Below are 42,144 nucleotides of genomic sequence, written 5' to 3' on the forward strand. Positions count from 1 at the left end.
AGGATGGCGAAGTTCTTCTGGCGCGTGCCGTCGGTGGCCGGGTCGGCCTCGAAGCCCGGGGCGCAGATGATGGAGAAGTCCGGCGTCCAGCTCGTGTCGGCGCCGGCTGCGGGGCGCAGGAACATGTTGTAGCAGAACAGGTTGTGCCAGGCCAGCTCGTTCACAACGCGCAGCTTGAGCTGGTAGTCGGGGTGGGCGCCGGCGTAGGCCTCGCGCACGAACAGCTCCTTATCAGCCAGGTAGGCCGCCATTTTCTGGTGCAGCTGCTCGAACTTGTCCTCGGGGAAGGGGATGTTGATGTCGCCCCACCAGACGCTGTCCTGCGTGCCGGCATCTTTCACGATGAAGCGGTCCTTGGGCGAGCGGCCGGTGAAGGCGCCCGTGTCGGCCATGAGCGCGCCCGTGTCGGTGAGCACGCCTTCGTGGCGGCGCAGCGCGTGCGCGGTGAGCTGCTCGGGCGTGAGGTTCAGGTGCACCTGCGCGGCCCCGGTGAGGCCCAGGGTAGTAAGGCGGGCGTTGGCGGCGGAATCTAGCATAGCAAAAGCCGGAAACGGAAATTGGGTGGGAAAATGGGGAATGATAGGACAAAAATAGGCAAAACCGCGGTCCGGCAACGTTGCCGGTAGAAATACCGCGAAAATTCGCTGGCAGCCGATATGCAGTTGCCTTGCGTGCCCGGCACCGAATGGCCGATAGAGGCGCCTGTTCGGGGGTTGAGAAACTTTTGTAGCTTTACCAACCTCCGTGCGGTTGCAGCCGGCGGCTTTTTCCCAATCACCTCTTCTTTTTCCCGTTCATGCAAACTACCTCCGCCATTCAGGAGCAGCCTAGTACGCAGCAAGGTCATCCCCCCGGCCTCTACCTATTGTTTTTTACGGAAATGTGGGAACGGTTCAGCTACTACGGTATGCGGGGCCTGCTCATGCTCTACCTCTCGAAAACAGCAATGGAAGGCGGCCTGGGCATCAGTGCTGCCAGCGCTTCGCTGATTTACGGCTACTTCACCGGCTTCGTCTACCTGACTCCCATCATCGGGGGCTGGCTGGCCGATAAGTACATCGGGCAACGCCGGGCTATCCTGATTGGCGGCCTGACGATGGCGCTGGGGCAGTTCTTCCTGTTCATGCAGCCGGCTCTGTCGACGGAGGGTGCCCTCTTTGGGCTGCCTTGGCCCACAATGCTGGGCCTGCTGCTGCTGATTCTGGGCAACGGTTTCTTTAAGCCGAATATCTCTACCATCGTAGGCAAGCTCTACGAGCAGGGCGACCCGCGCCGGGATGCGGCTTTCACTATTTTCTACATGGGCATCAACACGGGCGCGTTTCTGGCGCCGCTCGTGTGCGGCTACTTCGCCGAAGACCTCTTCGCGACCAAAACCGTGGTGAACGGCGTGGAGCAGGTGGCCAGCTACGGCTTCCGCTATGGCTTCCTGGCCGCCGGTGTAGGTATGCTGGTGGGCCAATTGGCCTTCAACCTGCTGGGCAAACGTTTCCTGGGAGACGTGGGCATGTATCCGGAAGGCCGGAACGAAGACAAGACCGTAGCCAAAGCGCCGCTAACTAAGGAAGAAACCGACCGCATGGCCGTTATCTTCATTATCACGCTGTTTGTGGTGTTCTTCTGGGCTGGTTTCGAGCAGGCCGGTTCTTCCCTCACGCTCTACACTGATAAGTATATCAACCGTGAGGTAGCAGGGTTCCTGATTCCGACGTCGTGGTTCCAGTCCGTGAATGCCGGCTTCATTGTGCTGCTGGGCGCGCCGGTAGCTGCGTTGTGGGTGTATCTGGGCCGTCGTGGCAAAGACCTGAGCATTCCCGTGAAGATGGGACTGGGCATGGTGCTGCTGGGTGTCGGCTTCCTGTTCATGGTAGGCGCGGCAATGGAGCGCGGCGGCGACGTAGCCGACCAGACCATCAAAGCCAGCATCTGGTGGCTGATAGCCACTTATTTCTTCCACACAATCGGGGAGCTGTGTCTGTCGCCGGTGGGCTTGTCTATGGTGTCGCGCCTGTCGCCGGCCGCGCTTACGTCTATGCTGATGGGCGTGTGGTTCCTGGCGCCCTTCGTGGCCCAGATTGCGGGCGGCTACATTGCGGCCTACGTGGAAGAACTGGGCGCTCTGACCGTGTTCGGCCTGATTGCCGGATTCGTTATTCTGGCGGGCCTGATTCTGATTGCCATTGCCAAGAAACTGTTCCACATGATGCACGGCCGCGGCTAGACCACGGATTTAGACGGATTTTTCGGATTGCACGGATTCCGTTCTGGTAAGCAAAAAGGCCCCGTTGGCAACGCTAGTGGGGCCTTTTTGTGTGGTAGCTAAGCAGGCGTCCGGCCGGCTGGCTTCGTGCTGTCGCCCACCCCAGCCTGATACTTTCCGGGAATAGGAAGAAGAGGAAACGCTTTCGGTCTACATCGTTGGGCTTAGCTTAAAAGGTAGGTGCGCTTTTCACGTGGGCGGCTCAGGCGGCGCGAACGGCAACCGGTCGGACGCCTCCGGCATCGGACCGATGCTTGTTTAGATACATAAGAAAAGCCCCGCCGAACCAATGTCCGGCGGGGCTTTTCTTATGGGCTAACGGCTTATGTTGGGCCACCAGCGGTCTGATTACATCATGCCGCCCATGCCGCCCATGGCGTTGCCGGGAGCACCAGCGCCGCCTTTGTCATCCTCCGGCTCATCCGAAATAACGCACTCGGTGGTCAGGAGCAGGCCGGCAATAGAAGCGGCGTTTTCCAGAGCCAGACGCGTAACCTTGGTGGGGTCGAGGATACCAGCGGCCATCAGGTTTTCGTAACGGTCTTCGCGGGCGTTGTAGCCGTAGTCGGCCTGGCCTTCGCGCACCTTCTGCACTACTACCGAGCCTTCGCCACCGGCGTTAGCCACGATGGTCCGCAGGGGAGCTTCGATGGCCGTGCGGATGATGTTCACGCCGGTACGCTCGTCGCCGTTCAGGGTGTCAACTGCGTCCAGTGCGTCCAGCGCACGCACCAGTGCTACACCGCCGCCGGGAACTACGCCTTCTTCAACGGCTGCACGGGTAGCGTGCAGGGCATCGTCTACGCGGTCCTTCTTCTCCTTCATCTCCACCTCCGTAGAAGCGCCGATGTAGAGGATAGCTACGCCGCCCGACAGCTTGGCCAGACGCTCTTGCAGCTTCTCTTTGTCGTAGTCGGAAGTGGTAGTGCCGATCTGGGCTTTGATTTCGTTGATACGGCCGGTGATGGTTTCCTTCTCACCCTTGCCGTTTACGATGGTCGTGTTATCCTTGTCGATGATAACCTTCTCAGCCGTACCGAGGTACTCCAGCGTAGCGCTGTCCAGCTTGTAGCCGCGCTCTTCCGAAATAACCGTACCGCCCGTCAGAACGGCAATGTCTTCCAGCATCGCCTTGCGACGGTCGCCGAAGCCGGGAGCTTTCACGGCCGCGATTTTCAGCGAGCCACGCAGCTTGTTTACTACCAGCGTAGCCAGGGCTTCGCCGTCCACGTCTTCGGAGATGATAACCAGGGGTTTACCGGTCTGAACAACCTGCTCCAGCACGGGCAGCAGCTCCTTCATGGTGCTCACCTTCTTGTCGTAGATGAGGATGTAGGGGTTGTCGAACTCAGCCTCCATTTTCTCCGGGTTGGTCACGAAGTAGGGGGAGAGGTAGCCGCGGTCAAACTGCATGCCTTCCACCGTTTTTACTTCGGTTTCGGTGCCGCGCGCTTCTTCCACGGTGATAACGCCTTCCTTGCCCACTTTGTCCATAGCGTCGGCAATCATTTTGCCGATTTCCATGTCGTTGTTGGCCGAAATAGCGCCTACCTGGGCAATTTCCGACGAGTTTTCAATCTTCTTGGACTGGGCTTTCAGGTTGGCAACCACGGCAATTACTGCCTTGTCGATACCGCGTTTCAGGTCCATGGGGTTGGCACCGGCGGCTACGTTCTTCGAGCCGGCCGCGTAGATGGCCTGGGCCAGTACGGTAGCCGTGGTGGTGCCGTCGCCGGCCTGGTCAGCGGTTTTGGAAGCTACTTCCTTCACCAGCTGGGCGCCCATGTTTTCTACCGGGTCGCTCAGCTCAATTTCTTTGGCTACCGTCACACCGTCCTTGGTGATGCTCGGCGCGCCGAATTTCTTGTCGATAACCACGTTGCGGCCTTTCGGACCGAGGGTTACTTTCACGGCATTCGCCAGTTTGTCTACGCCGCGTTTCAGCTTGTCGCGGCCGTCGGTATCGAATTGGATGTTCTTAGCCATCAGTTATTCAGATGTTTGGAATTCGTAGAGAAAAAAGAGAGGCTTACAGTACGGCGAAGATGTCCGACTCCTTCATGATGAGGTAGTCCTGGCCGTCTACCGTAATTTCAGTGCCGGCATATTTGCCGTAGAGCACCTGGTCACCTGCTTTTACCTGCGGCTTGATGGTAGTGCCGTTGTCGGCTACTTTGCCTTCGCCTACGGCTACTACTTCACCACGCTGAGGTTTTTCCTTGGCCGTGTCGGGGATAATAATGCCCGATTTGGTTTTTTCCTCGGCAGCGGCCGGCGCGACGATGACGCGGTCAGCCAGCGGTTTGATGCTAAGCGACATATTGTACGTTTTGGTTGAAAGGTTTACTTGAAACAGGATGGTGTCGGCGGTCCTGCACTTCTTGTGCCAGCCCGCCAAACCTGACAGAATGGGCGGCAAAGAGGCCGAAAATGCGTCAGCTTGTTCCATGGAACTGCCAAACGTGTCAGAAAAAAGTGACAGCCCAGCCTACTATGCGGCCCCCGACGGGGCGAAGGTAAGGGAATAGCGGAGCGCGCAACGTGCATTATTGCGGGCTTCCTGCTGCACCAGTTCAGCTCCACTGGTGAAGTGGTCGGAAAAGAAAACGGCGGCTTCCTATGCAGGAAGCCGCCGTTTTGGCATTTCAGGTAGGGGAGTCTAGTTGGCCGGGGCGGGAGCTTCGGCGGGAGCCTGAGTTGGCTGCTGAGCCGGAGCAGCGTCGGTGCCGGGAGTGGCAGCCGGGGCTGCAGCGCCGGGCGCTGTAGGAGCCGGAGCGGCAGGCAGGCGGGTTTCCATGGCCTTCTGCTGGTTGATGCTGCGGCCGGGACCGGCATCAGTGGTGCCGTTGAGCACGTGGGTGCCCAGCGTGAATACCATCAGGGCAATAGCAAAGCCCCAGGTGAGCTTTTCCAGCAGGTCGCCGGTGCGCTTCACGCCCATCAGGTTGGCCGCGCCACCCGAGCCGAACTGGCTCGACAGCCCGCCGCCTTTGGGGTTCTGCGCCAGCACCACCAGGGCGAGCAGCACACACACGAAAATGATTAGAATAATGAGTGCAGTGTACATCTACTCCGGAGTTTGCAGTTGTTGAATTTGGTCGGCAAAGTACGCGCTTTTTTCCGGCTGCCGCATCATGAGCCGTTCATATATTTCAATGGCCTTGTCTATTTTGCCCTGCCGGACCATGATTTTAGCCAAGCTTTCGGAGGCCAGCTGCGGGGCCGCGCTGGTGCTGCGCACCGATAAGTCGGTCTGCTCCTCGGCCAGAGAAAGCCGGACTGCCGGCGACTTCAACCGGGGCTGATTTTTAAGGAAACGGTTAATCAGGTCCAGCGAAGACGAACTGGGCGCAACTTTTGGGCGATGAGCCGCACCATAAGCGTGCAGCAGTGCGTCAGGCGCGAAGAATTCGCCGGCGGGCAGGGCGGAGGTCAACTCGCCATCCTGCATCTGCAGCGCATAGCCCAGGCGGCTGCCGCCCCCCAGCAGTGCATATGCCAGCTCACTATCGGCAAGAAAAGAGGGAAAAGCTTCCCGGGCAACGGGTATTTCGTGCGGCTCTTCCTCCTGCTCCTCAACCCCGGGCAGCTGGTATGGCGCAGATGCAGCCGGAGTAGCAGAGGCGTCCAGCCCAAACTCAAAGCGGGAAATGCCCGCTTCTGCTGGGGGCCGAATGGGTGGTGCGGTGGCGGGCAGCAACTCTTCCGGCTCTGGTTCGGCCGGTACAGCTGTACTCTGCGGCCCTGTAGAAGCTGCGGCTGGCGGGTTTATTTCCGAAGCAGATTCAGTAATAGTAGAATCGTCTGTTGGCGCTGCTATTGCCGGAACTGCAGCAACAGGCAGGGCGGTTTCGGGCGCTGCCGTAAGAGGGGCAGGGGCTTCTGCTGACTCGGTCAGCGGCCCCTCGGTAGGGGTTTCGGCAGCTTCTGCAGCGGTAGGAAGAAGAGGCCCTGCCTCTGCGGTGTCGCGGTCTTGCTCCGGATGTTCGATGCCTGTTCCTTCCGATTCCGGGGCCTGACGACTTTCTGCTGAAGCTGTAAGTGAGGCCTCTGGAGTAGTATCCTCTTCTGCGGCAGACTCCGGAGTAGAAAGCTCCGGGGCCGGCGAAGCGGACTCGTCGGAACTATCGGCTACTTCCAGCGCCTGCACGTCCTCGGGGTCCAGGGTTTGGAAAAAAGCCGTGGCGGTGCCGGTTGGCAGGGCTGCCTGGCGGGTGCCGGTGGTTTCGGGCAAGCTCTGGGCAATATCTCCCGCCAGCAAGGCAGTCGGCTCCTGAGCAGGCTGCTCCAGCAACTGGCGCAGCAACTGCCGGTCGGCGGCGTAGGTGGCGGCCCGGCGCAGGCGCTGGCTGGCCAGCATGCTGCCCCGGTCATGAGCGGCCTTGGCCAGCAGCACGTGCGCCGTCTGGCAATACGGAAAAGTCGTCGCCAACTGTTCCAGCTCCCGGACTTCGGCTTCTGAAATCCGGCCTACATGGTCCAGAATATGTAACAGCGACGCACGGGTCATTGGGTAACTACTTGAGTGGCAAAGGTGTCGTCAGGAGGCAGGGCAGTATCAGCTTCCGGCCTGCTAACCAGCGGGGCGCAACAATACGGCAATTTAGGCAGGTAACCGCGCCAGCGCTACCAGTTCGCCACCGATTTGTTGAAGGCATCAGTGATGATGTTCTGCGTGATGCGGCGCGTGGCGGTAGGGTCGTTGTTGATCTGGGTAATGTCCTGCGTGGCCGTGAAGTCGCCGTTGCTCTGGAACGTCTGCTCGAAATCCTGTGCGGGGTCTTTGGTGTTGATGAATTTCACCCGGACCTGAATCGTGAGGCGGTTTACGCCGGCCTGGTCGATGCCGTTCTGGTTTTGGATGGCCGCCGGCGCGAAGTCGTAGGCCGTGATGGCGCCCTCAAACTGCAGGTCTCCGTCGCGCGGTACCAACTTGAGCGAGGTATTGCGCTGAAAATAGTCCTTGAAATCCTCGGTGAAGCGCTGCGCCAGAAAGGAAGGCCCGTTGCTGGACGTATTCTGGAAGGTGGCAATGGAAATGGTCTTCACGGTCGGGTCGAGGGTGGTGCCGGTGAACGAGTACACCTTGCAGCCCTGCACGCCCAGCAGCAGAAACAGCCCCAGCACCCAGAAAGCGGCCTTCGATACCTGATTATGCTTGTTCAAGGTCGTATTGCTTTAGCTTGCGGTAGAGCGTGCGCTCCGAAATTCCCAGGTCGTGAGCGGCGTATTTGCGCTTGTTGTGGTGCTTCTTCAGCGCCTTCAGAATCATTTCCTTTTCCTTGGCTTCCAGGCTCAGCGTTTCTTCCTCGGTTTCGTGCGGAATGTCTTCCACCCGCTGGGCATCCTCGTCTTCCTCGTAATCGGTGGCGTCATCAAGGGCGCCGGGCGTGAGGATGTACTCCGTAGCGCCGCCATCGGGGGAAGGCTGGCGCAGGGGGCGGGCACCTTCGTAAGGGGCGGCGTTGAGGTTGGTGAACAGATGGCTGTTCTGGCGCAGCAGCTCCTGCGAGTCCTGCGGGCGCTGCCCGGCGGCCAGCTCCAGCACCAGCTTCTTGAGGTCCGTCATGTCGCGGCGCATGTCGAAGAGCACCTTGTAGAGCAGGTCGCGCTCCGAGTAGCCGTTGCCGGCCGCATCGGGGCCGGCGGCGTGCAGCAGCATGGGAAGCTGGCTGGCCTGCTCCACGGGCAGGTACTGGCGCAGGCGGCGCATGTCTACGTCGCGGTCCGTTTCCAGCACCGACATTTGCTCGGCCACATTCTTGAGCTGGCGGATGTTGCCGGGGAAGCGGAAGCGCTGTAGTTCCTGCACTGCCTCGGGCGTCAGCGTGATGGGTTTCACGCGGTAGCGGTCTGCAAAGTCTGTAACGAACTTCCTGAATAGTAAGTAGATGTCGTCGCCACGTTCACGCAGTGGTGGAACTGTAATTGGGACGGTATTCAGGCGGTAGTAGAGGTCCTCACGGAAGCGGCCTTCGCGCACGGCATCCAGCAGATTTACGTTGGTAGCAGCAACTACACGCACATCCGTCTTCTGTACTTTCGAGGAGCCGACCCGGATAAACTCGCCGTTTTCGAGCACGCGCAGCAGGCGGGCCTGGGTGCCGAGCGGCATCTCGCCGATTTCATCGAGAAAGATGGTGCCGCCGTTGGTCACCTCGAAATAGCCTTTGCGGGCTTCCTGCGCCCCCGTAAACGAGCCTTTTTCGTGGCCGAACAGCTCCGAGTCGATGGTGCCTTCCGGAATGGCGCCGCAGTTGATGGCAATGAACTGCCCGTGCTTGCGCGGCGACAGGGCGTGGATAATCTTGGAAAACGACTCTTTGCCGGAGCCACTTTCACCTGAAATCAGCACCGTCATGTCGGTGGGAGCTACCTGCGCCGCTACCTGAATGGCGTAGTTCAGCGAAGGCGCATTGCCGATAATGCCAAAGCGCTGCTTTATAGATTGTATCTCGGAAGGTGTCAAGTCAGGAGGGTTTTCGTAGGGTAGACGAAAAGCGAGGGTGGTTTATTTTCAGGCAGGCGAAAGAAATTGCCTCATCCTCTAGCAGCCAATAACCGGCAGCTAGTCCACCAGCTCGCCCAGCAGTGCGGCTCCGGTGGTGTTGGTAACCAGCACGTTCACGTAGTCTCCTTTGCGGGCGGTGCCTTTCGGGAAGATGACCACCTGGTTCTGGCTGTTGCGGCCGCTCATCTGCTCTTCTGAGCGTTTGGAGCGGCCCTCTACCAGCACCCGGTGCACCCGGCCGACCATGCGGGCGTAGCGGGCACGGGCGTGTAGTTGCTGACGGTCAATGACTTCCTGCAAACGGCGCTTCTTGATTTCCAGCGGCACATCATCTTCCAGCTTGCGGGCGGCCAGCGTGCCGGGGCGCTCCGAGTAGAAGAAGTTGTAGCCCATATCGTACTGCACAAAGTCGATGAGGGTGAGCGTGTCTTGGTGTTCTTCCTCGGTTTCGGAGCAGAAACCCGAAATCATGTCGGTGCTGATGGCGCAGTCGTCGCCGAGGATGCGGCGGATGGCCTGCACCCGCTCTTCATACCAGGGCCGGTCGTAGGTGCGGTTCATTAGAGCCAGCACCCGCGAGTTGCCGCTCTGGGCGGGCAAGTGGATGTATTTGCAGATGTTTTCGTGCCGCGCCATCGTGAACAGCACCTCGTCGGTGATGTCCTTGGGGTGCGAAGTGGAGAAGCGCACCCGCAGCTCAGGGCTGATATTGGCCACGCGCTCCAGCAGCTGCGCGAAGTTTACCTGCTCCAGGCCATCTGCAGAAGCCCACTTATAGGAATCCACGTTCTGGCCAAGCAGCGTCACTTCCTTGTAGCCCTGGGCCACCAGCGCTTCGGCTTCGTGCACAATGCTGTGGGCGTCGCGGCTCCGCTCACGGCCCCGCGTGAAGGGCACGACGCAGAAGGAGCACATGTTGTCGCAGCCGCGCATGATGCTGATAAAGGCCGTAATGCCGTTCGAGTTCAGGCGCACCGGCGTGATGTCGGCGTAGGTTTCTTCGCGGCTCAGCAGCACGTTCACGGCTTTCTGGCCGCCATCTACCTGCTGGATCAGCTGGGGCAGGTCGCGGTAGGCATCGGGGCCCACTACCAGATCCACGAGCTTCTCTTCTTCGAGAAACTTGCTTTTCAGGCGCTCGGCCATGCAGCCCAGCACGCCCACCAGCATGGCCGGGTTGCGCTTTTTGTGGCTGTTGATCTGCTTGAGACGCATGCGCACGGTCTGCTCAGCCTTCTCCCGGATGGAGCAGGTGTTGAGCAGCACCAGGTCGGCACCGGCCAGGTCCTCGGTCGTGTCGAATCCCTCGTTGAAGAGGATGCTCGACACGATTTCGGAGTCAGAGAAGTTCATCTGGCAGCCATAGCTCTCCATGTAGAGCTTGCGCGAGCGGCCGGTACGGGTAGCAGGATTCACGCGCACTTCGCCGGAGGGCTCGTGGGCGTGGGTGGTGGCATCCGCAGCCGGGGTGGGCAGCGTGGGGATGTCCAGGAAATCGAGCGTAATCAGCGGTTGGGACATTTCAAAAGGCCTTAGCGGCGTCAGCTTCACGGTTCGGAGAAGGGCAAAGGTAGGATTTTCAGGCCGAAAATGACAGAATGGCAGAGACGGAATCAGGAGAAATCAGCGTATATCCAACAGCCGGGCTGCTACGCGGCGCGGTACTGCCTAGCTGCCCGCCGGACTACTTCAGGGCAGGTAGTCCAGCAACTCGCGCAGGTCCGTAATGGCGTGAAACTCCACGCCCACCAGCTGCTCAGGATCGAGGCGCTCGAACACCCAGGTGGCGTGAAACGGGATATGAATGGCCCTGAAGCCGAGTTGCGCCACGGGCAGGATATCGGATTTAAGCGAGTTGCCGATCATCACGAACTCGCCGGGCAGGGCGTTGTAGCGGGCCAGCAGGCGCTGGTAGGTGGCTTCGTCCTTTTCGCTTACAATTTCGACGTGGTCGAACAGCTCGCCCAGGCCGGAGCGAGCCAGCTTGCTTTCCTGGTCGAGCAGGTCGCCTTTGGTGAGCACCATGAGGCGGTGGCCGCGCCGGCGCAGCTCCGTCAGTACTTCCACCACGCCGGGCAGCGGCTCGATGGGGTAGCGTAGCAGGTCTTTGCCCAGATCCAGGATCTGCTGGATGTAGTGGCCCGTTACGGCGCCATCGGTGAGCTGGATGGCCGTTTCAATCATGGAAAGCATGAACGGCTTAGCGCCGTAGCCGAACAGCTTCATGTTCTGGCGCTGCACCTCGTGGAGGTGGGCATTGATGCGGGCCGGGTCGCCGCAATGGGCCAGAATTTCCAGCAGCCGGGCCTCTACCTGGTCGTAGTGGGGCTGGTTCGACCACAGCGTGTCGTCGGCGTCGAAGGCAATAAGATGAGGATCAGGCATGGTAGCAGCAGCGGGAAAAACAGCGTCGGAAAACGGCCCCAAAGTTACCGAACTTGCCACCCATGAAACAGCCGATAGACCTTGCCACCTGGAACCGCCGGGAGCATTTTGCTTTCTTCTCCGCCTTAGAAGAGCCGTTTTTCGGGCTGGTAGCGCCGGTGAACTGCACCGGAGCCCAGGCCGAAGCCAAGCGGCTGGGCGTGCCGTTTTTTCTGTACTACCTCTACCACGCCGTGGAAGCAGCCAACGCGGTACCGGAGTTTCGTACCCGCATCGAGGACGGGCAGGTGTACCTATATGACCGGGTGCACGCTTCTGCCACGCTGGGCCGCCCCGACCACACGTTTGCCTTTTCCTTTATCGAGCAGAACGAAGATCTGACGGGTTTTGTGGCGGCTGCCCAGGCGGAAGTAGCGGCCACGCAGGCCAGCACCGGCCTGCGCCTGAGCGACACCACTGCCCGCCCCGACGTGCTGCACTGCTCGGCCATTCCGTGGGTGCGCTTCAGCGGGCTCACTCACGCCCGCAGCTTCCGCCACCCCGACAGCTGCCCCAAGATTTCCTTCGGCCAGCTTTACGAGGAAAACGGCGCCATCTGGATGCCCGTGGCCGTAAACGTGCACCACGCCCTGGCCGATGGCTACCACGTGGGCCAGTTTCTGCAGGAATTCGAGCGGCGGCTTGACGGAGTGGCGGGATAGTGGGTTGTTCATGTAAATCCACTACTCCACCATTCCACCATTCCGCCAATCCACTACTCCACCACCGCGCCCAGCACGTCCAGAATGGCGCGGGCCTTGAGCAGGCATTCCTCGTATTCGCGCTCCGGCACCGAGTCGTAGGTGATGGCCGAGCCGACCTGGAAGCTGAGGTAGCCGGTGTCCTGGCGATACTGCAGGCTGCGGATGACGACGTTGAACTCAAAGTCGCCGCCGGGCCACACGTAGCCGATGCTGCCACTGTAGAGGCCGCGCCGGGTGCCTTCGTAGTGCTCGATAAGCTGCATGGCCCGGATTTTTGGCGCGCCGGTCATCGAGCCCATCGGGAAGGTGGCGCGCAGCACGTCTACCAGGTCTGCCTCGGGGCGCAGCTCGGCCTGTACCGTCGAAATCATCTGCCAGACGTGCCGGAACGGATACAGCCCGAACAATTCAGGCACCTGCACAGTGCCGGTCTGCGCCACGCGGGCCAGGTCGTTGCGCACCAGATCCACAATCATCAGGTTTTCGGCGCGCTCCTTTTCATCGTGCAGCAGGGTGTGGCGCTGCAGCTCGTCGTCGGTGGGCGTGTTGCCGCGCCGGATGGTGCCTTTGATGGGCTGCGAAATAACAGCCGACCCGCGCCGGGCCAGAAACCGCTCGGGCGAGGCGCAGAGCAGAAAATGGTCGTGGTGGCGGAAGAAGCCGGCAAACGGAGCGGGAGAAGCGGCATTCAGGCGCAGAAACACGTCTACCGGGTCCAGTGCTACGTTTTCGGCATAAAACTCCTGGCACAGATTCAGCTCGTACACCTCACCGTTCAGAATGTCCTCGCGCACATCTTCCACGGCCCGCAGATAGTCGGGCTTGGGCATGCGCGGGCGCATGGCTGGCACGGCCGGGGCCGGAAGCGCGGGCAGCGCAGTAGCTAGAATGTCCTTTAGCACACCCGCTGTATCGCCGTGTAGCTCAATCGATTCAGAGTGCCAGCGAAGCCACGTCTGAGGACGAAAAAAATGCAGCTGCGGCCACATCAGCCCCGAGGCATTGGCGCTCTGTAAGGCCTCAATTTCGTTCTTGACTTCGTAGCTGATACAGCCGCAGCCGGGAACCCCAGCTGGTAAGGCCGCCAGCCACGCGCGTAGTTCGGACAGGCTGCGCGGGGCATCGGCCGAGGCCGGGGCTACGGCCAGCAGCCGGTCGAATGGGCCAGCCGGATACGCCAGGTCGTTGTGCTCATAGTAGGCGCACTGCGCGAAGCCGGCCGCCCAGCGCAGGGCCCGGGCCCGGAAATCGGGGGGAAGCTCGGTAAGTGGAATCGTAAGCACAGTGCAAAAATAGGCGCTGCCCGCCACTGTCCGGGCCAATCGGTACAGCCCACGGAGCGGCTGCGTCTACTCCAGGGGCAAAGTGGCTTATTCCAGCTCCTTCAGGGCCAGCTTGGCTTTGGTGTCGGTGCTGTTCTTATACTCGTGCCGGGGGTAGCTCTGGGCTTTGCGGAAATATACTTTAGCGGTATTCGTCTGCCCATCAGCCTGATACAGATAGCCGAGCTGCAGCGCTGACTGCGGCGCAAAATAGTAGGGCGCGTTGCCGGCCAGCGCAATGGTGCGGGCGTACAGCAGGCGGGCGGAGTCGGGGCGGCCAAGCAGATGCCAGGCACGGGCGCGGCGGTAGGGCGCTTCCAGCTGGTCGCGCAGGGGCGTGGCGGCCGTGCTGCGGAAGGCATCGAGCGTGGTCAGCGCCTCGCGGTAATAGCCGCCGTCAATCTGCAGGCGCGCCCGGGTGAGCAGGCGGTTGAGCGGCTGCCGGCCATCGAAGAAGCGCTGCGCGTAGGTATCTTCCTCTATTACGGTGCGGCCGCCGGCATCTATCTGGCGCCGGTACTGTTCAGCCGCTGCCGCCTCACCGCCCAGCCAGGCCGCCAGGTACAGCTTGAAGAAGGCATCCTTGCGGTAGTGCTGACCCTGGTAGTCGCGCAAAAAAAGCTCGTTTTCGCGGCGTGAGGCCGCATACTGGCCCTGGTAGAGCAGTAGGTCGGCGGCCATGTGGTGCAGGTAGGGCAGGGCCACATAGCCCGGGCTGGTGGGACGGCCGCGGTAAGCCGCCAGGGCAGCATCGGTGCGGTGCTGCTTTTTATTGAGGCTGATGAGCAGATAGGAGTAGAGCAGGTTGTCGGGCTGCTGCTGTTGCAGGCGCGTAACCAGAGCCAGGGCCTCCGCCGGCTTCTTGTAGTAGGTTTCTTCCACCAGCGCCAGCAGAATACGCGCTTCGGGCTGAAAGTCGTTGGGCTGGCGGGCAGCGGCGCGCAGGTTGCTCAGGCCCGCTTCCACGCTGCCCGGCAGGCCCAGCAGCTTCAGAAACCAGCGGTAGCCTTCCGGCAGCGAGCCAATAAAGAACTGCATCAGCCCCAGGGTTTTACGGGCCGGCAAGTAGGTCGGGTGGCGCTTCACTACGGCCTGCATCTGCTGGTAGGCCTGCCGCAGGCTCCAGGCGCCCTGCACCTCATGCCCAAACGTCACCTGAGCCGCCGCCTGGTGCAGCCGGATTTCGGCCCGCGCATAGTCGCGCAGGGCGCTCCGCTCCGCGCTTCTCTCGAGCAGCTCCAGCCGGGTATCCTGGGCCGCAACTGTGGCCTCGTAGCGGGTGGCATCCTGGCTGAGCATCAGCTCCGTGAAGTCGATGCAGTCCTGCACGAGCAGGGTAGCAGCGGCGCGCGCGGGCTCCGCGCGGAGCAGTTGCCGGGCCGGGCCGGGCCGTAGCTTCAGTAGCTCGGCGTAGGCCCGGGCGGCCTGGGCCGGGAGCCGGCCGACTGCCGCGCTTTCTGCCGGCTGCGTTTCGGCTTGCAGGCTGTGGGCCCCGAAGCTGAGAGGAAGGTACGCTACCAGAAAGGCGAGAAGCAGGGCCGCCCGCCGCAGTCCGGGCCACACACCCGGGGCGCATACTTCAGCAAAACTCTTCATCAGGAATCGGGCGCGGGCAAGAAAAAAGGAACGACTGGTGGGTCGTTCCTTTTTTGCGGTAGTCAACCGAAAAGCTTAGGCTACGCGGGCTTCCACATCGGCCAGTACCCGGCCGCAATGCTCGCACACGATGATTTTCTTGTGGGCAATGATGTCGGCCTGGCGCTGCGGGGGCACCGTGTTGAAGCAGCCGCCGCAGGCATCACGCTTCACCGTCACTACGGCCAGGCCGTTGCGCACGTTGCCGCGGATGCGGGTGTAGGCGGTGTAGAGGCGCTCTTCGATGGGCTGGGTAGCCTTCTCGCGCTCTTCCATCAGCTTTTTCTCGTCGGCTTCGCTCTCGCCCACAATGACGTTCAGCTCGCCTTTCTTGTTTTCGAGGTCTTTCTTGCGTTCTTCCAAACGCTGCTTCGTACCGCCGATTTCGACATTCTTCATGTCAATCTGGTACTGCGCCTCTTTGATTTTCTTCTCAGAAATCTGGATTTCCAGCTTCTGCAGCTCTATTTCCTTGGCAATAGCCTCGTACTCGCGGTTGTTGCGTACGTTCTGCTGCTGGTCCTCGTAGCGTTTGATGAGGCCATCAGCATCTTTGGCGTTTTGCTTACGCTGTTTGATCTGGTCGTTGAGGGCGGAAATCTCCTCATCGAACTTGCTCACGCGGACCTCGTAGCCGGCAATTTCGTCTTCCAGGTCGCGAACTTCTTCGGGCAAATCGCCGCGCACGCGCCGGATTTCGTCGAGCTGCGAGTCAATGCGTTGCAGGTTGAGCAGGGATTCCAGCTTGCTGGCAACGGGGGCATCGGCCGGGGCAGTGGCGACGGTCTTAGCAGTCATATCGGACGGGGTTGGTGTTGGTCTCGGCAATGAAGAGCGCAAAAGTACTTCCAAACTTCTCGGTAAGCAAATCCCGGAAGATTTCGCCGGTAAATTGCTCACTCTCAAAATGCCCTACGTCGCAGAGCATCAGCCGGCCCTCGGCCCCGAAATACTCGTGGTACTTCAGGTCGCCGGTGACGTAGGCATCGGCGCCGGCCGCGCGGGCTTTGTGGATAAGGAAACTGCCCGCGCCGCCGCAAAGAGCCACCTTTTGGATGGGTTTCTCGAACTCGGTATGTTTGACCACGGGCACGCCCAGCGCGGTTTTCAGCTGTTGCCGGAAGTCCTGCGGGCTCAGCGGCTCCGGTAGCTCGCCCACCATGCCCGAGCCGACTTCCTGATTGGTGTTTTCGAGCTTGATGAGGTCGTAGGCCACTTCTTCGTAGGGGTGGGCCTGCTGCAGGGCGCGTACTGCGGCGTGCTGCAGGTGCAGGGGCAGCAGCACTTCCACACGCTGCTCGGGGCCGGTGTGGGGCTGGCCCGGCTTTCCCAAAAACGGGTTGGTAGCGGGGCCGGGCGTGAAGGTGAAGGTACCATCGGTGCGGAAGCTGCACGCCGCATAGTCGCCGATCTGGCCGGCGCCGGCCTTATACAGGGCTTGCAGTACGGCCTCGGTGTGCGCGGACGGTACAAACGTCACCAGCTTCGCCAGCAGCCCGGCCTTGGGGTCGAGGATGCGCAGGTTCTGCAGGCCCAATTTCTCAGCCAGCTTGCGGTTGACGCCGTGGCGCACGTTGTCGAGGTTGGTGTGGGCGGCGTAGAGGGCCACGTCGTGCCGGATGGCTTTGAGCAGCGTCTGCTCCACTTCATTGGCCCCGGTGAGGCGCTTCAGTGGCTTGAAAATCAGGGGGTGGTGCGCTACTACCACGTTGCAGCCGCGCCGGATGGCTTCGTCTACCACGGCCGGAGTGCAGTCGAGGGCAATGAGCACGCCGCGCACTTCCATCTGCGGGTCGCCGCACTGCAGGCCGGCATTATCGTACGATTCCTGGTAGGCGAGGGGCGCGGCGGCTTCCAGTGTGCGGGCAAGGTCTTGAACGGTAGGCACAGGGCGAGGGAACAGGGAGTGAGAGAAAGGCAGCGGCCGCAGAATGTTGCCGACCCGTTGGGCTGAGGCGTTGCCGACTATTCAGCAGACCGGCCCGCAATTTTTGCATTTAATTCTCACTTCGCAGCTGCTGCAGCGTGTCCACGTAGCAGGCCACGTTGTCGGCAAGGTCCCGGCGCTTATACTGCATCAAATATCTTGGGTGGTCGAGGACGTGGATGGTGTCGAAGAGCTGCAGCTCCTGGTTAAGGCGGTGCAGGTACTGCCCGTTGCGGCGGCCCAGGCACACGGCGGCGTGCCGGGCCAGCCCCACTTCCAGCGTCTGCCGCCGCACCGAATCCTGCATAGCGGGCCACAGCGCCTCGGTAACAGTAGGCGAGTCATAATAATTATAGTTGCGGCCGTCTTTCAGCAACACCAATGGGTAGAGGGAGCCGAGGAAAAAATCGGCGTAGAACGCCTGCGGCCCGCCCATGGCCTCAATAACAGCCTGCACAAACGCACTCGACGGCTCGCGGCGGCGGGGCAGGTCGCTGGCAATGCCCCAGGCCGCCAGCGCCGTCGGGTCGGTGAAGGCCACGCCCGTACGGCCGTTGCCCAGCCGGCCGGGGTTGATGCCCAGCAGGGCCACGCGCGGCCGGTTGGTAGCGTAGTAGCGCCGGGCGAACTGCGTAAATAACTGCAGCGGCTCGGGCTGCTGATAAGGACTCAGGGCTTGCGCACCGTCGGGAAGTGGGGCCGTAGGCAGCGGGAAGGAGGTGAGAAAGTGCAGCAGGCGGTCGGCGAAAGTGAGAGGCATATAGAACAGGCGTATTTCAGGCGCATACGTAGCCGGTAGGAAAGCAGGGGCCGTAGTCCGGGGCAAATCCGCGTACTTTTGCAGCCCCTTCCTCTGCTGCCCATGTCCCACCTGCTCACGTTGCTGCTGTTGCCGTTTTCTTGGCTCTACGCCGGGGTGATGGCCGTGCGCAACTGGCTCTATGATACGGGGCGCAAATCGTCCGGCAATTTCTGGCCGGTGCCGGTGCTGAGCGTGGGCAACCTGCGGGTGGGCGGTACCGGCAAAACGCCCCACGTGGCGTGGCTGGTGCACGAGCTGCGGCGCCTGGGCCAGCAGCCGGCCATTTTGAGCCGGGGCTACGGCCGCCGCACCCGCGGCTACCGCCTCGGCAACCCCCGGGAAACCGCCGAAACCTTCGGCGACGAGCCGCTGCAGCACTACCAGGACTTTGGGGGGCAGGTGCCGGTGGCCGTGTGTGAAGACCGCCTGACGGGCCTCAGCAAGCTATTCGCCCTGCCGCAGGTGGGGGCCGTGGTGCTCGACGATGCCTACCAGCACCGCCGCGTGCAGCCCGATTTCAGCGTGCTGCTCACGGAGCAGCACCGCCCGTTTTATGACGACTACGTGCTGCCCGCCGGCCGCCTGCGCGAAAGCCGCGCGGGAGCCCGCCGCGCCGATGTGGTGATTGTGACCAAGTGCGACAGGACGTTGGACGCGGCCCAGCAGCAGGAAATAGCGCGCCGCATCCGGCGCTACGCCCGCCCCGATGTGCCGGTCCTGTTTTCCACCTACGCCTACGCTGCGCCGGTGCCGCTGGCCGGCAGCGCGGCCACGCCGGCCGGCTGCGGGCCGGAAATCGTGCTGCTGACGGGCATTGCCCAGCCGGGCCCGTTGCGCGACTACCTGACGAGGGCCGGCTACCGCATCGTGCATCATGCCGCTTTTCCCGATCATCATGCCTTTACGGCCGAGGAAATTGCGGGCGTGGCTGCGCAATGCGGGCCCGGGCGCTGTATTTTTACCACCCAGAAAGATGCTACCCGCCTGCTGGCTCCCGCTCTGCATACGGAAATAGCGCGTCTGCCCGTTTTTTACATTCCTGTCACCGTGGAGTTTCTGGCTGATGGCGCCGCCCGCCTGCGCCAGCTGCTCCCGGCCGCCTCTCCGCCCCACGCTGTTGTCTGATCTGTTTTCGTCCTCGTCTGTTGTATGTTGCCGGCCGCCGGTGCGGTGGCTGCGTAGTGCTGCCCGCGCGGGAGCTGGCTGGCTGATTCTTGTGCTGCTGCTGGCCGGGCCGGCCGCCGTGCAGGCCCAGGTCCTCGACGACTCCACCAAGGTGCTGTACGGGGCCCGCACTACTTTTGTCCTGCGCGAAGCCGACCTGCTGCGCGACCAGGCCAAAGGCCGCATCATTGATACTACCCTCACAAACCTGCCATCGGCGCGCACCTGGTACCACGACAGCACGTTTCACCAGGACCTGGGCCACGTGGCTACGGCTGCCCGGCCGCTGCTCTGGCGTACCAATACGGAACTGGGCGCACGCGTCGGCCGCAACGTATTCGACCGGTACGCCCGCGACCCGGCCGCCATTCCGTACTACGATTCCAGGTCGCCGTACACGTTTTTTCGCTTCATTCAGGGCGGCAACGGCGAGCAGGTGTTTGAGCTGTCATATACGCGCAGCATCAACAAAAACGCCAGCGTGGGCATCGCCTACGAACGGTTTGCCTCTAACAAGGTATATGCCACCGATTCGCGTGAGCGGCTCGTCGAGCATACCAACTTTCTGGTGTTCGCCCGCTTTCAGAGCGACGATGAGCGCTACCATGCGCTCTTCAACTACAGCAACGTGCGCCACATGGCGGTGGAGCAGGGTGGCATTCAGCCCCAGCCGGCTACTGCCACCGTGCCGGCCGATACCGCCTTGTCGCAGCTTTTCGACTATGGCGAAGAGCGGCCCCGCTTATTTAATGCCAATAATATAGAACACCGCGACGGGCTGCGGCTGGCACAGTCGTACCGCCTGCTGGGCAAGGGCCTGACAGCGTACCACGTAGCCGACTGGCGCCGCCAGATGAATAAGTTCAACGACACGCGGCTGCCCATTGATGCCGCGACAAACGCCATAATATTCTACCCGCGGGCCCGGCTCAGCCAGACTGCCACCGACGACCGGGCCGAAGCGCACCGCGTGGAAAATACCTTCGGGGTGCTGGGGCGGACTTCGGCGGTGGAATACCGGCTCTATGCCCGCCACCGGGCCCTGTCGCTGGCTACGCGCAACTTAGTAGGGGAGCCCGGCGAGCTGCGCCCGGCTGCCAACGATGGGCAGCGGTTCAGCCAGATTTTTGTGGGGGGCACGGCAGCGTTTAACTACCGGATTTTTGCCATCGAAACGGCCGGGGAAGTGTTTGCGCAGGACTTTGAAAACCCTGGTGCAAACCGCGAATACTGGGTACGCGGAGCCGCCAAGCTGGGGCCGCTGACGGGGGAGCTGCTGAGCACCAGCTACTCGCCTACGCTCACGCAGCGCCAGTTCGATGGCAACCACTACGCCTGGGAAAACAGCTTTGAAAACACCAAAGTCAACCAGCTGACCGTCCGCGTCAACCAAACGCTGGGCCGGCATCGGCTGGAAGCTTCCGGCGCTATCGTCAACATCACGGATCTGATGTATTATAGCGAAACCGGTGCCCCGGCCCAGCTCAGCGAAGACCGGCGGCTGCTGACCCTTTCGGCCCGGCACCGCTTCAACCTGGGCAGCTTCTACTTCGACAACCAGGCCCATGCCACCAGCGGCGGCGACGAAGAAGGCTTGCGCATTCCGGCGCTGGTGACCAACAGCAAATTCTATTACCAGGGCTACCTGTTCAAGAAGGTGCTGTTTGGGCAGATTGGAACCGAAATCTACTACCAGTCGACGTGGCGGCCCTACGACTACAGCCCCAGCAACCAGCAGTTTTACGTGCAGAACCACTTCAAAGCGGCTAATTTTGCCGTCGCCGACGTGTTTCTCACTGCCGACATCCGCACGGTGGCCGTGCTGCTGAAAATGGCCTACGTCAACCAGGGAATCCTGCGCGACGGCTACTTCGTGACGCCGTACTATACGGGGCTGCCGCGCCGCTTCGAGCTGGGCATCCGGTGGCAGTTTTTCGACTGATAAGCCGCCGGAAACCAATCAGCAGGCCGCCATTCTACTCGCAACGCATTTTCTTATGGAAGCCAAGGATAAGGAAAAAACCATTCTCAAGCTCAAGCTCAATACCGACCCGCGCTGGGTGGATATTGCCAGCAAAAACATCGAGGACATACTCGTCGACCATGCGTGGTGCGAGCAGAAAGCGGCCAGCACCGGCATCAGTATGATCATTCACTACCCGGAGAAAACCCGCCTCGTGGATGAGCTGACGGACCTAGTGGCTGAGGAGTGGAGCCATTTCGAGCGGGTGCTGCTGGAGCTGCGCAAGCGGGGCCACGCGCTGGGCCGCCCGCGCCGCGACGAATACGTGGTGCAGCTGCTGACGCACGTGCGCAAAGGCGGCCCCCGCGAGCGGCAGCTCATGGATCAGCTGCTGGTGTCGGCCCTGATTGAAGCGCGCAGCTGTGAGCGGTTTAAGCTACTCTGGAAACATATTCCCGACCCCGGGCTCAGCAAATTCTACTACGAGCTGATGGTGTCCGAAGCGGGCCATTTCGTGAGCTATGTGGAGCTGGCCAAGGAGTATTGCGACTCCAAGGAGGTGGATGTCCGCCTGCAGGAGCTGCTGAAGATAGAAGGCGAAATAGTCACCAGCCTGCCCGTCCGCGACGACCGGATGCACTAAACCGGCCCCGGGCTGCCACGCAAAGGTTGCCACTGCGAAACGCACCGTATATTGGACGTGTTTTATCTGTTCTGAGTATGAAGAGAATCCTACTGACCGCACTACTCCTGCTGCCTGGCTTGGCATTTGCCCAAACCGCCGCCCCGGAAACCAGCCTGAATTTCTGTGGCATCAATCTGCCCGTGCCCGCAGGCTGCACCCCAGAATCCAAGTACGAGCTGCGCTGCGACACCTATCAGCTGGCGTGGTTCTACCTCAACCGCAACCAACTGCTGCCGATGGTGGAAGAACTGGTGCGCACCGAAAAGAAAAAGCACAAACCGGCAGAGCAGGAGGCCCTCGAAGGCTTTATTCTGGATATGCCTGCCAAGGGCTACCAGCTCAGCTACGCTACCGATACTGGCATGGCGTATCAGCTGATCTTCTATGGCACTGCCAAAGGCCAGCCCGTGGTGGTGCAACTGACGATGGGAGTGGAGCCCGAGAAAACCGCTGACCTGCCGGAAGTAGCGCGCAGCATTGTGAGCCTAAGGAATTAGTAGCCTCACAGGCTGCTGGCCGCTCACCCTGCGGGTGGTTCCTTCTAGTGCACAAGCAAAAGTACGCCCGTACGCGCGGAAGAACTAGTGCTCAGATTGGGAGCGAAGCAAGCCTTCCGGCACGTCCAGCGCGCCGGTGAGTGGGTCAATGAGGCCGTTGCGCTCGTCCTCAATATTCGTGGCCTGGGTGTAGACGTCGCCGGCAATGGGGCGCTTGCGGAGCTCCTGCTTATAGAGGCGGATGTTTTCGGCGCGGGCCTCGGCGTCGTGCGGCCCGCCGTAGTCGGGAAAGCCAAACCCGCCCCACTCACTAACGATAAGCGGCACCTGCCGCCGGTAGAAAAATGGGTCGCCGACGACGAGCGGAAAGGCAGCGGTGCCTTCCATTTCGCCCGTCACCAGCCGGTCGAGCAGCTCGCGCCACCGGGTCAGGTCGGGCGTGTAGAGGTGGGCCGTGAGCAGGTCTGATTTCAGGCGGCCCAGCCAGGAAATGTGGTGCCAGCCGTCGTTGTCTACCACCAGAAACTGCGGATAGGCAATCTGCATGAAGTGGTACATATCCACGATGTACTGGCGGGTATCGGGGTTGATGGCAATATCCTGGGCGCCCCAGTCCTCATTGTACAGGCTCCAGATGACCACTGAAGGGTGCGTACCGATGAGTGAAACCATGCGCAGCAGCTCCTCGCGGTGGTTCTGGCGGCTGCGGGGGGTGGAGCTGTGCGGGCTGGGCACTTCCACCCACAGCAGCAGGCCCAGCTCGTCGGCCAGGTTATAGATGCGCGGATCGACGCCGGCAATGTGCACGCGAACCAGATTGCAGCCCAGCGCTTTCATGGCGTGCATGTGCTTCTTCATTTCGTCGTAGGTGGCGCGGCCGGGCTGGTACAGGATGCCGTCGAGGTAGATACGCTCGTTGTTGAGGTACACGTAGGCCCCGCGCGCTTCTATTTTGCGCAGGCCGAAGTGCGACTCAATCTGCGCGGTATAGCCGTTTGCATCTATCAGCTGCGCCATCAGCCGGTACAGCCGCGGTGCGTCCGGCGACCAGAGTTGCGCGCCGGGCACCTCCAGCACCAGGCGCTGCTCGCGCTGCCCGGCTTCCAGGCGCATCGGAAAATCGGAGGAAGCCAGCGGCTCAGTAGCGGCCGGGTCGCGCTCAAACACCTGCAGCCGGATGATATAGGCGCCGGGGTCGTGGATGCGGAGCGTGAGGTTGAAGCGCACCAGCTGGTCTTCGACCAGGCTGACTACGCCCACCCGCGAGCGAAGACGGTTGCGCTCCACCATTTCCAGCCACACGCTGCGCACCGCGCCCGTGTAGGTCTGGTACCAGATGCCGCCGCGCTTATACACGTGCGACTCCTGCTTGCCGCGCGGCGTTTCGGCGTCCATCGTGTCGGCAATGCGTACGGTAAGCCGGTTGACGGCGTGCAGGTTCTCCTCGCGCAGCTCGTACGAAAACGACGTGTAGCCGCCGTAATGCACGTCTTCGCCTTCGATAGTGCGCAGCTGGCGGCCGTTGAGCCACACCCGGGTTTCGTAGCCGCAGGCCCCGAAAGTGAGTTGCAGCATCGACTGCGCCTGCTCCGTGTCGCGCTCCGGCAGCGTAAACTCCCGCTCGTACCACACCACCACTTTGTCGTGCCAGGAGGTAGGCTGGCCTTTGGCTTCCATGATGTGAGCTTCCACGGCCCCCGGCCACTGGGCGGTGTAGTCGTATTTGTGGCCCAGATGCCAGCCGTCGCGCAGGCCGCAGTCGGTGGCGTCGATGGCGAAATTCCATTCGCCATCAAGCAGCTGGTAGTTATTCATCCGGAGCACCGCGCGGGGCAGTGGGTTGTCGACGACAACCGGCTGGGCGGTAAAATCTTCTTCCTGGCTTTCGGAAAGTCCGTAGTTCGGATGGTCAAAGCTCATAAGCAGGGCGCTGAGTGGCGTGGGGCGTGGCTGTGCAGAAACTGACAACAGAGCTAACGGCCCCGCCCGATGCTGCGTTGCGCCGAGCCGCCTCCCTGCTGAGCAGGTCTGTTCCGGCCAGGCCTGAAAGCCAACCGCCACCGCCCTGACAGAGCGGTGGTGGTTGGTTGTAGCCAAGTTGCCGGGCTACACTGCGCCTTACTGGTGGCCGGATCAGGTTTTCTGCTTTTTCTTCTTGGCAGCCGGAAATAGGATGTTGTTGAGAATGAGGCGGTAGCCGGGGGAGTTAGGGTGCAGGGCCAGGTCGGTGGGCTCTTCCTCCACCAAATGCTGGTAGTCTTCGGGGTCGTGGCCGCCATAGAAGGTCCAGGTGCCCTTGCCGAGCGTGCCGTGCATGTAGCGGATTTCGCCGGAAGCCTTGTTGTCGCCCATCACCACCACGTCGGGCTTCACGAGGCTCTTGCGAAACGCCGTGGTCTGGCCCATAAAGCCCTTGACGGTTTTTTCGTGGTTTTGTGTGAGCATGGTAGGCACCGGGTCGTACTTGGCCGAGAAGGTGAACAGCTGAAAGTAGTCGTTGTCTTCGTACACGCCGCGCTCCTGGGGCTGCATGTCGATGTTGCTGTACTCGTACTGGTACGGGTCGCGCACGAGCTGAAAGTCCTTGAAGGCCAGCGTGCGGTTGAAGTTGAGCTTGGACTGGGCGGCCGGGTCGGCGGGGTCGCCGTCGTACATGCTTTCCACCATGTCCACGCCCAGGCCGGCCAGCGCAATATCGTAGGTGTCGGTGGCCGAGCACATGGCAAACTGGAAGCCGCCGCCCGCAATAAACTCCTGCATCTTCACCACCACGGCCGCCTTCATCTGGCTCACCTTCGCGAAGCCGTGGCGCTTGGCGGCGGCTTCGGAGTCGCGCTGCTGCTGCTGATACCAGGGCCGGTTGCGGTAGGAGGCGAAGAACTTGCCGTATTCGCCCGTGAAGTCCTCGTGGTGCAGGTGCAGCCAGTCGTATTTGGGCAGCTTGCCGTCCAGCACTTCGTCGTCGTAGATTTCGTCGTACGGAATTTCAGCGTAGCCCAGCACCAGTGTCACGGCGTCGTCCCAGGGCTGCTTGCCTTTGGGCGTGTACACCGCAATTTTGGGCACCTTCTCCAGCTTCATGACGTCCATGTTGGCGTTGGGGTCGGCTATTTCTGACAGAATGCTGGTGTACTGCGCCCCCGAAATTACCTGATACGTGACGCCGCGCACGGCCATTTCGTTTTCAATGCCGGGCGCTACTTCGCAGGCAAACGAGCCGCCGCGGTAGTTCAGCAGCCAGTCTACCTCTATCTGCTTGCCCAGCAGCCAGTATGCAATGCCATAGGCTTTGAGGTGCTCCTTCTGGGTGTTGTCCATCGGGATGAGGACGTGGTTGGCCCAGGCACTGAGCGGCGCCAGCCAGGCCAGCCACAGCAGTAGCATCGAGAGCCGAAAGCGGTTTTTGAAGACGGTATTTTTCATTCGGGAGCTAAAAACAAGGCGGGGCTGCCGCTGCCTGCGCAACCACGGCGGCCGGCTTTCTGGTTCGGGAAGAAACGCAAATAGCAGCGCTATTGGTGCCGGGCCGGGCAGAGAGTAGCACCGGTAGGGGAAAGATAACGCCTTTTGCCGGGAGGCTGCACGCCGGGCCGGGCATTCGGATGGCATGGCAAAGCGCTGGTGCCGCACTTGTGTGGCCGCAAACCCGCTGCAATTTCTTAGCTTAGCCACAATTTTTCGTTGTATGGATCTGCTGGAAAACATCAGGGAAGCTTTTCGCTCTATCAAGAGCAATTTGCTGCGCACCGTGCTGACGGCGCTCATCGTGAGTATTGGCATTATGGCCCTGGTCGGGATTCTCACGGCCATTGATGCCATGAAATACTCGCTGAACCAGACCTTCGCCAGCCTCGGGGCCAACTCCTTCGAAATGAAGGCAAAAGGCTATGCCAACCGGTTCCGGCGAGGCGGAGTGCAGGGGCGGGTGTATCCGCCGATTAGTCTGCTGCAGGCGAAAAAATACAAGCAGACGCTCGGCGACGAGGCGCAGGTTGGTATTTCGGCCTTTATATCGGGGGCGACGGAAGTGAAGGGCAACGGCCAGAAAACCAACCCCAACGTGCAGGTAGTGGCCGGCGACGAAAACTACCTGCAGATTCAGAGCTATAACCTGGGCACCGGCCGGACTTTCTCGCCGCTTGAGCTGGAACGAGGCACCAACGTGGCCATCATCGGCGCCGAGCTCAAGGACAAGCTGTATCCTTCCGAAAGCCCGCTCAACAAATACGTGTACCTGCTGGGCCGCCGGTTTCAGGTGGTGGGTGTGCTGGAGAAAAGCGGCAGCAGCGGGCAGGGCGGCGGCGCCGACCGGATGGTGCTGATTCCGCTGGAAACCGGCAACCAGATGCCCCGGCAGCGCGCCCTCACCTTCGACGTGAAGACGGCCACCACCCGCCCCGGCGAGCTGTCGTATCTCACGGGCCAGGCTACCGGCATCATGCGCGCCGTGCGCCACGACCAGCTCGGGCAGGAAGACAGCTTCGAGGTGGAGCGCTCCGACTCCATGGCCGCCAAGCTCGATGAGCTGTCGGGCGGCTTAAAGGTGGGCGGGTTTCTGGTAGGTTTCGTTACGCTGCTCGGCGCCAGCATTGCCCTGATGAACATCATGATGGTATCGGTGACGGAGCGCACCCGCGAGATAGGCATTCGGAAGGCCCTCGGTGCCACTTCGCACCAGATCCGGCAGCAGTTTCTCATCGAGGCCATCGTCATCTGCGTGCTGGGCGGCGTGCTGGGCATTGTGCTGGGCGTATCGATGGGCAACGGCGTGTCGTTGCTGGTGGGCGAAGGCGCGTTCCTGGTGCCGTGGTTCTGGATGTCGATGGGCCTCGTTATCTGCGTCACGGTAGGGCTGGCTTCGGGCTACTATCCGGCCAGCAAAGCCGCCGCCCTGGACCCCATCGAGAGCCTGCGCTACGAGTAAGCCAAGCCGCTGCAGAATTCTAAGAACGGCGCCTCCGGGCGCCGTTTCTGTTTCCGGTAGGGTAGCTGGTACAAGGCTACTCAGTGCAGTGGCTTGCTCAATAAAGGAAGCGGTGCGGCAGCCGCCGACAAGCAAGGGCGCCCTAGTCTGCCGGTGGGCGTCCGGTAGTGTACTACTGCTGGCTTTGTAGGTGAGGCAGGAGAGCATCTGCACTGTATTCTGGTGAGCCGGGGCCTCAGCAGGGCAGGAGCGGAGCAAAATACCGGAAGCCTTCATTCCGCTCTTGTGCCGCGGGCACCAGATGGCTAAGCGGAACTCCCGAAAATAGCAGGGCTGAACAGGAGAGAAGCTACCCGGCTTTCGAGAAGGCATAACTCAAGCCGCGCTAACCAAGCCGCATAAGCATACTGCGAACAGAAGGCAAGCCAGCAGCGGCGCGTTATACACTCCCTGCCCGGATTTGGGCTGGTACTGAAACAGGACCTCAGTGGGGTACCGGCTCTTTATGACAGCAAATTCTGTAGCAGAGTAGGAGTTGAACCGCAGTTGTGAACTGCTGAGAGGTACCCGGGCAAACTAGGACTATGTATGTTTTAACATTTGGGGTGTATATTTGGCGTCTGCCTCGCAATACAGCTGTTATCCAAAAGATGAAAAACACTACAGTAGGACAACGCTTCACTCAGCTTATATCCCATTTGGGCATATCCAAGAATGCATTTGCTGCTTCTCTGGATAAGACTGCCACCGTCATTCAACACCTTGTAGATGAGCGAAATAAACCCGGGTTTGACCTTATGTGCAAGGTCTTTGAAGTTTATCCAAATGTATCAAAGGATTGGCTGCTGCAGGGGGTTGGCCCTATGCTGACTGACACGCCCAAAACTAGCGAAGCAGCAGCCCCGCCAGCTAAAGAAAACGAGCCTGCTTTGGCGGCCGGCGCCGTAGCGCCTGCCAGTGAAGTAGCAGTTGCTCCGCCAGTCGTGGAGGCTGCGGCTACCACAGCCGCAGCTTCTGCCGCTACGCCTCTTCCCGGTTCAGAGCCTGCCGACCAATCTACTGTGCTGCCTGCCACGGCGGCCGCCGCACCCGAAGCTGCGCCGCCAACAATTGCGCCCGTCTCAGAGGCAAGCCTGCCGGCGCCTGTTGTGCCGGCCCCATCGGTAGCCGCGTCCGATACCAGCTGGCAGACGGCTCTGTACACGCAGCAAATGGCCCATCAACTCGCCCTTGCGGAGCTGCGCAACCAGCACTTGCAGGAGCAGCAGCGCCTGATGCAGCAGATGATGGATCTGATGCAGCGTCAGCTCACTCGCTAAGTTCACCACCCGCTGTTCGCTCAGAAAGCTTCCCGGAAAGCTAAGAACAGCGCGCAGCGAAAAGCTGCTACGCATTGTCAAAAAGCAGAGCCCGCCACCCCAGGCGCTGCCAGGACGTGAACAGCCACGTTTTGGCAGCGCTGTTTTTTTTACAAAGCCTGATTCTAAAAGCATGCTTGCTTACAGGAACTTCTGCGGGCATTGTCGCCACATAGCAGTAGCATTCCGCATATTGCCTGTCTTAAAGAATAGCTTTACTAGCTCGTTGCTCTTCAGCCTTTGCCTATACGCCCGAACCTGCTACTGCTTATTTTACTGGGTATCCTGCTGACTTGCTCGTCGGCGCGGGCGCACGAGAGCGGCAGTATCCTGGGTACCGTCTACGACGCCCGGGCGCAGCTGCCGCTGCGGGGCGTGGCGGTGCGGGTGCTGGAAACGGGCCGTACGGCGGTCAGCAACGAGCTGGGCCGCTACCGCTTCGACCATATGGCCGAGGGCACGTATTGCCTGAGCCAGCAGGGCGCTCAGGCGAGCCAGCCCGTCTGGCGTGCCGGCTACCAGCAGAACTCGGATTCGGGTGCTCATCGTCCGGTGGTAAAAAAGGTAGCTGAAGACGTATGCAGGTAGCTGGCCACAGGCGGGCCATTAGATGAGCGGTAGGCTCTACAGTAAATAAGCAGATTTTTCCGTTGAAAAATCATATAGCGGGACCAGGCAGGGTAGTAGAAAGGCAATCTTTCTGCCGGATCTTAGACCGCCGCTATGCAACCGAGTGGCCGGTGGCGAGGGTATATAAGTAGAAGAAGCCTAGCCGAAAAAGGCGTGAGGTTATCGGATATCCGCTAGCCATTCGCTGGCTACGAATCCGACCCGGCCGTGCACGGCCACCTTTGTGTAAGAGTTTTTACTTCGGCTCAGAACATAAACGGCCACTCTGGGCGGGCACTTGTACACGAGTCTGGCCCCGCAGCGGCCAGCGGCCAGCAATGGATACTCTTCCGCTTTTCTGAACCTGGTTTTGTACAGATAGTTGGGAGTTGCCGCCGAATCCGCAGTAGGTTTCCAGGAGGTAACGGTTATTGGAGGGCTCCCCACGGGGGCTTGCCTGCCTGAGGCCGGTGCGCCCAGCCCGAAACTGGTGGGTATGCATGTAAACAGCACAAGAGCCGGCAGGAAGCTGAGGGTCATAGTGAACGTACGTACAAGGAGATATCCGAACGGTTGTGAGGTGGCCCACTTTCCCGACTGGCATAGCCGGAATGCCCGTAACGACAGTAGTAGGCCGAAAAGTGCACGTACCCGGGGCGTAGTGGCAACGTAGTAAGCCCGCGCCCATGCGCTCAACAATACCGGTACTTCGGGTGAGGTAGTCGTCTGCTGTAGCCAGCAGCGTTTCAGCGCAAGACGCCGAAAGGTAGCAGTGCTGCGCCAGGCGGCCACTCGGTGTGAGGACGGCATGCCATGGCTGGCCCATACAAAAACAAAAAGCCCTGGCTGCGCAGCCAGGGCTTTCTGCCATAAATTATAGGTACATCTAACGGCTTCGCGCAGCAGATTAGTGCTGCAGCACTTCTATGCCTAGTTCCTCGGCTTCCATCAGGTTCTGAGGAGTTACGCTGGTAAGCCGCAGCCGCTTCAGCTCGCCCACCAGCAGCGGGTCGTACTTGGCCGTGACGCGGATGTAGTTGGGCGTAAAGCCTTCCATCTGGCCATTGGTGACATCGTCTTCGAAAAGGACCGCCGTTTCCAGCCCCACATGCTGCTCGTAGAAAGCGCGCTTTTTCTTCTCAGAAAGGCCCCGCAGCTGCGTGGTGCGCTCGTGGCGGTGGCGGTCCTGCACGCGGCCGGGCAGGGTGGGAGCCAGCGTGTTTTCACGCTCCGAATACGGAAAAACGTGCAGGTAGCTGACGTCCAGCTCGTTCAGAAACTGATAGGTGGTGCGGAATTCCTCCTCCGTTTCGCCGGGAAAGCCCACAATGACGTCCACCCCGATGCAGGCGTGCGGCATCAGTTCCTTGATGAGCGCCACCCGCTCCTGGTACAGCTCGCGGCGGTAGCGGCGGCGCATCAGGCCCAGAATCTTGTTGGAGCCCGACTGCAGCGGAATGTGGAAGTGCGGCATAAACCGCTTCGATTGGGCCACAAACCGGATAATCTCGTCGGAAAGCAGGTTCGGTTCGCAGCTGCTGATGCGGAACCGCTCAATGCCTTCTACCTCATCGAGGGCGCGCACCAGGTCGTAGAAGTTTTCCTGCCGCTCCCGGTCGGGGCCCTGCAGGCCAAAGTCGCCGAGGTTGACGCCCGTCAGCACGATTTCCTTCACGCCCGTTGCGGCCAGCTTCTGCACACGCTCCACCACACTCTGCACCGAGCCGGAACGGCTGTTGCCGCGCGCCAGCGGAATGGTGCAGAACGAGCAGGAGTAGTCGCAGCCGTCCTGCACTTTCAGGAAGGTGCGCGTCCGGTCGCCGTAGGAGTGGGCTGCGTGAAACTCGGTAGCTTCCGAAATGGGAGAGGCATACACCTGGCCCGGCTGGCCGGCGGCCGGCTTGCTGAAGCCCGCCAGCGTTTCTACCAGCTGAAATTTCTCGGCAGCGCCCAGCACGGCATGTACGCCCGGTATTTCGGCAATTTCCTGAGGCTTGAGCTGCGCGTAGCAGCCCACAATGGCCACAAACGCCTCAGGGTTGTGCTTCAGGGCTTCCTTCACCACTTTCCGGCACTTGCGGTCGGCGTGGTCCGTGACGGAGCAGGTGTTGATGACGTAGATATCGGCCGCGTCCTCGAAGGCCGCTTTCACGAAGCCATGCTCCTCAAACTGCCGGCCAATGGCCGAGGTTTCGGAGAAGTTGAGCTTGCAGCCCAACGTATAAAAGGCCACTTTTCTGGTTTCCATTTCCATAAACAAGGCGGCAAAGATACGGCGGAAGTTGCGGGTTTCCGGCAGTGAGGGACAAGCTGAGAGATTTGAGAGTGAGAGATGGGAATCTATACTCTTCACCTGCCCACTTGCAAGAAAAGTTTACACATCACCAACTAAAGCATTGTCAAAATACTAAACTTGCTTTCTATCCAAAGATATAATATCTATAAATAATTTGTTAAAAGTAAAATAACACGCAATGCAAACAAGTGTTGAAGTGTTAGAATTCGATAGACTTCCATCAGTCTTTATGAATAAGTATAAGGTGTCATATAAAATATACATGATCAAAATCCAATAGTATTTGACATATTTTATTTCGTTTTTATGCTTAATGTAAATAATTGCGAATCCAATTGCATTTGCTAAATTAAAAATCATAGATAATATTACTACAAAAAAAAGTCTAATTGGGAAATCATTGTTATAAGGTAAGCTACCTAAAATCACTAATAAAATTCCAGTAAAACCAAAAATTATAGATTCAGACTTCATGGAATTTTTATAGCTAAATATACGCCACCAATACATACATATCAGTATTCCTGGCACTGTATATGCAAAAAGAGACATTATAAACGCATAGCTAGCACCCTGTATATTAACTTGTAAAACGCTTAAATATTTTAGATTGTCGATAAATTCAGGTCTGAAGAAAGCAAACGTTGCACATGAAGTCAAGAACACTACAGGTATAATGTTAGATAGAAAATGCAAAGACTTAAAATTAATAAATGTCATTGTTTTTCGTGTGTAAGTTTTTTTATTGCTGTATCATGAATTTTTTTTACCCCATATTTCGTGGGAGCAATGATTCTCTTTTGAGTTCCTGTAGCTGGTAGTGGTTAAATTACATTATCAATAAGCATTCTTAATCCCGTTTTTTTATACATCATATACCATGTCATCGTCCGTTGCCTTGCTCGTTCCTTCTGCGTCATTGTAAGCTGTCATATAATCTAGGCAGTCAAAAGTAGCGGTTCGCTCTTTTGTACTCTCCAACAAATCCACCTCCACAGAAAGAACCTCACAGAAGCCCAGCCGGTCAGAATCTACGGCCGCATTCTAAGAAGTAGCCGTCTACATTGCCAGATCGGCCTTGTTACAGCCGCTCCCGCACCAGCGCCATCAAACCGGGCAAATTGGTTTGATTTAGCTCCTGCGGTGTCAGGAAGGGCTGCCAGCTTTCGCCTGCGGTGCGCTGAAACGCGGCGGGCAGTGGCTGGCCGATTAGTTCGGGGTGTTGGGCGCGCAGCTCGTCGCGGTGCAGAAAAACAGAGGTGACGGGCAACTGACGCAGAAAAGCCGCCCACTCTGGCCGTATAGTGAAGGCGCCATACGTGAGGGCGCACAACGAACAGGAATACGTGCTCGGTGAGAGGGTCTTGTGCAGCGTGTCCAGCAGCCCGTTCAGGGCCCCGCCGTTGGCATTGTACACGAAAAGCAGCTCGGTCATCGGCGCAACGCTTTACTTGTTCTGGTAGTCCTGCATGCTGAGCTGCTCGTAGGCCTGGCCCTGGCGCAGCTGCCGGCTGGGCACCCCCTTGGTGCGGCTGGTTTCCCGGCCCGAAACGTTGTCGAAGGTGAGCGAGCCGGCCGGCGTCACGAACCCGAATCCGTCGTTGTAGCAGTAGAACGCCGAGGGCTGCTGCACCGGCCGCAGCAGGTCGCGGCTCCAGCGGTAGCCGGTGGCGGGCAGTTGCAGCTGAGCGAGCAGGGTCGCGGCAATATCAGTCTGGGAGCCCAGGCTGCGCACCACGCGGCCTCGCGCTTCGGGCCGGAGCGCGCCGCCGGCCAGCACCAGCGGAATCTGGAACTTGTCAGGCGAGTCTACCGCGCTGAAGCCGGGCAGCGTATGGCCATGGTCGGCCACGAGCACCAGCAGCGTGTTATCGTACCAGGGCTGCTGCCGGGCTTCGTGCAGAAAGCGGCCCAGCGCCCAGTCCGTATAATACACGGAGTTGCGGAACAGCGCCGTTTCGTCGGTGCCCCGGAATTTGCGCGGAATCGGGATTTCAAACGGCTCGTGGCTGCTCAGCGTGAAAGCCGTAGTGAAAAACGGCTGCCGCTGCGTGCGCAAATCGGCCAGCACCTTATCAAAGAGCACATGGTCGTGGGCGCCCCATTTCGAGTTCTGCTGGCTTTTGGGGAAGTCGGCGCGCTCGGTCAGACGCGCGTAGCCGGCCGTCATGAGGTAGCTTTTCATGTTGGCAAACGCCAGCTCGCCGCCATAGTAATACTGCGTGCTGTAGCCGGCCTGTTTCAGCGAGCGGGCCAGGTGCGGCAGCTGCTCGGTTTTGCGCGGCGACTTGATAATGCCTCCCGAAGTCGGTTGGCTGGGGTAGCCGGAGAGCAGGGCCACCAATCCTTTCTGGCTTCGGTCGCCGGCAGCATAGATGTTCGAAAACAGTACGCCGGTGCGGGCCAGGCTGTCGAGGTTGGGCGTGATGCCGGCTTCGCCGCCCATGCTGCCCACCAGCTTGGCCGTGAAGCTTTCCAGGATGATAAAGACAACGTTGGGCCGCGCCGTGCGCAGCAGGCCGGTCGTGGCAGAGTCAGCGGCGGGCGTATCGGTATAGGTGTAGAGGGGCCGCACGAGACGCTGGGCCGTACTGTCGGGCAGGAACTGGTAGCGGGCCGGGTCCGTGTCGCGCAGCGTCGTCAGGGAGTTGACCACATTCCAGGGCACATTCACGGCGGCGTGGTTGGCAAACGGCTGGCTGGCGAAGTATACGTCGCTCTGGTTGATGGGAATCTGCTGCACGCCGCCCCGTAGCGGCACTACCAGCAGCACCGCGTAGAGCAGGCTGGCCAGCGCCGCCCGGCCGCGCCCAAACCCGGCCGGCAGCTGCGGCAACCGGCCCACTATCGTATTATATAGGAGATACCCCAGCAGCAGCAGCCCGATAAAAGCTCCTATGAGCAGCAGCAGCGGCGCACTGCCGGCCGAAGCCGCCATTTCGGCCGGGGAGTTGAGGTACTGCAGCGGCGTGGCATCCAGCCGGAACCCCCAGGTGCGGTACAGCTCCAGGTCGGCGGTGCTGAGAAACGCCACGAGCACCCCCGTCACGGCCGTATAGAACCGAATCAGCCGATCTGTGCCCGCCCGGTTACCCAGCAGGCTGCCGGCCATCAGCAGCACGAAGGGCACCAGGCTCAGGTACGCTGCCGCCGAAGCATCCAGCCGCAGGCCGTAGCCGAAAATACCGGCCAGCGTGCCAGCCGGCAGGGTCCCGGCTTTGCCGAAGTGATACAGCAGAAACACGGCCTTAGCCACCACAAAGAAGGCCAGCCAGAACAGAAAGTAGCGCGGCTGGAACGCAAAACGGTTTCTCACCCTGCAAAGGTACGGCTGGTTTGCTGCTGATGCCGCCCTCCATCCGCCGCTCCGGCCTCCGGGCTGTACTTAACCGACCCAGGTGAGGAATCTTCAGTCAGTATAGTGAGGACTAACTCCTGATTTCACTTTTCTAAAGCGTGGCTGTGAGAAGGGGGTGTTGTCGATTTTGCCGATGTTTTCTCAAGAATGTCTTTCTATGAGAAGGGGGTATGTCTGGAAAGTAGCGTTCAAATAAAATAATGTCCTCATTCAAGAGGGTAGGTATTGCAAAAGCACTAAAGTCATCTAATCTTTGCACTCACCGAACCAAACCAGTTACTACTCCGCTTACCTCCTTCATGGCAATTCTCCGCTTTAAAGCACTTGAACTGGTTGATCAGCGCCAGCCACTGACAGTTGCCAGCAACGGCGAGCGTCGTTCCGACAGCTTTGGCAAAAACGTGTTCAACCTGGATGCAATGCGGGCTACCATGCCCGGCGAGTACTTCAAAAAGCTGCAGGGAGCCATCAAGGTAGGGTCGCCGGTGGAGCGCAGCGTGGCCGATGCCGTAGCTTCGGCTATGAAAACCTGGGCTATGGCCAAGGGTGCCACGCACTACACGCACTGGTTCCAGCCCCTGACCGGCGCAACGGCCGAAAAGCACGACTCCTTCTTCGACCTGAACTCGGACGGCCGTCCGATTGAGAATTTCAAGGGCTCAGCCTTGGTGCAGCAGGAGCCGGACGCCTCGTCGTTCCCGAACGGCGGCATCCGCAACACCTTCGAAGCCCGTGGCTACACTGCCTGGGACCCGACTTCGCCCGCTTTCATCATCGAAACGGCCGGGGCCAAAACGCTCTGCATTCCCACGATTTTCGTGGCTTACACCGGCGAGGCGCTCGACTACAAAGCCCCGCTGCTTAAGTCGCTGGCGTCGCTGGAAAAAGCTGCCGTCGATGTGTGCCAGTACTTCGACAAGGACGTAAACCGGGTGCACACCACGCTGGGCATCGAGCAGGAGTACTTCCTCGTGGACCGGGCCCTCTACAACGCCCGCCCCGACCTGGTGATGACCGGCCGCACGCTGTTCGGCCACGCCCCGGCCAAAGGCCAGCAGCTCGACGACCACTACTTTGGCTCGATTCCGGCCCGCGTGCACGCCTACATGCTGGAGTATGAGGAAGAGGCCAATAAGCTGGGCATTCCGCTGCGTACGCGCCACAACGAAGTAGCACCGCACCAGTTCGAGTGCGCACCTACCTTCGAAGATGCCAACCTCGCCGTCGACCACAACCAGCTCCTGATGGACATCATGGAGCGGGTTGCCGACAAGCACAACTTCAAGGTTCTGCTGCACGAGAAGCCGTTTGCCGGCGTTAATGGCTCGGGCAAGCACAACAACTGGGCCATGAGCACCGATACGGGCGTCAATCTGCTCGCACCGGGCCGCCGTCCCAAGGAAAACCTGCAGTTCCTGGCTTTCTTCATCACCACGATTAAGGCCGTAGACCGCTACGCCGATCTGCTGCGCGCCAGCATTGCCTCCGCTTCCAACGACCACCGCCTCGGGGCCAACGAAGCGCCGCCGGCCATCATGTCGGTATTCGTGGGCTCGATGCTGGACTCGGTGCTGGACGAGCTGGAGCGCACGGCCAAAGTGCCGCTCGACAAAGGCGACAACATCTACCTCAAGCTCGGCATCGACAAGATTCCGGCCATTCTGCTCGACAACACGGACCGTAACCGCACCTCGCCCTTCGCCTTCACCGGCAATAAGTTCGAGTTCCGCGCCGTCGGCTCGTCGGCCAACTGCTCGTCGGCCATGACCACGCTCAACACCATTGTGGCCGAGCAGCTGATTGACTTCAAAACGTCGGTTGACGCGCTTATCGAGCAGGGCAAGAAGAAGGAAGTGGCCATTGTGGAAGTGTTGCGCGAGTACGTTATCAGCTCCAGGAAAATCCGCTTCGAAGGCAACGGCTACTCCGACGAGTGGAAGGAAGAGGCCGCCAAGCGCGGGATGGCCAACATCCCGACCACACCGCTGGCCCTGGACGCGCTGGTAGAGCAGGAAGCTACTCTGCTGTTTGAGCGGCACCAGATTTTCTCGCACGTGGAGCTGCATGCCCGCCACGAGATTCTGCTGGAAGACTACATCAAGAAGATTCAGATTGAAAGCCGCGTGATGGGTGATTTGGCCATCAACCACATCATTCCCACGGCAGTAGCGTACCAGACCAAGCTGGTCAACAACATCCGTGGCCTGCGCGAGCTGGGCCTCGACGATGAGAACTCCGAAGTAACCGTAAATACCATCAAGGCCATGTCGCGCCACATTTCAACTATCAAAAAGCAGGTAGATGAAATGGTTAATGCCCGCAAAGTGGCCAATAAGATTGACGACACGCGTGAGCGGGCTATTGCCTACTGCGATACCGTCAAAGCACATTTCGACACCATCCGCCGCTCCGTGGATAAGCTGGAACTGATGGTGGCCGATGAGGACTGGCCGCTGGTGAAGTACCGCGAACTTTTGTTCCGGCACTAAGCCATCGGACAGAATCGGGCCGGAGTTGGGTGGGAATTTTCTCCGAGCCTCGATTTCAGAAAAGCCGTTTCCGGGTGGGAGCGGTTTTTTTTGTGCCCTGCCTAAGGGTGCCTGATAAAATAGCCTTCTACGCTGCGTAGAAGGCTATTTTGTTTTCAGTGTTAGGCACCGTTAAGCACCGTTATGCAGCGACCCGCCCCCAATCCGCCCCCAAATCCGCCCCCACTTTTAGCTGCCTAGTCGGGCCGTGCGCCGGTAGATGGTGAGCAGTTCCTGCTCGTCCACGCCCAGGTAGCGGTTGAAGCTTTTCTCAGTCTGATGGCCGGTGGCCAGCATGACCTGCGCCTTGGGCACGCCCTGAAAAATTTTGAGCGTCACAAACGTCTTACGGCCCACGCGGGTCGTGACCTGAATGCGGGTAATGCCGGCCAGGTGCTGCACGTGGGGCAGGTAGTCATCCAGGGTATGGAGCTTGGGCAGGCAGGTAGCCAAGCCCAGCGGGGCATACTTGCGCACCAGGGCCACGGGCTTGAACACCTCGTCATCGAAGAAAGGGATCAGGCAGCGGATGCCGGTCTTGCCGGCGTCCATGCGCAGAATGTCGTCCTGAATATGCTCCGGGGCCATCCGGTCAGCGTCGGAAATGCGCAGGGCCGTGTAGGCGCACTGCAAAAACTTGTCGCGGGCCAGCTCGATACGCTCGGCGTGCTGCTCGAGCGTGACGGCCGGCCGGCCGCTGCCCGGCCGGCCCGGGTGCGCGGGGTCCGGCGTGAAGTGCGCGGCCAGGTACGCCCGCGCGGCTGGCGTAGTGAAGTCCACGCCCGCCCAGGCCCGCAGCTCGGCCTCGGTCAGAAAGTCGGCCCCCACGTAAATCTCCGGCGTTTCGAAGTGGTGGAACTTGCTGGTCACGGGCAGCTCGCGCTCCTCGCACCAGTAGAGAAAGTTCTTCAGGTTTTTGACGTAGCCGCCGAACGTGTTGACCTGATTGCCCAGCACCGTGAGCTGGTAGTGCTGGAATTTGGCGTAGAAGTCGGCATTGATCGTATCAAAGCGCAGCGGGTAGTGCTGCTGCTGCGCGAAGGTGGCCAGCACCTGGCGCAGGTTGCGCAGGCGGCCGATGTAGGTTTTGGTCAGCGGCTTGCCGTTGCGCAGCGACACCTTGCCGGCCTGAAACTCGATCCAGCGGTCCAGCTGCTCGAGCAGCGTCAGCGGCTTGGTGGCCACGGCCGGCAGCGGGGGCAGCTGCTCGGCGGGCGTGCCGTGGGCCTCGGCCTGCAGGCGCTGGTAGCGCACGCGGATTTCGGCCTCCATGCGCTCTTCCTCCCAGCGCTCGCCCACGCGCCGGGCGGCGGCGTGGGCTTCGGTGGCGGCCCGGGTCCAGCACTCCAGCGTGCCGTTAATCAGGTCGGCATACGTGCCGGGCTTGTCTTTGACCCGGCCTAGTTTTGCGCTCCAGTCCGCCGGGCGGCACACTTCGCCGGAATTAAGGCGCAGACGCCGATTGTCCCAGCGAAAGGTGAGACGAATGGGGGCAGTGCCTTTCTTGGAGGATAAGCGCTCCAGGCGCAGTTCACGGGTCACTTCCATAATTGAATTAGCAGGGCGGCAGGGCCGGGCGAACCTAGTGACCGGCCCGGGAAAGTTGTCAAACACGCACTACGATAAACTAACAATTTTAGTAAAAATATAGCTAACAATTTTAGTAGGGCGTATACTTGCGCAAACCATCCCTTTTTTTTCGATGTGTCAGGTCGTTGTTATTCCTGTTCTGCGCAAGCCCGTGTGGTTTCGCTTCTTTGATATTCGGGTCCCAGCCGGCTTCCCTTCGCCCGCTGAGGACCACCGCAGCATGAAGCTGGATCTGAACCGGCTGCTGCTGCCGCATCCCGATGCCTCGTACCTGGTGCGGGTGATGGGCGACTCGATGACCGGCGGCGAGTCGGGCATCCGCGACGGGGCGCTGCTGGCCGTGGACTGCCTGCTCGAGGCCCAGCCCAACGACGTGGTGATTGCCGCCGTCGAGGGCGAGTTCACCGTCAAGCGCCTGGTCAAGCGGCGCGACGACGCTTGGTTTCTGGTGCCCGATAATCCGTCCTACCCGGAAATTGCCATCAACGCGCCCGATATGTTCGACGTGTGGGGCGTGGTGACGCACGTCGTGACCGAGACCCGGCGCGGCCGGCTGGGCAGCCATCTTCGCGTAATCTGAGCATGTTTGCCCTGGTCGACTGCAACAACTTCTACGTGAGCTGCGAGCGGGCCTTCCAGCCCCGGCTGCTCGATAAGCCCGTCGTGGTGCTCAGCAACAACGACGGGTGCGTCATTTCCCGCTCCCAGCAGGCCAAGGAGCTGGGCATCGGCATGGGCGAGCCCTATTTCAAGCTCCGCGAGCTGGTGCGCCGCCACCAGGTGCACGTGCTCTCCAGCAACTATGCCCTCTACGGGGACATGAGCGGGCGCGTGATGCATTACCTGGCCTCGGTGGCGCCGGAAGTGGAGATTTACTCCATTGACGAGTGCTTTCTGGATCTGCACGGGCTCGAGCGCTACCACGGCCCGCTGGCAGCGCTGGCCACGGGCTGGCGCGAGAAGGTGCGCCGGCGCACCCACATTCCCGTCTGCATCGGCATTGCCCCGACCAAAACGCTGGCCAAGCTCGCCAACCGCCTGGCCAAGAAGTCGCCGGCCCTGCAGGGCGTGCTGCACCTCGACTCCGACGAGCGCCGGCGCTGGGCGCTGGAGCAGGTGGGAGTGGAGGACGTGTGGGGCATTGGCAGCCAGTACGCGCAGAAGCTCTACGCTCAGGGCATCTACACGGCCGCGCAGCTGGCGTCCCAGAGCGAGGCCTGGGCGCGCCGGCATCTGGGTGGGGTCGTGGGCGCCCGCCTCGTGCGCGAGCTGCAGGGCACGCCCTGCCAGCAGCTGGCCCCCAGCGAGGATGGCAGCCTGCGCCGGCAGAGCATTGCCTGCACGCGCACGTTTGCTCAGCCGCTGTCGGACTTTGCTACCGTGGCTGCGGCCATCGCCCACTTTGCCAGCAAAGCGGCCGTGAAGCTGCGCCGGCAGGGCTCGGCGGCGAGCGTACTCACGGTCTTTATCAGCAAAAGCCGCTTTGGCATGGAGCCACCCCCGCACACGCGCTCGGCGGTGCTCACGCTGCCCACGGCCACCAGCGACACGAGTGAGCTGCTGCGCCACGTCAGGGCCGCGCTGAAGCGGCTCTGGGAGCCGGGCGGGGTGTACCGCAAGGCCGGGGTGGTGCTCGACGGGCTGGAGACGGCCGGCCAGCAGCAACTGCTGCTATTTGAGCCCAACGAGCAGGCTGAGCGCCGGGCCAAGCTCATGGCCGAACTGGACAAGCTCAACGAGCGGTTCGGGGCGGGCAAGGTGCGCTTTGCGGCGGCGCTGCCGGCGCAAGGGGAGATGCTCATGCCCTGGGTGGGGCAGCAGCAGTTTCAGACGCCGGCGTACACGACCTGCTGGGAGGATCTGTTGTGCATTCGGGCGTAGATAGCCACATGAATATAGCGCTTTTGGCAGCATGCAAAACCATAATAAAGTTGCTATTTCAGTGCCCGCAACGGGGTTCTTCAAAATGCTAGTAGTACATTTACCGATTGCCAAAGTTTGCTTTATTGTATACAGGTATATACCTATATACGTAAGGGGTTGGCTCTGATTTCACTACTGAATATGTTGCCAGTTATTCCTACTTCAGCCTCGCCTATGCCTCCCGAATACCCAGGCGTTGGTAAGCATGACTTACAGGAAAAAAAACAGAACGGTATCTATTATACGCCTGACCTAGCAGCGCAAATTCTGACGCGCTGGGCTATCAGGCAGCCAACTGATATCGTGCTAGAGCCCAGTTTTGGGGGGTGTGGCTTTCTTACAGCTACGCGTGACCGCCTGCTAGAGATAGGCAATAAGCAGCCCCAGGATAGATTATATGGGTGCGATATTGATTGAGGTGGTCTAGCTAAAACGGACAGCGAGAAGTCTTAACTTCCGCTGCTCATGACTGAAAAATCGAATCCTGTAGGAAACCCCTCCACCCGCAAGAAATACACGCCGGCTTTTAAAGCCGAGTGCGTCCGCCAAGTAGCGGCTGGTACCCGGCAAAGCGACGTGGCCCGTGCCCAGGGCATTTCACCGGCCCTGCTGGGGCGCTGGCAACGCCAAGCCCTGGAAGCCGCCGTCCCCAGCAGCGCGGAGCGCGACGAAATCAAGCAGCTGCGGGCCGCGCTCAAGCGCGTGGAAATGGAGCGCGATATTTTAAAAAAAGTCGTGACCATCTTCTCCCAACCGCCTCAGTCATGAGCCGCTACGCCTTTATCGCCGCCTGCACCGAGCCCTGGCCCGTGCAGGTCCTGTGCCAGGTGCTGGCCGTAAGCACGGCCGGCTATTACCAGTGGCGGCAACGGCCGGCTGCCGCGCCGGTGCCGTGGCAAGTGGCGGCGCAAGCGGCCTTTACGCGCCACGCCCGGCGCTACGGCACCCGGCGGTTGCGGGCCGAGTTACACGCAGAAGGGTACGCCGTGGGCCGCTACGCGTTGCGCACCTGGCTGCGCCGGCACGACTTACAAGCCTTGAGTACCCGCCCGCACCGGCCCCGCACCACCGTGGCCGACCCGGCGGCCGTGGTGGCCGAAAACCGCCTGCTGGGTCAGCCGGTCCCCACCGCCCCGAACCAGGTCTGGGTCGGAGACATTACCTATCTACCCTTGGTGGGCGGGCGCTGGTGCTACCTGGCCACCTGGCGCGACGCCTGCTCCCGGCGCGTGGTCGGCTGGCACCTGGCCGCCCAGATGCCGACCGAACTCGTGCTGCTGGCGTTAGAACAGGCCCTGACGCTGCGCCAACCCGCGCCGGGCTTGATTATTCACGCCGACCGCGGCAGCCAGTACACCAGCGCCGCTTGCCGGGTCCGCATCGCCCAAGCCGGGGCCGTGCCCAGCTTCAGCCGGCCTGGAAACCCTTATGATAATGCCCAGGCCGAAGCCGGTTGGAGCACGCTCAAAACCGAGCTGCTCCCCCCAGGCACGGCGTTCGCTTCCCTCGAAGAAGCCCGCCTGGAGGTGGCGCACTACCTCGACACCTATTTCAATCTCGACCGACGCCATTCTGCCCTGGCCTACCGCTCGCCCCACCAATTTGAACAAGACCTGAAAACCACCCTACCTTAGCTCACTGTCCGTTTCCACTAGACCACCCCA

The 42,144-nt window shown here is 60.6% G+C and carries 34 protein-coding genes; 14 read left to right on the plus strand and 20 right to left on the minus strand.

Annotation, left to right across the window (positions count from 1 at the left end):
• Window positions 1–536: phosphoenolpyruvate carboxykinase (ATP) (locus BUE15_RS18475; RefSeq protein ID WP_139252419.1), on the minus strand; the 536-nt coding region annotated here is incomplete at its 3' end.
• A 260-nt stretch (window positions 537–796) separates the two neighbouring features.
• Here BUE15_RS18475 and BUE15_RS18480 point away from each other — a divergent pair.
• Window positions 797–2,221, plus strand: a complete 1,425-nt coding sequence (locus BUE15_RS18480; RefSeq protein WP_073288332.1) for a peptide MFS transporter — start codon at window positions 797–799, stop codon at window positions 2,219–2,221.
• A gap of 387 nt (window positions 2,222–2,608) precedes the next feature.
• On the opposite strand, the gene groL is transcribed toward BUE15_RS18480, so the two are convergent.
• From groL to BUE15_RS18520, 8 genes are all read right to left on the minus strand, one after another.
• Complete coding sequence (gene groL / locus BUE15_RS18485; RefSeq protein WP_073288333.1) at window positions 2,609–4,246, minus strand: chaperonin GroEL; 1,638 nt, start codon at window positions 4,244–4,246, stop codon at window positions 2,609–2,611.
• A gap of 43 nt (window positions 4,247–4,289) precedes the next feature.
• Window positions 4,290–4,580, minus strand: a complete 291-nt coding sequence (gene groES, locus BUE15_RS18490; protein WP_044017500.1) for a co-chaperone GroES — start codon at window positions 4,578–4,580, stop codon at window positions 4,290–4,292.
• Window positions 4,581–4,919: 339 nt separating this feature from the next.
• Window positions 4,920–5,327 (minus strand): preprotein translocase subunit SecG, encoded by a 408-nt coding sequence (gene secG / locus BUE15_RS18495; RefSeq protein WP_073288335.1) that lies wholly within the window; start codon window positions 5,325–5,327, stop codon window positions 4,920–4,922.
• Window positions 5,328–6,770, minus strand: coding sequence for a hypothetical protein (locus BUE15_RS18500; RefSeq protein ID WP_073288337.1), 1,443 nt, complete (start codon window positions 6,768–6,770; stop codon window positions 5,328–5,330). It abuts the gene before it with no gap.
• A 116-nt stretch (window positions 6,771–6,886) separates the two neighbouring features.
• Window positions 6,887–7,426: an LptE family protein gene (locus tag BUE15_RS18505; protein ID WP_244535981.1), complete on the minus strand. Its 540-nt coding sequence runs from the start codon at window positions 7,424–7,426 to the stop codon at window positions 6,887–6,889.
• Window positions 7,413–8,729 (minus strand): sigma-54 interaction domain-containing protein, encoded by a 1,317-nt coding sequence (locus tag BUE15_RS18510; protein WP_073288338.1) that lies wholly within the window; start codon window positions 8,727–8,729, stop codon window positions 7,413–7,415. Before BUE15_RS18510 ends, BUE15_RS18505 begins: the two co-directional genes overlap by 14 nt.
• Before the next feature lie 99 nt (window positions 8,730–8,828).
• Window positions 8,829–10,292: a tRNA (N6-isopentenyl adenosine(37)-C2)-methylthiotransferase MiaB gene (gene miaB, locus BUE15_RS18515; protein ID WP_073288340.1), complete on the minus strand. Its 1,464-nt coding sequence runs from the start codon at window positions 10,290–10,292 to the stop codon at window positions 8,829–8,831.
• Window positions 10,293–10,460: 168 nt separating this feature from the next.
• Entirely contained in the window at window positions 10,461–11,156 is a 696-nt protein-coding gene (locus tag BUE15_RS18520; RefSeq protein WP_073288343.1) for an HAD family hydrolase, read from the minus strand.
• A gap of 62 nt (window positions 11,157–11,218) precedes the next feature.
• On the opposite strand from BUE15_RS18520, the gene BUE15_RS18525 reads away from it, so the two are divergent.
• Window positions 11,219–11,857 (plus strand): chloramphenicol acetyltransferase, encoded by a 639-nt coding sequence (locus BUE15_RS18525; RefSeq protein ID WP_073288345.1) that lies wholly within the window; start codon window positions 11,219–11,221, stop codon window positions 11,855–11,857.
• Between the two features lie 53 nt (window positions 11,858–11,910).
• Here BUE15_RS18525 and pabB read toward each other — a convergent pair whose 3' ends face one another.
• From pabB to BUE15_RS18550, 5 genes are all read right to left on the minus strand, one after another.
• Window positions 11,911–13,182, minus strand: a complete 1,272-nt coding sequence (gene pabB, locus BUE15_RS18530; protein WP_084549173.1) for an aminodeoxychorismate synthase component I — start codon at window positions 13,180–13,182, stop codon at window positions 11,911–11,913.
• Window positions 13,183–13,269: 87 nt separating this feature from the next.
• The gene (locus BUE15_RS18535) at window positions 13,270–14,817 is read right to left on the minus strand and encodes a tetratricopeptide repeat protein (protein WP_084549174.1); all 1,548 of its coding nucleotides are present in this window, start codon (window positions 14,815–14,817) and stop codon (window positions 13,270–13,272) included.
• 75 nt (window positions 14,818–14,892) lie between these two features.
• Window positions 14,893–15,654 carry a zinc ribbon domain-containing protein gene (locus BUE15_RS18540; protein WP_073288347.1) on the minus strand — a complete coding sequence of 254 codons (762 nt, stop codon included), beginning with the start codon at window positions 15,652–15,654 and terminating at the stop codon, window positions 14,893–14,895.
• Entirely contained in the window at window positions 15,644–16,744 is a 1,101-nt protein-coding gene (locus tag BUE15_RS18545) for a Nif3-like dinuclear metal center hexameric protein (RefSeq protein ID WP_073288348.1), read from the minus strand. The genes BUE15_RS18540 and BUE15_RS18545 overlap by 11 nt, the downstream gene beginning before the upstream one ends.
• 109 nt (window positions 16,745–16,853) lie before the next feature.
• On the minus strand, window positions 16,854–17,543 hold the full coding sequence (locus tag BUE15_RS18550) for a uracil-DNA glycosylase family protein (protein WP_073288350.1): 690 nt from the start codon (window positions 17,541–17,543) through the stop codon (window positions 16,854–16,856).
• 102 nt (window positions 17,544–17,645) lie between these two features.
• On the opposite strand from BUE15_RS18550, the gene lpxK reads away from it, so the two are divergent.
• The 4 genes from lpxK to BUE15_RS18570 all read left to right on the plus strand — a co-directional run bounded on the left by lpxK (window position 17,646) and on the right by BUE15_RS18570 (window position 21,894).
• On the plus strand, window positions 17,646–18,710 hold the full coding sequence (gene lpxK, locus BUE15_RS18555; protein ID WP_073288352.1) for a tetraacyldisaccharide 4'-kinase: 1,065 nt from the start codon (window positions 17,646–17,648) through the stop codon (window positions 18,708–18,710).
• Between the two features lie 40 nt (window positions 18,711–18,750).
• Complete coding sequence (locus tag BUE15_RS18560) at window positions 18,751–20,691, plus strand: putative porin (RefSeq protein ID WP_211617691.1); 1,941 nt, start codon at window positions 18,751–18,753, stop codon at window positions 20,689–20,691.
• A gap of 55 nt (window positions 20,692–20,746) precedes the next feature.
• On the plus strand, window positions 20,747–21,355 hold the full coding sequence (gene miaE, locus BUE15_RS18565; protein ID WP_170865313.1) for a MiaE family protein: 609 nt from the start codon (window positions 20,747–20,749) through the stop codon (window positions 21,353–21,355).
• A 77-nt stretch (window positions 21,356–21,432) separates the two neighbouring features.
• On the plus strand, window positions 21,433–21,894 hold the full coding sequence (locus BUE15_RS18570; RefSeq protein ID WP_139252420.1) for a hypothetical protein: 462 nt from the start codon (window positions 21,433–21,435) through the stop codon (window positions 21,892–21,894).
• A gap of 84 nt (window positions 21,895–21,978) precedes the next feature.
• On the opposite strand, the gene BUE15_RS18575 is transcribed toward BUE15_RS18570, so the two are convergent.
• Both BUE15_RS18575 and BUE15_RS18580 read right to left on the minus strand, forming a co-directional pair.
• A complete protein-coding gene (locus BUE15_RS18575; RefSeq protein WP_073288358.1) occupies window positions 21,979–23,814 on the minus strand; it encodes a glycoside hydrolase family 2 protein in 1,836 nt (611 codons plus the stop codon).
• Window positions 23,815–24,027: 213 nt separating this feature from the next.
• Window positions 24,028–25,317 (minus strand): asparagine synthetase B, encoded by a 1,290-nt coding sequence (locus BUE15_RS18580; RefSeq protein ID WP_073288359.1) that lies wholly within the window; start codon window positions 25,315–25,317, stop codon window positions 24,028–24,030.
• Between the two features lie 262 nt (window positions 25,318–25,579).
• Between BUE15_RS18580 and BUE15_RS18585 the strand changes: the two genes are divergently transcribed.
• From BUE15_RS18585 to BUE15_RS18595, 3 genes are all read left to right on the plus strand, one after another.
• Window positions 25,580–26,818 (plus strand): ABC transporter permease, encoded by a 1,239-nt coding sequence (locus BUE15_RS18585; RefSeq protein ID WP_073288361.1) that lies wholly within the window; start codon window positions 25,580–25,582, stop codon window positions 26,816–26,818.
• Window positions 26,819–27,402: 584 nt separating this feature from the next.
• Entirely contained in the window at window positions 27,403–28,137 is a 735-nt protein-coding gene (locus BUE15_RS18590) for a helix-turn-helix transcriptional regulator (protein WP_139252421.1), read from the plus strand.
• Between the two features lie 279 nt (window positions 28,138–28,416).
• Window positions 28,417–28,764 carry a peptidase associated/transthyretin-like domain-containing protein gene (locus BUE15_RS18595; RefSeq protein WP_073288365.1) on the plus strand — a complete coding sequence of 116 codons (348 nt, stop codon included), beginning with the start codon at window positions 28,417–28,419 and terminating at the stop codon, window positions 28,762–28,764.
• A 928-nt stretch (window positions 28,765–29,692) separates the two neighbouring features.
• Here the strand turns inward: BUE15_RS18595 and mtaB are convergent.
• The 3 genes from mtaB to BUE15_RS18610 form a co-directional block, all read right to left on the minus strand.
• On the minus strand, window positions 29,693–31,039 hold the full coding sequence (gene mtaB, locus BUE15_RS18600) for a tRNA (N(6)-L-threonylcarbamoyladenosine(37)-C(2))-methylthiotransferase MtaB (protein ID WP_073288366.1): 1,347 nt from the start codon (window positions 31,037–31,039) through the stop codon (window positions 29,693–29,695).
• 1,123 nt (window positions 31,040–32,162) lie between these two features.
• Entirely contained in the window at window positions 32,163–32,516 is a 354-nt protein-coding gene (locus tag BUE15_RS18605) for a hypothetical protein (RefSeq protein ID WP_073288368.1), read from the minus strand.
• Window positions 32,517–32,528: 12 nt separating this feature from the next.
• Entirely contained in the window at window positions 32,529–34,397 is a 1,869-nt protein-coding gene (locus tag BUE15_RS18610; protein WP_073288370.1) for an LTA synthase family protein, read from the minus strand.
• 341 nt (window positions 34,398–34,738) lie between these two features.
• Here BUE15_RS18610 and BUE15_RS18615 point away from each other — a divergent pair, with 341 nt between their 5' ends.
• A complete protein-coding gene (locus tag BUE15_RS18615; RefSeq protein ID WP_073288372.1) occupies window positions 34,739–36,928 on the plus strand; it encodes a glutamine synthetase III family protein in 2,190 nt (729 codons plus the stop codon).
• Window positions 36,929–37,156: 228 nt separating this feature from the next.
• Here the strand turns inward: BUE15_RS18615 and BUE15_RS18620 are convergent, their stop codons facing one another.
• Complete coding sequence (locus tag BUE15_RS18620; protein ID WP_073288374.1) at window positions 37,157–38,515, minus strand: site-specific integrase; 1,359 nt, start codon at window positions 38,513–38,515, stop codon at window positions 37,157–37,159.
• Window positions 38,516–38,669: 154 nt separating this feature from the next.
• Between BUE15_RS18620 and umuD the strand changes: the two genes are divergently transcribed.
• The 4 genes from umuD (at window position 38,670) to BUE15_RS18645 (ending at window position 42,114) form a co-directional block, all read left to right on the plus strand.
• Window positions 38,670–39,137 (plus strand): translesion error-prone DNA polymerase V autoproteolytic subunit, encoded by a 468-nt coding sequence (umuD, locus tag BUE15_RS18625; protein WP_073288376.1) that lies wholly within the window; start codon window positions 38,670–38,672, stop codon window positions 39,135–39,137.
• Window positions 39,138–39,139: 2 nt separating this feature from the next.
• Complete coding sequence (locus tag BUE15_RS18630; protein WP_073288378.1) at window positions 39,140–40,438, plus strand: Y-family DNA polymerase; 1,299 nt, start codon at window positions 39,140–39,142, stop codon at window positions 40,436–40,438.
• A 507-nt stretch (window positions 40,439–40,945) separates the two neighbouring features.
• Window positions 40,946–41,248: a transposase gene (locus BUE15_RS22095; RefSeq protein WP_073285727.1), complete on the plus strand. Its 303-nt coding sequence runs from the start codon at window positions 40,946–40,948 to the stop codon at window positions 41,246–41,248.
• Window positions 41,245–42,114 (plus strand): IS3 family transposase, encoded by an 870-nt coding sequence (locus BUE15_RS18645; protein ID WP_073287955.1) that lies wholly within the window; start codon window positions 41,245–41,247, stop codon window positions 42,112–42,114. The genes BUE15_RS22095 and BUE15_RS18645 overlap by 4 nt, the downstream gene beginning before the upstream one ends.
• Window positions 42,115–42,144: the final 30 nt, after the last annotated feature.

Source organism: Hymenobacter psychrotolerans DSM 18569 (genome assembly GCF_900142395.1).
Classification (GTDB): domain Bacteria; phylum Bacteroidota; class Bacteroidia; order Cytophagales; family Hymenobacteraceae; genus Hymenobacter; species Hymenobacter psychrotolerans.

What these genes read in the sequence shown, in the direction of transcription:
- BUE15_RS18580 (WP_073288359.1), bottom strand. Translation starts at nt 25,317, where the DNA reads ATGAAAAATACCGTCTTCAAAAACCGCTTTCGGCTCTCGATGCTACTG.
- mtaB (WP_073288366.1), bottom strand. Translation starts at nt 31,039, where the DNA reads ATGGAAATGGAAACCAGAAAAGTGGCCTTTTATACGTTGGGCTGCAAG.
- BUE15_RS18525 (WP_073288345.1), top strand. Translation starts at nt 11,219, where the DNA reads ATGAAACAGCCGATAGACCTTGCCACCTGGAACCGCCGGGAGCATTTT.
- BUE15_RS18630 (WP_073288378.1), top strand. Translation starts at nt 39,140, where the DNA reads ATGTTTGCCCTGGTCGACTGCAACAACTTCTACGTGAGCTGCGAGCGG.
- BUE15_RS18575 (WP_073288358.1), bottom strand. Translation starts at nt 23,814, where the DNA reads ATGAGCTTTGACCATCCGAACTACGGACTTTCCGAAAGCCAGGAAGAA.
- groES (WP_044017500.1), bottom strand. Translation starts at nt 4,580, where the DNA reads ATGTCGCTTAGCATCAAACCGCTGGCTGACCGCGTCATCGTCGCGCCG.
- BUE15_RS18480 (WP_073288332.1), top strand. Translation starts at nt 797, where the DNA reads ATGCAAACTACCTCCGCCATTCAGGAGCAGCCTAGTACGCAGCAAGGT.
- BUE15_RS18605 (WP_073288368.1), bottom strand. Translation starts at nt 32,516, where the DNA reads ATGACCGAGCTGCTTTTCGTGTACAATGCCAACGGCGGGGCCCTGAAC.
- BUE15_RS18535 (WP_084549174.1), bottom strand. Translation starts at nt 14,817, where the DNA reads ATGAAGAGTTTTGCTGAAGTATGCGCCCCGGGTGTGTGGCCCGGACTG.
- BUE15_RS18585 (WP_073288361.1), top strand. Translation starts at nt 25,580, where the DNA reads ATGGATCTGCTGGAAAACATCAGGGAAGCTTTTCGCTCTATCAAGAGC.
- BUE15_RS18645 (WP_073287955.1), top strand. Translation starts at nt 41,245, where the DNA reads ATGAGCCGCTACGCCTTTATCGCCGCCTGCACCGAGCCCTGGCCCGTG.
- miaE (WP_170865313.1), top strand. Translation starts at nt 20,747, where the DNA reads ATGGAAGCCAAGGATAAGGAAAAAACCATTCTCAAGCTCAAGCTCAAT.
- BUE15_RS18590 (WP_139252421.1), top strand. Translation starts at nt 27,403, where the DNA reads ATGTATGTTTTAACATTTGGGGTGTATATTTGGCGTCTGCCTCGCAAT.
- BUE15_RS18520 (WP_073288343.1), bottom strand. Translation starts at nt 11,156, where the DNA reads ATGCCTGATCCTCATCTTATTGCCTTCGACGCCGACGACACGCTGTGG.
- BUE15_RS18570 (WP_139252420.1), top strand. Translation starts at nt 21,433, where the DNA reads ATGAAGAGAATCCTACTGACCGCACTACTCCTGCTGCCTGGCTTGGCA.
- umuD (WP_073288376.1), top strand. Translation starts at nt 38,670, where the DNA reads ATGTGTCAGGTCGTTGTTATTCCTGTTCTGCGCAAGCCCGTGTGGTTT.
- BUE15_RS18615 (WP_073288372.1), top strand. Translation starts at nt 34,739, where the DNA reads ATGGCAATTCTCCGCTTTAAAGCACTTGAACTGGTTGATCAGCGCCAG.
- miaB (WP_073288340.1), bottom strand. Translation starts at nt 10,292, where the DNA reads ATGTCCCAACCGCTGATTACGCTCGATTTCCTGGACATCCCCACGCTG.
- BUE15_RS18550 (WP_073288350.1), bottom strand. Translation starts at nt 17,543, where the DNA reads ATGCCTCTCACTTTCGCCGACCGCCTGCTGCACTTTCTCACCTCCTTC.
- secG (WP_073288335.1), bottom strand. Translation starts at nt 5,327, where the DNA reads ATGTACACTGCACTCATTATTCTAATCATTTTCGTGTGTGTGCTGCTC.
- BUE15_RS22095 (WP_073285727.1), top strand. Translation starts at nt 40,946, where the DNA reads ATGACTGAAAAATCGAATCCTGTAGGAAACCCCTCCACCCGCAAGAAA.
- BUE15_RS18540 (WP_073288347.1), bottom strand. Translation starts at nt 15,654, where the DNA reads ATGACTGCTAAGACCGTCGCCACTGCCCCGGCCGATGCCCCCGTTGCC.
- BUE15_RS18500 (WP_073288337.1), bottom strand. Translation starts at nt 6,770, where the DNA reads ATGACCCGTGCGTCGCTGTTACATATTCTGGACCATGTAGGCCGGATT.
- lpxK (WP_073288352.1), top strand. Translation starts at nt 17,646, where the DNA reads ATGTCCCACCTGCTCACGTTGCTGCTGTTGCCGTTTTCTTGGCTCTAC.
- BUE15_RS18620 (WP_073288374.1), bottom strand. Translation starts at nt 38,515, where the DNA reads ATGGAAGTGACCCGTGAACTGCGCCTGGAGCGCTTATCCTCCAAGAAA.
- groL (WP_073288333.1), bottom strand. Translation starts at nt 4,246, where the DNA reads ATGGCTAAGAACATCCAATTCGATACCGACGGCCGCGACAAGCTGAAA.